The sequence below is a fragment of the Aeromonas rivipollensis genome, from assembly GCF_010974825.1.
In the GTDB taxonomy this organism is placed as follows: Bacteria; Pseudomonadota; Gammaproteobacteria; order Enterobacterales; family Aeromonadaceae; genus Aeromonas; species Aeromonas rivipollensis.
This window is the reverse complement of the sequence record NZ_JAAILA010000006.1, coordinates 1-42,189: the sequence shown is the minus strand read 5'-3', so window position 1 is coordinate 42,189 and position 42,189 is coordinate 1. Positions and strand designations below refer to the sequence as shown.

Sequence of the window (42,189 nt, the reverse complement as noted above, 5' to 3'; positions counted from 1 at the left end):
GAAAATCAACAAAATTGTTTGATGTTCGATGCTGTGAGTGCCCACACAGATTGCTTGATTCAAATTGTTAAAGAGCGTCACGCTTATCACGTTGAGGAGGCGCATTTTACGCTCCTCACTTCGAAAGTCAAGCGGTTGTGTTCGCTTTTCTTTCGGCGCCTACTTCGCTGGGAAGCTGGCTCATCAGTTCGGCGTGTTCCGCCGTGCTGGTAGGGGCGCATTATAGGGAGCCGCGCCGGGATGACAAGGGCTTTTTCACCTTCAACGCTCGTTCGCTCAGTTCTGCAGCAAGACGTTCCTTTTTTACCCACTGTCCCGCCCGAAACGCCATTCCCTGGATTTAAATTGAACATTTGAAAAGCCCATTATACAGTTGCTTTTCAAATGTTCAATTAAGGTTGCTGTCATGCACCAGATCCTCGATAGCCACAAGGAAGAGCAGATAGTCCCGCTGTTCCGCTTGGGGTTCCGCCCCTTCTTCTTGCTCGGAGCCCTGTTTTCCTGCCTGGCCATGCTGGGTTGGCTGGGACAGCTTAATAACTGGTTCGCCCTGCCCGGTATTGGCAATCCCATCTGGTGGCACGCTCATGAGATGTTGTTCGGCTTTGGCGCCGCCATAGTTGCGGGGTTTCTGCTGACTGCCGTCCAGAACTGGACGGCTCATCCCGGCGTTCGCAGCTGGCCATTGGCACTGATCGTGGGATTGTGGGTGCTGCCAAGGTGCCTGCTCCCCTGGCTTGGAGAAGGCAATCTCATCCTGATGGCACTGGATCTGGCCTGGTTGCCGCTCTGTGCCTGGTTCCTCGCCAAGCCCGTCATCATGACGCGCCAATGGCGCAACCTCTTCTTTGTCCCCCTGCTCCTCATATTGACTCTGCTCAATGGCGCCAGCTGGTTATGGCGAGATGAGTGGAGCGCAGTGGAACATCTGCTCATCACGACGGTACTGCTGTTCACCACCCTGATCGCCGTGATGGGCGGACGTGTCATTCCCTTCTTTACCGCCAGAGGCACAGGCCAGGAGAAGGCGCCTCCCAGCCCTTGGCTGGAGCGCGGGGCCTTGGCCTCTCTCTGGTTGATCCTGCTGCTCTGGCTGCTGCCTGACTCATGGACCAACTCTCTATATATGGTGCCTCTATATATAGTGGCGGCCGGCTTGCACCTGGGCAGGCAACTGCGCTGGCGACCCGGCACCACCCTGGCACAGCCCCTGCTATGGTCGCTGCACCTGGCTTACCTGTTTATCCCCCTTGGCCTGCTCGCCCTTGCGGCCCAGGCTGCGGGGCTGCCTCTCAGCTTGTCCCTCGCCAGTCACCTGCTCAGTGCTGGCTGCATGGGGACCATGATCCTCGGGATGATTGCCAGGGTGTCACTCGGTCACAGCGGCAGGGCCCTGCATGTCGGGCGCAGGATCACCCTGGCATTCGCGCTGGTGATCCTCTCTGCCTTCATGCGGGTCTTGCTCCCTCTGTATTGGCCCAGCTTGACACTGACGGGATGGAACCTGAGCGGCTGGAGCTGGATAGCGGCCTATGGCCTGTTTGTCTGGGTTTACACCCCCATCCTGACCCGCCCCAGAGCGGACGGTCGTCCGGGTTAGCCATCAGGGGCGAGTGGCGGGATAGTGGATCAGATTGTGGAAAACGGCCGGGGCTATTCCCAGATTGCGGTAACCGTGGGGACGATCGGCGGCGAAGCGAACGGCTTCCCCCTGATCCAGTGAACGCCACTGCCCATCGACCAGCACCTCCATCACCCCGCTGATGACGATGACATGTTCGGTCACCCCGGGTTCGTGGGGTTCAGATTCCCGCTGATAGCCGGGTAGCAAGGTCAACTCGAACAGCTCGAAACCGAACCGGCTTTCATAGGGGAACAGCGGCGCCACCTGCATGCCTTCGCCCGCCGGTTGCTGGCGAATGTCATCGGCGATGCGATAGAGCGTCTCCCCCGCCACTGCCGGGGTCGGCTCGATAAAGCTGGAGAAGGAGACCCGAAACCCGGTGGCAATCTTCCAAAGGGTCGCCACCGTCGGGCTGGATTCCCCCCGCTCGATCTGCCCCAGCATGGCCTTGCTCACCCCGGTCTCGCGGGCAGCCACATCCAGACTCCACCCCAGTTCGGCGCGCAGCCCTTTCAATCGCTGAGCCAGATGCCGATTCATCTCCTGCATACGCCCTCTCCCGAATGCTGCATCTTCACCTTGTGCGCTATAGCGCACACCGCTATAGTCAAAGCCATATTGTACGCAATAACGCACAAGCTATCAGCATACACAAGGATGTCGCTATGCCCTTTGCTCTCCCTCACCTGGTCGCAGGCCTTATCGCCGTCCTGGTTGGCTACACCAGTTCGGTCGTACTGATCATTCAGGCGGCTACCGCCGCCGGCGCCGATGCAGCCCAGGTATCCTCCTGGCTATGGACGCTGGGTATCGGCATGGGCGTGAGCTGCATCGGCCTCTCCCTCTATTACCGCATCCCCGTGCTGACCGCCTGGTCAACACCGGGGGCCGCCCTGCTTATCACCAGCCTGGGCAATTTCAGCCTGGCGGAGGCCATAGGCGCCTTCATCATCTCCTCCTTGCTGATCACCCTGTGCGGCATCAGCGGCTGGTTCGACAGGCTGATGCGCCACATTCCGGCTCCGCTGGCCGCCGCCATGCTGGCCGGGGTGTTGCTCAGATTCGGGCTGGACCTGTTCAAGGTGGCCCCCCAGGATCCCCTGCTGCTTGGCGCCTTGCTGCTGGCTTTCTTGCTCGGCCGCCACCTCTGGCCCCGCTATACCATGGTGCTGGTCCTGGCCACTGGCATGCTGCTCTGCGCCCTGAGGGGCGAGCTGCTGCTGACTGAGATCCACTGGCAGCTCTCCAGCCCGGTGTGGATCTCGCCAACCTTTTCCATCAACGCCATGCTGGGGATAGCGCTGCCGCTGTTCCTCGTCACCATGACGTCGCAAAACATGCCCGGCATCGCGATCCTCCGTGCCCATGGTTATCAACCGGCCACCTCCTCCCTGATCGGCTGGACCGGCCTTACCGGTCTGCTGCTGGCCCCGTTCGGTGGTTACGCCTTCAACCTGGCCGCCATCACGGCCGCCATCTGCATGGGCAAGGAGGTGGATCCCGACGCCGCTCGCCGCTGGCCCGCCGCCGTGTGGGCGGGTTGCTTCTACCTGCTGACCGGTTGCTTCGGGGCGACTGTGGTCGCCTTGTTCAACGCCTTCCCCACCGCCCTGGTGACTTGCGTGGCCGGGCTGGCACTGCTCGGCACCATAGGCAGCAGCCTGCACGGGGCGCTGCAGCAGGATGAAGAGCGGGAAGCCGCGCTGCTCACCTTCCTCATCACGGCCTCGGGGATCAGCCTGCTCGGTGTCGGTTCCGCCTGCTGGGGATTGCTGGTCGGCGTGGCGCTGCATCAAGTCAACCGACTCCGCGCCTGACCTGACCATCTGGGGAGACCCCAGTGAGACACAGCACATAATTCGGCAAGGATGGTTCACAGGCGAACCCCATTCCCGTCTAGTGAGAAAGAGGCGCAGATTCTTCCCGATGCGCGCCTCTGTCAGACTCAATACTGGAGAAGAAGAATGAGGAATCAGGCTGTCATTTTATTGCTGACCCTGCTGGGCACCGCCAGTGCCCATGCCGCCGACACGGACAGGGAGCTGGCACGCCAGCTCGCACTGCAGCAGAAGAATCTGCTGCCCCTGCTCGCCAATCAGGAATACCAGAGTCCGCTGCCCAACCTGCTGCAAAAGGCGAGCCCACGCCTCAAACGGCAGGCCACAGATGCCAATCAGGCCGCCATCAACCGGCAAGGGCTGGAGGGTGAAGTCAAACAGCTGATGCAGTTGCGACTGGCCAACCCCGAGCAGGCCGATGCGCTCAAGCAGGGAACAGAGCCGCTGATTGCCTACGTGCCGAGCGGCGATGAGAAGAGCTGGAGCGCCATCGAAGCCTTCGATGGCGCCGGCAATCCGGTCTACCTCGATGTCAACCAGCCACCGGCGCGGCCCGTGCTGGTAGTGGAGGCCGATCCCGTCAAGGCCAAGAATGCCGGTCTGAAGGTGATGCGCAAGGCGCTGGCTGCCGCCGACATGCAAGTAGCCCCCCGTGCTGCCGACAGCACTGCGCCCCTCAAGACCAGCATTCTCAAGAAGATCAGGCTCAGCGATGATCAGGAGCCCTGGTTGCTCGGCGCCGCCGAGGTCTACGCCGTCGTGGCCGGGGTCAATCCCGGCCGGGACGAACCCGTGGTGGACATAGTCGACATGCCCTACCTCGACCATGACAACACGGATTACAACCCGAACCAGATCCTGGTGTACTGGGATCGCTATCGCTGGGGCGCAGTCGACCTCGTCATGATGGAGCAGGATGACAACGTCAACTACAAGGAGCTGAGCGCCCTGCTAATCGAGGCGCTGAAGCTCGGCTTCACCGCCGGCGGCGTGCCGGAAGCCCTCCCCTTCCTCGATCTCGGCGGCCGCATCGTCAAGGCGCTGCCAGACTCCTGGATGACCAACAACGACGACTACCTGGATACCTTCTACACCCTGGAGCAGGACCAGAGCTATCACCAGTATCCCGGCGCCGCCGGCAATGCGGTCATCACGCTGGAGCCCAAGGAGATCCAGCCGACCAGACCCTGATCATCACCCATAGCAAAAAGCCAATGAGGCAACTCATTGGCTTTTCTCGTTACTGACTGATGGGGATCAGGCCTGGCCTTTCGGCCTGACTCCCAGGGTATGGCAGATGGCGTAGGTCAGTTCGGAGCGGTTCAGGGTGTAGAAGTGGAAGTCCTTCACCCCTTCCTGACTCAGCACCCGCACCTGATCGATGGCGATGCTGGCGCCCACCATGTTGCGGGTCATCTGATCGTTATCCAGCCCTTCGAACCGCTGGTGCATCCAGCGCGGGATCTTCACGTTGGTAAAGCCGGCAAACTTGTTGAGGGTCTGGAAATTGGAGACCGGCAGTATCCCCGGCACTATCTCGGCATCGATGCCGATGGCGGCGCAGCGATCACGAAAGCGCAGATAGGTCTCCACATCGAAGAAGAACTGGGTAATGGCGCGGTTCGCACCGGCATCTATCTTGCGCTTGAGGTTGAGCAGGTCGGACTGCGCGCTCCTGGCTTCGGGGTGGCCCTCCGGATAGGCAGCCACCGAGATGTCGAAGTCGGCCTCGGACTTGAGCAGGGCGACCAGATCGGTGGCATACATGTCCGGCTTGTCGAGTCCGGGGGGCAGGTCACCGCGCAGTGCCACTATGTGGCGAATGCCGCTGTTCCAGTAGTCACGGGCAATGGTTCTCAGCTCGTCGCGGCTGGCATCGATACAGGTCAGGTGCGGTGCGGCGATAAGACCGGTGCGCTCCTTGATGTCCTTGATCACCTTGTGCGTACGATCCCGGGTGCCCGAGTTGGCGCCATAGGTCACGGAGACAAACTTGGGTTCCAGCACCTGCAGTCGTTCGATGGATTGCCAGAGGGTATTCTCCATCCCTTCGCTGTTGGGGGGAAAAAACTCGAAGCTGACCGAAATGTTGTTACCCAAGTCAGCCAGACTCTGGTTGAGTGCCTCAACCTGACGCGCGCTGTGAAATCCCATCTGCTCTCTCCCTGTCCTACAACCGATTCCTGTACGTCAAAACGGATGTTTGGACGTCTAAACGTCTTTCTATCTTTATGAGAAAACGGATCAAAGTCAACATCGATTTGCCCACGAAGGCGGGATAAACGATTTTTTTTATTTTGCAATTCGACCCAAGTAACGGCGGGCCCCATCCCAAAATGGCCTCAGGCACGCTATGATGCGGGCGGATCGTCCTGGACGTTCTGAATCTGCGTGTGATTGTTTGGCCGGGTTTCCCGGCCTTTTTTTAACTTCTCCCCCTCCCTGCCGATAATCAATTCAAGCATTTGCAGGAGCCTTGTCATGGAAGATCACCCCGGTTTTGCCACCGATTTGCTGTTCGATCGCTATCAGGGCGAGGTGACGGACCATGAAGGGTTCTGGGCCGTGCGCACCCCGACAGCCCCGGATTACTACTTCGGCAACTATCTGCTGCTCCCCACTCCGCCCAGCGACCGCGACAAGGGTTGGCTCGAAGCCAGCTTCGACAAGCTGATCGGCCAGGATCCCAAGATCCGCCATCGCACCTTCCAGTGGCCGCTGGCCGAGGGACAGAACAGCCGGGTCGCCGGCTTCGTGGCGGCGGGATACCAATACATGGAGTGCGTGGTGCTGGCGCTGGAGGCGGCCGACTGGCTGACCCCGAGCGACCAGGATCTCGCCCCAGCCCGCCCCTTCACCCCCGCCGACTGGGATGACTGGCTGACCCTGGAGCTCGATGACAGGGACTCGGGCCATGGGGAGGCGAGCTACCTTGCCTACCTTCAGTCGCGGCGCGACCTCTATCAGGCCATGATCGCCGATGGGTTGGGACAGTGGTGGGGGATCTGGCAGGGGGATCGTCTGGTGGCCAGCTGCGGCCTCTTCTTCACCGGCACCATGGGGCGCTTTCAGCTGGTACGCACCCATCAGGATTGGCGCAACCGGGGCCTCTGCCGTCAGCTGCTGAGCCAGGTCGCCCGCCAGGGGTTCGAGCGGGCCAGGCAGCTCATCATAGTGGCCGACGAGCACTACCACGCCCAGCGGGTCTACCGCGCCCTGGGCTTCGTTCCGGTGGCGCGCATCGGCAGCCTGTGCCGCTGGGCTCACCAGCCGTAGGTGTCTGACACAGTAGGCGTCTGGCGCAAATAAAAACGGGAGGCTGATGCCTCCCGTTTTTCATGGTGCTGTCCTTCAGGGCTGCGGCGCTTCCAGCTCGCTGGCCAGCGCCTGCTCGACGTCGGTCGAGGCCGCCGTTGAGGGGGCAACAGCCGCGGGCACGGGGGACGCGTTCAGCTCGGTCGAGATGGCAGCGGATGGCGCAGCGATGACAGACTCAACCGTGGCGGGAGCAGCAGAGACGGCGGCGGGAGCCGCGCATTGGCAGTCCAGGGCCTTGGCCTGCTGGCTCTGATGAGGGGCGTACCAGCCCTTCAATCCCTGCTCCAGCCGATCGGCGGCGGCTTGCGGCGCCATGGTGCCGAGCAACACCCCCTGGCTCACCTCGGCCAGCTCATCCCCCAGCTTGGGGGTGCCGCGAGAGAGGATCTGGGTGGCGACCCGGATGGTGGAGTCACACTGATCCCGCCACTCCATCATCTCTTTGGCCGCCGGGTTGGTGGCCTCGAAGAAGTGGTTGGAGAGGGAGAAGAACCCCGGCAGCGAGTTGGTATAGAGCTCGGCAAACTGGGAGGTGGTCAGCCACTGCAGGAAGGTCATGGCGGCCTCCTTGTTCTTGCTGGCCGGGTTCATCCCCATGCCGATGTCGGTGTGATCGGTAAAGAAGCAACCGTCACCCTGTTTGGCCACAGGGGGGCGCATGACACCGAAGTCCACCTTGCCGGTGAAGGGGGCTATCTCCCAGGAGCCGGCCGCATAGAAGGCGGCCTTGCCGGAGGTGAACAGCTCGTTGGTGGTGGCGTAGTCACGACCCTCGCCCCCCTCGCCGAGATAGGTGCGCCAGCGAGCCAGCTCCTCGAACACCTTGACGTATTGCGGGTTGTCGAGCCGCTCCTGGCCCGCGATCAGCGCCAGCCGGCCATCCTCCCCTTTCCAGTAGTTGGGGCCTATGTTCTGGAAGCCCAGCTCGGAGGCGACCCAGCTCTCAGAGCCACTCATGGCCAGCGGCACATAGCGGCCATCCGCCTTCACCTTGTCGAGCACGGCGAAGAACTCGTCCCGGGTCTGCGGCACCGCCAGCCCCAGCTCACTGAAGATCTGCTTGTTGTAGAAGAAGCCGTGAATGACGGAGGCCATGGGCACGCAGAAGGTCTGGGCGCCGCTATCGGTCTGCCAGGGGGACTGGGCGAAGCTCGGGAAGTTCTCCATCCCGGCCATCTCGCTCAGCTCCGCCAGATGGCCCGCCTTGAACAGGGCCAGGGAGTCGTCGAACGGGCGGCAGGTGATGAGGTCCCCGGCCTTGCCCGCCTTCAGGCTGGCCCAGAGGGTCGGCATGTATTCGACGTTCTGCACCCCGTTGAAGCTCACCTGGATGCCCGGGTGAGCGGCCTCGAAGGCGGGAATGATCTTCTCCTCCCACAGGGCCTTGTCATCTATCCGCCAGCTTTCGATCACCAGCTCGCTGGCCATCAGCTGGCCACACAACAGGAGACTCAGGGCCCCGATCCACTTGTTAGCCATAAGTCCTCCTACACCTTGAAATGAGCGATCAATTGCTGCTGCTTGGCGACCAGTTCCGCCAGCACTTCACTGCTGCCTGCCGATTCACGGGCCTCCCGTTCGGTCTCGTAGGCCACGTCCGCAATGCCGGCGATATGACGGGCCACCCCCTGACTGACCGAGATCTGCTCCTGGGCCGCATGGGCGACCTGATCCGCCATCGACTTGATGGCACTCATCCGCTCGGCAATGGATTGCAGCGCCTGATCCATGGCCCGGGTCTGCGACACGCAACCCTGGGTCTGCTCCTGGCTGCGGGCCATCACCTCCACCACATGCTTGCTGGAGCTCTGCAGGTTCTCGATCATGGCCTGGATCTCCTCGGTCGAGGTCTGGGTCCGGTTCGCCAGTGCCCTCACCTCGTCCGCCACCACGGCAAAGCCTCGGCCGGCATCACCGGCCCGTGCCGCTTCGATGGCCGCATTCAGTGCCAGCAAGTTGGTCTGCTCGGCAATGCTGCGGATCACATCCAGAATGCTGCCGATGTTGTTGCTGAATTCCCCCAGCTTGTGGGTGATACCGACCGCCTCCTCCATGGCGCCCGCCAGCTGTTCGGTGATCTGACGCGTGGTCGCCACCTGCTTGCGACCGGCGCGTGCCTCCTCGTCGGCCAGATCCACTTCGCGCTTGGTACCATCGGTGGAGCGGGCCACCTCGGTGGCGCTCACTTCCAGCTCAGTGATGGCGGCGGCGACCTGGTCGGTCTGGCTCTTCTGATCCTGTACCCTCGACATGGCGCGCTCGCTGATCTCGGCGGCGCGGCTCGCCTCCTCCACCAGATGGCGGGAGCCGGCGTTGATCTGGGAGAGCAGCTCCCCCGTCTTGTCCGCCAGGGTGTTGATGGAGCGGGTCAGGCTGCCGAATTCACAGCGGCTCTGGTAGTCGATGCGCCGGGTCATGTCCCCGGTGGCCATGCGATCCAGTGCCCGATCGATCAGCTGCAACGGGCGCTGTATGCTGCGCGCCGTGGTGTAACCGATGATGAGCGCGGCGGCGGCGGAGATGGCGGAGACGATCAGGATCCAGAAGCTGGCACTGCTGACGGCGTCATCGGCACCGATCCGGCTCTGGCTGGCGATGCTGCCCGCCGACTTGCCCATCTCGTCCAGCAGCGCCAGGCTGTTGACCAGGCTGATATCGAGCTGCTGATTCAAGGTTTGCAGCGATGCCGCAAGCTGCTGGGCATGGCGCATGGTGGCCAGCAGCCCCTGCGGGCCGAGCGCCAGCTCCTGCATCCTGTCCAGATTGACGACGAAACGCTGCCTCACATCATCGGGCACCAGCACCCGCTCGAGCCGCTTGCGCGCCATCTCTATATCCTTGGCGAGCACCTTCTCCAGTTCATTGAGATCTGTCTTGGCGTCGGCCCGACGGATGTTCTTCAGATCCCGGGCTATGCCGGAGGTGATGAGTTCGGCCTTGTTGCGCATGGATCGCTTGCTGGCGGTCTGCTGCAACAGCAGATCGGCGGCCCACTGATAGGTATCTTCCAGCCGGATAAAGGCCAGCTCCAGCTCATGACGCCGATCGAGGGCGGCTATCCACTGGCCATGCTGGCTCAGCACCTGATCCGCCAGACCGTAGAACTCCCGGGTGGCCCCATCTACCTGACGAAAGCGCTCGCCCGCCTCGGCCACGTCGTTGAAACGGGCCATCTCCTGGCTCTGGGCCAGGAAGCGCGCCTGCTGCGCCTTGAACTGGCTGGCAAGCTGTGGCAACTGGGTGGCATCTTCGCTGGTCCTGTAGGTCAGCACCCAGCGGTTGCTGTCCTGAAGGGCGCCCTTAAGCCCGGCGACGGCGATCACCAGGGGAGTGGCACGATCCGATACCTGGGAGAGCCCCTCATTGATTCCCCGGATCTTCAGAATACTGATGAAGCCCAGCAGAACCAGCAGCAGCAACATCAGCACAAATCCGGCGATGATCCGCTGCACGATAGATAAACCCATGGAGACATCCTCACTCGTTGGGAAATAAAGGGGTGAACGCAGAGGCTATCGGCAAGTTGAGGCAATGGAAGAGCAATAAGTGATGCCATGGGGGGCCGGATCACGGTTATTTCCCCGAGCCGGACAGAAAAGGGCCCGAACAGAGCCGGGCCAAAGAGACATGCTTGGTTGTCATGGCCTTGTGGCGGCCAACCTTGTCATCAGAAGCGGTAGCCGACGCCGAACATGAAAGCAACCGGATCGATGGAGGTATTGATGGTGCCCACTGCGGTGTGCACGTCGGTGTCGATGTCGATGAGCCAGGCGGAGGCGTTAACGAACCAGCGGTCGTTGATCGCCATGTCCAGGCCTACCTGACCCGCCAGCCCCCAGGAGGAGTCAACGCTCACATCCGTGCCCGCCAGGGCACCACGGCCCTCTTCATCGAAGAAGGTGGTGTAGTTGATGCCGGCACCGACATAGGGACGCACCTTGCTGTTGGCGTCCCCGAAGTAGTACTGCGCCATCAGGGTCGGCGGCAGGTGCTTGACCTTGGCGACCTCACCCAGCCCCGGGGTCGACACCGAGTGGGAGAAAGGCGTCGCCGCCAGCAACTCGACGCCCCAGTTGTCCGTCAGCATGTAGGAGAGGGTCAACCCCAGCTGCATATTGCTGTCGATATCCAGTTCGCCGGTGCCCAGAACGTCGTCACTGCTGGTCTGGGGGGAGACGAAGGCCAGGCCGCCACGCACCAGGATGTCACCGGCCTGATGGGCCATGGCGGCGGGGGAAGCAAAAGCGGCTGCGATCAGGAGAGGAAGCACTTTTTTCATCACATAATTCCTTTTTGTTTTCTTTCTATGTTGTAAGCCCGAAAACTATAAAAGGATGTGAATGGACGGTTATTGATTTAGCTCAATAGTTATCAAGAAATAGATGGATGTACACAGCAGCTTCAGATAGCCAAAAAACTGACAAATAACACCTGAAAATCATTTAAATACAGCCAGTTGAAATATAAATACGCAATGACATCCGATTTAAAATAGCAACCAAATACACCTTAAGAGTGCCCATATTCCCATTTCTCTGTTGTTTAATGATGCCGGCCAGCGTATTTTATTAAAGCAATGTAGCCATGCTGTAATTTAATCTTTATGAAACCACAAACACGCAAAGACAAAATCATCGGCATCCTGGCAGCCATCTGGGGCATAGGCTCCTTCCTGTTTATCCTGCTCGGTTTTCTGTTCGCCCTCGCCTTCCTGATGCTGGCCCACTGACACCTCATAGTCACCGCCCGGTGACGGGCTTGCCCTGCCCGACCCAATGCCGTATTCAGTCAGTCTCAGTGTCTGCGCCCGCCGCCGAGGCGGATCCCAATGCCCCTCCATCTCCGGCGATCGCCCACAAAAAAGGGGCCAAGGCCCCTTGTCTGTCTGACTTGCCCTTACTTGTTCAGCAAGGGGGCCAGGAAGCGCGCCGTGTGCGACTCCTTGCAACGGCTCATCTCCTCCGGCGTGCCGGTCACCAGGATGCGGCCACCACCGGCGCCCCCTTCCGGTCCCAGATCAACGATCCAGTCGGCGGTTTTGATGACGTCCAGGTTGTGCTCGATGATGACTATAGTGTTGCCCCGATCCCGCAGCTGGTGCAGCACCTTGAGCAGTTGCTGGATGTCGTGGAAGTGCAGACCCGTGGTCGGCTCGTCCAGGATGTAGAGGGTCTGGCCGGTGTCGCGCTTGGAGAGCTCCCGCGCCAGCTTGACCCGCTGCGCCTCGCCCCCCGACAGGGTAGTGGCCGACTGGCCGAGCCGGATATAGGAGAGGCCCACGTCCATCAGGGTTTGCAGCTTGCGCGCCACCGCAGGAACGGGGTCGAAGAATTCGCGGGCATCTTCCACCGTCATCTCGAGGATCTCGTGGATGTTCTTGCCCTTGTACTTCACCTCCAGGGTCTCGCGGTTGTAGCGCTTGCCCTTGCAGACGTCGCACGGCACGTAGACATCCGGCAGGAAGTGCATCTCCACCTTGATGACGCCATCCCCCTGGCACGCCTCGCAGCGCCCCCCCTTGACGTTGAAGGAGAAGCGACCCGGCAGGTAGCCGCGGGAACGCGCCTCCTGGGTGCCGGAGAGCAGCTCGCGGATCGGGGTGAACAGACCTGTATAGGTGGCCGGGTTGGAGCGCGGGGTACGGCCTATGGGGCTCTGATCGATATCCACCACCTTGTCCAGGTGCTCCAGCCCTTCCACCTCGCGATAGGGCGCCGGGGTGGACTCGGTCGCCTTGTTCAGCTCCCGGTGGGCGATGCGGAACAGGGTGTCGTTGATCAGGGTCGACTTGCCTGAGCCTGAGACCCCGGTGACGCAGGTCATCACCCCTATGGGCAGATCCAGGTTGACGTTACGCAGGTTGTTGCCGCTCGCCCCCTTGAGTTTCAACCACTTGCCGGTGAGCGGCGTGCGTTCATCAGGAATGGCGATCTGCTTGCGGCCGGAGAGGTAGTCACCGGTCAGCGAGGCGGGGTTGGCGATGATCTCTTCCGGCGTGCCCTGCGCGACGATTGAGCCGCCATGGACGCCGGCCCCGGGGCCTATGTCGAGCACATGGTCGGCGAGGCGGATGGCGTCCTCGTCGTGCTCCACCACTATGACGGTATTGCCCAGATCGCGCAGGTGGGTCAGGGTCTTGAGCAGCCGCTCGTTGTCCCGCTGGTGCAGGCCGATGGAAGGCTCATCCAGCACATACATCACCCCCACCAGACCGGCGCCAATCTGGCTCGCCAGCCGGATCCGCTGCGCCTCGCCGCCGGAGAGGGTCTCGGCGCTGCGCGACAGGCTCAAGTAATTGAGGCCCACGTTCACCAAGAAGCCGAGCCGCTCGACTATCTCTTTGAGGATCTTCTCGGCAATCTGGGCGCGCTGGCCGCTCAGGTTCAGCCCCTCGAAGAAGGCGAGCGCATCACCGATGGATTGCTCGGCGATGGCCGGCAGATTGCGGTTGTCCACGAAGACGTGGCGCGCCTCTTCCCGCAGCCGGCTGCCACCGCAGCTGGTGCAGGACTTGTTGGCGATGTACTTGGAGAGCTCTTCCCGCACCGAGTTGGACTCGGTTTCCCGGTAGCGGCGCTCCATGTTGTGCAGTATTCCCTCGAACGGGTGCTTGCGCACCACCACATCGCCGCGGTCGTTCATGTAGCGGAACTCGATCTCGGTGCGGCCGGAGCCGCGCAGGATCACCTCCTGGGTCTTGACCGGCAGATCTTCCCAGGGCGCCTCCAGATCGAACTTGTAGTGCTCGGAGAGGGATTTCAGCATCTGGAAGTAATAGAAGCTGCGCTTGTCCCAACCCCGGATGGCGCCACCGGCCAGGCTCTGGCTCGGATCGTGGATCAGCTTGGCGGGATCGAAGTACTGCTGCACCCCCAGGCCGTCGCAGGTGGGGCAGGCCCCGGCCGGGTTATTGAAGGAGAAGATGCGCGGCTCCAGCTCCGACATGGAGTAGCCACACTCCGGGCAGGCGAAGTTGGCGGAGAAGATCAGGGGGGCAACGCCCTCCTCCTCGTCCATGGGAGCCACCAGAACTATGCCGCCGGAGAGGGTCAGAGCCGTCTCGAAGGATTCGGCGAGGCGCAGTGCCAGGTCATCCCGCACCTTGAATCTGTCCACCACCACTTCGATGGTGTGCTTCTTGTGCAGCTCCAGCGAGGGAGGATCGGAGAGATCGCACACCTCCCCATCGATGCGGGCGCGGATATAGCCCTGGGCCGCCAGGTTCTCCAGCAGCTTGCTGTGCTCCCCCTTGCGATTGCGCACAACGGGCGCCAACAGCATCAGCTTGGTGCCTTCGGGCTGGGCCAGCACCTGATCCACCATCTGGCTGATGGTCTGGGCGGCGAGCGGGATGGCGTGGGTCGGGCAGCGGGGTTCACCGACCCGGGCAAACAGCAGGCGCAGGTAGTCGTAAATTTCGGTGATGGTGCCGACGGTCGAGCGCGGGTTATGGGAGGTGGACTTCTGCTCGATGGAGATGGCAGGCGACAGCCCCTCGATATGGTCCACGTCCGGCTTCTCCATCAGGGAGAGGAACTGGCGGGCATAGGCGGAGAGAGACTCCACATAGCGGCGCTGGCCTTCGGCATAGAGGGTATCGAACGCCAGGGAGGACTTGCCGGAGCCTGACAGGCCGGTGACCACGATCAGCTTGTCGCGGGGCAGAGTCAGGTTGATGTTTTTGAGGTTGTGGGTGCGGGCACCCCGGATCACGATTTTTTCCATCTTGTTGCGCGCTCGATACGGGAACCAGAGCGGGCCAGTATGGCATAGAGACTACTGGATGAATAGACAGGCTTTTATCATCCCATCCCCGGCTCTCAGAGATACTCCTTGGCCCAGCTCACCGCCTGCAGGCGGTTCTTGACGTTCAACTTCTTGAACACGTTATAGAGGTGGGACTTGATGGTGTGTTCGCTCACGAACAGGCTGTCGGCGATCTCGGTATTGGAGGCCCCCGTCATCAGGTGGCGGACGATCTCCTGCTCACGGGCCGTCAGCAACGTCTGGTTGCGCAGGGGCTGGCCGCTCCCCTTGCGGTAGTAATCCACCAGATCGCACAGCAGATGGCGCGGGATCCAGTACTCCCCCTGCAACACCTTGCGGATGCCGATCACCAGCCGATCCAGGTTGTCCTGGCGGAAGAAGAGCCCGCTGGTATGGGGCCACATCAGCAGCAGCTCCCTGTCCGTGCTGGTCGGGGCGTTGAGCAACACAGCACTGGCCTCGCCGAAGCGGCTGCAGATGGCCTTGCTCCAATCCGCCTGCTGAGCCGACTTCAGATAGTCCAGATCGATCAGCAGCAGCGTCTGGGCAGAGGTTTCGGCGGGTTCGGGCAGGGCCTCTATCTCCCCCACCAGCAAGATGGACAAGCCAAGCTGTTCGCTGAGGTGACGCTGGAAACTGCTGGCTTGTGCATTATTTTCGGTGATCAGCACTAAGGGGTATTCGGGCGTCATCAAGAGAACTTCCTTGCACATTCGAGTCGGGGCTTTTCGGCAAGGAAGAGTACCAATCCCCCTCCTGGCTGCAGCATTAAAAAAGTATTAGACGCCGCTGTGATTCTTTTGAAGCTCAGCAATTTTCCAACCAATACAAATGACTAGCACACCCCCCCCATTTGGGGGGTTAAGTAGTGCCGACCAGCACCATAGCAGGCCTTGGCCGTCGATGCAGCACTCTGCCCCGCCGCCCCCTTGCTGGTGGGGCCATACCTCGGGTAAGTTACTCGAACTCCAGCGGCGGGGTTTGGTGCTCGCCGGGACAGGAAGGTGTGCGCTCATCTCCGCCAACTGGTATTATTGCGGGCAAACGCTGCGGCGGATGGCCGATAAACGCGTCGGTTGAATCTGGCACAGCCGTGACATGCGTGAAGATGAGGTCCATCCGTGGCGCGCATCTCATTGCAAACAAACGACATATTGAATGGGACCAGGCATTTGGCCTGGCCGGTATACATAAGGGTGGAAGAGAGATTATGGCCAGTCGAGGCATCAACAAAGTCATTCTGATCGGTAACCTGGGGCAAGACCCGGAAGTGCGCTACATGCCGAGCGGCGGTGCCGTGACTAACATCACCCTGGCCACCTCCGACACCTGGCGCGACAAGCAGACCGGTGAGCAGAAAGAGCGTACCGAGTGGCACCGTGTGGTCTTCATGGGCAAGCTGGCCGAAGTGGCGGGCGAGTACCTGAAGAAGGGTTCCCAGGTCTATGTCGAAGGCAAGCTGCAGACCCGCAAGTGGCAGGATCAGGGTGGCCAGGAGCGTTACACCACAGAGGTGCTGGTCGACAGCTTCACCGGCGTGATGCAGATGCTGGGTGGCCGTCCGCAAGGCGGCGCCGGCCAGGGCATGGGCGGTCAACAGTCCCAGGGCAACTGGGGCCAGCCGCAACAGGCCGCCCCCCAGCAAGCGATGCAGCGCCCGGCCGCAGCCCCGCAGCAGAATATGCAGCCACAGGGTGGTTACAGTCGTCCGGCCCAGCAGCCGCAGTCTGCACCGCCGGTTTACAACGAACCGCCGATGGATTTCGACGACGATATCCCGTTCTAAATCGACACCCAGGCCCTGATGACTCAGGGCCTTTTTGTCTGTTTCTGACGCATTCATCCCCTCCCTCATCATGTTGTTGCGACGATCCGCACCTTACCCTCTCCCTCGCCCTGACTTGTGGCTATTCTCGGGACGAGTCACTTCCCCGAGAACCTGCATGAATCACCTTGGTCGCCTGCTGTGCCTCATCTTGCTGGTGTTTGCCGCCCCTCTGATCGCCGAGCCGCTGCGAGTGGGGGTGAGCTTCGCCATCCCTCCTTATGTAATCACGCACGAGGATCGCGGCATCGAGCTCGATCTCATGCGCGAGGCGTTCGCCGGCAGCGGTCATGAGCCCGAGTTCATCTATTTGCCTCTGGAGCGGACCTTCCGCATGCTGGAGGAAGGCAAGCTGGATGCCATCATCAACGTCAGACCCGGCATGCTGAGCCGCGCCCACCTCTCCCAGGCGGTGATCACCTTTCACAACCGGGTCTTTACCCTCGACAAGACGGCGTTTAACACCATGGGGGATCTGCAGACGCTACGAGTCAGCGCCTTCCAGCGGGCCAGGCAGATCCTGGGAAAAGAGTTCGCAGGAATAGTCGATCAGAACCCCCACTACGAGGAGGTGGCGAGGCAGGAGGGGCAGGTTCAGAAGTTGTTGCTGGGACGCACGGATGCCGTGATCCTGGAGCAGAGGATATTCTACTACTACATGGCACAACTGCTCGGGCAAGCAGAGGGCGGCGAGCGCTATCAAGCCGATCGGATCCGACAGCATGATCTCTTCCCCCCCACCCGGTACCACTTCGCCTTTCGCCAGGCGGCGCGGCAGCAGTGGTTCGATCGCCAGTTGAGCAAGATGAAGGAAGATGGCCGCTATGAGCAGATCTTTGCCGACTATGGCACGGCCTCATCCGACAGAAACATAAAAGCCAGCCCATGACGGACTGGCTTGATACTGGCTCCAGAGGAACAACAGTGTAGTGGAGCGTTACTTCATCGCGCCGCCATTTTTCAGATCAGCTTTCTGACGTTTGGCCTCGCGCTTCTCTTTCAGTGACATCTGCGGTTTTTTCTTGGCATCTTTGCCGTGATGCTGTTCTTTGTTGCTCATCATCAGACTCCAAAAATGTTACCAGGACAGTTGGAATCAAGATTCCAGCATGCCATCCGAATCATAGATTACAGTACGCTAGCAGTGACGATCGAGGATCGCACTGGCACCAGCATACCCCCAGCCTCCACCGGGATCCAGCCTCGCCGGACAACGGCGCCACACAGGGTACGGACCTCGTCATCCACGCCCCGACAATCTGGGACAAACCGCCGCAACCGGCTTGTATCTGGGCGAAAACCGGCAGGAAAACGCACTCAACTTGCCCTTTTGGGGTCAAGAGGACGATTACATAAGAGTCGGCCCCCGGAGTGTGTTAGGGTGAACCATCACCTGCCGCAGGAGTGCGCCATGAAAAAGCTGGAAATGAAAGATCTTACCGAGGCCGAAAAAGCCGAGATCACCCTGTTGTTGCAGAAGGCCCAGGCCCATGCCGATCACACCCTGACCAATGGGGAACGTAACAAGATCCGTGAGGAAGGGCGCCTGAAAATCGCCGAGGATCGCGCCAAGGCAGCCAAGGCGGCCTCCGCACTGGCGCGGGAGAAGGCCAAGGAGCGAGCCAAGAATCAGGTGCTGCCCGAGACCTTCAACTGGGCGGACTCCGTCAGCAACAAGTACCGCAGCAAGCGATAATTTCTGTCTCCCATGTCCGGATGCTTGTGCTGCCACCCGGACATGGACCTGCATACTTCCCTTTTTCATACCGGAAATTGTTAGATAACCTTCTGGTATAAAACGATTTTATCAAGATAACACGCTACCACCTCCTCGCCTGGCAGGAATTAATACCAAGATAAAGATTGCCATGGCGGAGTGAGCGTGTTCTAATCGATTTCGATGGTTCGGTAGTTCAGACCTGATTATGTTAGGCAGTCATTTTAAAGCAGTGATTTGTGCATAGAGTTGTCCCAGATGATTCTCGCCAAATAATTCTCCTTCTTTAGTGCTCCCCATACGTATTGCTGACGAAAAATCATGGATTGCTACACACGTAGCGTTTCAACATCACTATTCAAGGAAATTATTATGTCTAACAAAATGACTGGTACCGTAAAGTTCTTCAACGCTGAGAAAGGTTTTGGCTTCATCTCCCCGGCTGACGGTGGCAAAGACGTGTTCGTACACTTCTCCGCTATCCAGTCCACCAGCTTCAAAACCCTGGACGAAGGTCAGCGCGTTGAGTTCACCATCGAGCAAGGCCAGAAAGGCCCGGCTGCTGCCAACGTAGTTGGTCTGTAATTCAAGCCAGGAAGCCTTTTCGTCAATCGGAAAGTCCTTCTGCAAGAATTGAAAAAACCCGCCTCGGCGGGTTTTTTGTTATCTGTATTCCCGTAATTACCTCTCTCCCCTGCCAAAACTGCCCCCTCTTACCGAACAAAATACAAATGATAACCAATATCAATTGCATTTGATTCTTATTTGCCTAGAATGCCTGCCGACAAATGTCATCCATTTGAGGCTCAGCTCCGCCGTCCCAGTGCGACACCAAGATCCCGGGACACTAAAGCGGGTTGAGAAACTTTCCTTCCAAGGAGTTCAGGTTTTCATGACTAACATCCCCATTACCCCTCTCGCCACCCTGATCGTCGCCGCACTGGCCAGCCAGGCCCACGCCAGCCAGAACGAAGTCATGGTGATCACCGCCTCGGGTTTCCAGCAGAAGCTCGAAGACTCTGCCGCCTCCATCTCGGTCGTGACCCGGGAACAGCTGGAGAAGCGCGCCTACCGTGACGTGACCGACGCCCTGAAAGACGTGCCCGGGGTGGTGATCACCGGGGGTGGCAGCAGCAGCGACATCAGCATCCGCGGCATGGGAGCCAAGTACACGCTGATGCTGGTGGACGGCAAGCGGGTCGACAGCCGTGGCACCCGCCCCAACAGCGACGGCCCCGGCATAGAGCAGGGCTGGTTGCCACCGTTGCAAGCCATAGAGCGGATCGAGGTGGTGCGTGGCCCCATGTCCTCCCGCTACGGCTCGGACGCCATGGGAGGCGTCATCAACGTCATCACCCGCAAGAGCACCAGCATGACGGCATGGCAGGGGTCAGTGCATGCCGACAGCACCTTCCAGGAGAACAAAGCCTCAGGTGATCTCTTCCAGAGCGATGCCTACACCGCCGGCGCCCTGGTGGACGGGCTGCTGGGGATGCGCCTGAACGGCCAACTCTCCTATCGCGGCGAGGATCAGTTCGAGAACGGCTTCGCCGAGCAGGAGATGCGCAGCGGCACCGCCGTGTTCAGCCTGACCCCGGACGAGCACAACAGCTTCGACTTCGAGGTGAGCCGCGGCCTGCAGGACAGGGATCGCACGCCGGGTGAGTCCATTTCGGCCAAGGCCAAACCTAACCTGAGCACCTACGAGCGCACCAACTACGCCATCACCCACGACGGCCGCTACGACTTCGGCTCCTCCACCAGCTATCTGCAACGGGAAGAGAGTACCAACCCGGGTCGGAAGATGAAGATGATCAACACCATAGCCGACACCCATACCCAGATCGTCCTGGGGGATCACTACCTCAGTGTCGGCGGCCAGTACCGCTACGAGGATCTGCAGGATCAGGGCAACCAGCTGAATGTGGCCAACCGCGCCGACCAGCTGACCCGCTGGAGCTGGGCCCTGTTCGTGGAGGACGAGTGGGCCCTGACCGACAGCTTCGCCCTCACCGGCGGCGTGCGCATGGACAGGGATCAGAACTACGGCAGCCACTGGAGCCCGCGTCTCTACGGGGTCTGGCACCCCGCCGAGTTCTGGACCCTGAAGGGCGGCGTCTCCACCGGCTACCGCTCCCCCGATCTGCGCATGTCAGCGGCCAACTGGGGTCAGGCCACCGGCGGCGGCACCCAGGATGGCATGCTGGTCGGCAGCCCGGCCCTACAGCCGGAGAAGAGCGTCAGTGAGGAAATCGCCCTGCTGTGGGATGGCAGGCAGGGGCTCAACGCCGGGCTGACCCTGTTCAATACCGACTTCAAGGACAAGATTGCCGAGACCCGTCGTTGCACCAGCAAGCAGGATCCCGCCTGCACCCTGAACGGTCACACCTATGACTTCATCAGCGATCGCATCAACGTCGACGAGGCCAACATGCGCGGAGTGGAAGGCACGGCCAACTGGGCCATCAACCAGCAGTGGTCCCTGGCTTCCAGCTACACCTTCACCCAGTCCGAGCAGAAGAGCGGTCCCATGGCTGGCCTGGCACTGAACCAGATGCCGCGCCACATGTTCAACACCACTGTCGACTGGCAGACCAGCGAGGCGGTCGGCCTCTGGTCCAGGGTCAACTTCCGCAGCAAGACCTCGGACTACCTGAGCCGGGTCAAGATGGCCGAGGGCACCCCCTCCTACACCTTCTTCGACACCGGCCTGGTCTACAAGGCCAATCAGGCGCTGAGCGTCACCGCCGGCATCTACAACCTGCTGGACAAGAGGGTGGAGTACGCCAGCTATGGCACAGTGCTGGATGGACGCCGCTACAACCTGGGGCTGACCTACCAGTTCTGATCCTCTCGGGTGCGAGAGATGAAAAGGCCCGCCGAGTGCGGGCCTTTTCATGGGCGACGGAATAGGAACTGTCAGCGCGGCAGGCTGATCCTGGCCTCCAGGCCGCCCTCGGCACGGTTGTGCAGGGTCAACTCGCCGCCGTGCTGATGCACCAGGGTACGGGCGATGGCTAGCCCCAGCCCCACGCTGCCCGACTCCGTATTGCGGGCCTCGTCGAGACGCACGAAGGGTTTGAACACCTCCTCCAGCTGGCCCTCGGCTATGCCAGGCCCCCGATCGCAGACCAGGATCAGCAGCTCGGATTCGGTTCGCTCCAGCGACACCTCGGCCCCGCCCGCGTACTTGATGGCATTGCCGATGAGGTTTTGCAGCACCCGGCGCAGGGTATTGGCGCGGCAGGCATAGACCTGCTTGCCCTGTGCCAGGCAGATGACGGGCTGACCGGTATCCGCATAGTCATCGCACAGGCTCTCCAGCAGGCTGACCAGATCCAGCTCCCGGGTCGCCTCCTGCTGCCCCTCCTCCCGGGCGAAGCTCAGGGTCGCCGCCAGCATCTGCTCCATCTGTTGCAGGGTCTGCTGGAATCGCTCCTTGTCCTCGCCGTCTGCCAGAAACTCGCTGCGCAGCCGCAGGCTGGTAATGGGGGTGCGCAGGTCATGGGAGATGGCGGCCAGCATCCGGGTCCTGTCCTGCACGAAGCGATCGAGCCGGGTGTGCATGCGGTTGAAGGCCTGGATGGATTCGCGGATCTCGGTGGGCCCCTCCTCGCGCAGGGGCTCTATGTCCTCCCCGCGCCCCAGCCTGTCGGCATTGGCGGCCAGCTGCTTGAGGGGCAGGGTCGCCCGGCGGAACAGCCAGATCATCAGGCCTATCACCAGGCTCGCCACCAGCAGCAGGTTGAGGGTGGTCTGCCAGGACCAGCTCACCGCCTCCTTGTCCACCAGGGAGCTGAACTGCAGCCAGCCCCCGTTGGGCAGCTGGATGGAGCCATAGAGCCGCATGTCCTGGGGCGGCGGCATGCCGTTGCGATCCTTCATCATGCGGTTGTGGTGCTGCCAGGCCCGGCTGCGCTGTATGTCCTGCTTCAGCTCGGCGCTGATCTCCACCGACAGGGACGACGGATACCCGAGCTTGGCTCGTACCAGCTTCTCGAAGCGGGGGCTGCGGTTGTCCGGTTGCAGCGGCTCGTCGGCCAGGCGCAGCAGCAGGGTCTCGCTGCGGCTCGCCTTGAGGATCTCGTGATAGAGGGAGGGGGGCGAGAGAGAGAGCAGCCGCACCACAGAGATGATCCGCTGCATGGCGTTGCGGCTGTTGACGTAGCCGAGCGCCTCCTCCCGATCCGAGCGGTAGATCTGGATGCTGAGCAGCTGGATCAACACCAGTCCCGCCAGGGCCACCAGCACTATCTGGCCGGTCAGCCCCTTGGGCAGCAGCCTGGCGAAGAAGCCCTTGATCATGCCGGCCTCACTCCTGGGTCACGTCGGCGGCGAACAGGTAACCGCCGCCCCAGATGGTCTTGATGAGCTCGGGATTCTTGGGATCCCGCTCCAGCTTGCGGCGCAGCCGGCTCACTAGCGTATCTATGGCGCGATCGAAGGCGACCGCCTCCCGGCCACGGGCCAGATCCAGCAACTGATCCCGGCTCAGCACCCGCTGGGGCCGCTCCAGAAACACCTTGAGCAGATCGAACTCGGCGGTGGAGAGGCTCATCCCCACCCCCTCCTCGTCCACCAGCTCGCGGCGATTGATGTCGAGCAGCCAGCGATCGAAGCGCAGATCCCGGGTCAGGGCCTCGGGGACGGGCTGGCTCTCCACCTGGGTGCGGCGCATCACCGCCTTGATGCGGGCCAGCAGCTCGCGCGGGTTGAACGGCTTGGCGAGGTAGTCATCGGCCCCCATCTCCAGGCCGATGATGCGGTCCGTCTCCTCCCCCATGGCGGTGAGCATGATGATGGGCAGACGGGACTTCACCCTGAGCTCGCGACACAGAGTCAGGCCATCCTCCCCCGGCATCATCAGATCCAGCACCAGCAGATCGAACTCTCGCTCGTCCAGCAGCCGCTTCATCTCCTTGCCATCCCGGGCACAGCTGACGCGCATGCCGTGTTGTTCCAGAAAGCGCTTGAGCAGATCGCGGATCTCGCTGTGATCGTCGACCACCAGAATATGAGGGCTGCCTTGGTTCATCATTGTCTCTCCCGTTATCGAGCTGGGGCGATTATACGAGAATCAATCGGGCGGGTTGTGTCAAAGTGTGCCAGAGCGCCAAGATGCCACACTCTGCTACAAAATAGGCTTCAACTGGCAAAATTCAGACACTTCCACGGTGTTTACTGGATACCAAGGCGAAAGAGCCTCTACCCGTATTCATCCGACAGGAGTTACCCATGAAAAAGCTGACCAAGACCCTGCTGACCGCCACCCTGATCCTCGGCCTGCCGCTGGGCGCCTATGCCGCCAGCGAGGCTGTCTCCACCGCCCAGCCGACCCAAGCCACGGCGGCCGGTTGCCCCATGGACGGTTCCGGCATGATGGGCGGCAAGCACCACGGCGGTCGCCACGACAAGATGGCCCGCATGAAGAACATGACCCCGGAGCAGATCCAGGCTCACCTGCAACAGCGCTACGACAAGATTGAAGATCCGGCCAAGAAGGCCGAGTTCGTGAAAAACCTCGGCCTGCGTGCCGACGGCATGATCAAGCACGCAGAAGTGATGAAGCAGTTCGCAGAAGCAAATCAGTAAGTCGAGGCGATGAAGCCGTTCGCAGAAGCGAACCAGTAAGTCGAAGTAAACCAGCAAGCAAGATAACGACAGGGTGGCCATGGCCACCCTGTTTTTTTCGTGTCCGCTCAACAGCACTGTCCTTAGGCTGACGCCGCCATGGCGCCACTTTTCTGCCTCCCTGCACCGGGATATGTGAGCGATAACAAACGTTTTATTTTCGAAATGGCTAATAATGGCGGCTCAAATAACAGGATCGGGCAAGGCCCCGGCCACAGTGGACAGGAGTCGTTATGGGATGGAATCTGGGCACAATCAAGGGGCGTTATACCGCCGTCTTCCTGGGGTTCATGGCGCTGGTGTGCGCCCTGACGGTGATCGGCATCCAGCTCTGGATCAAGCCGGCGCTGCAGAAGGCCGGTGAGCAGAATGTGGCGCTGCGGGTCAGCGAGATAGCCACCGACATCCGCGACCAGCTCAACGGGGTGCAGAGCCAGTCCCGCAGCATCACCCAGCTGGTGGCCCAGCTGCCGAGCGAGCAGATCGACGCCCTGCTGCCCGCCCTCATCGATCAATACGGCAACGCCATGGTCTTCGGCGGCGGCATCTGGCCCCTGCCGGAGAAACGCGAGGCGGGCCGCGCCAAGTTCAGCACCTTCTATCACAGGGACGCGGCCAACGCCCTCATCCCCAACACCTACTGGAACTCGGCCGAGGCGCCGAACTACTTCGAGCAACCCTGGCACAAGGCGGGTCAGCAGGCTCCCCGCGGCATGTGCGTCTGGGCCGCCGCCTACAAGGATGGCGCCAGCCAGCAGCCGAGAACCAACTGCGCCATGGGGATCTACCGGGACGGCGCCCTGTACGGGGTGTCGACCATAGACGTGACCCTGGGGTTCTTCAACGAGCTGGTGGCCAGGAAGGAGCAGGAGATCGGCGGCCAGGTGATGATAGTCGAGGCTGACGGCAAGATCCTGAGCAAGAATGCCCGCCTCGGCGGCGATGTGGTGCTCGGCAATCTCTCCGCCCATGCCGACTACCCCTTCGCCGGTGCCATCGCCGGCCTGCTCGGCCAGGACGCGAGCAAGGGCTTGCTGCGCACAACCTTCCAGGATCAGGGGGAGGAGCAGACCCTGCTGATGGAGGCCATCGAAGGCACTCCCTGGCTGCTCGCCACCGCCCTGCCGACCCGCACCCTGACCCAGGACAGCCGGGACGTGCTCGCCACTTTGGCCGCGATCCAGCTGCCCCTGGTGGGACTGCTGTTCGTGCTCATGGTGCTGGCCATCAGCCAGCTCGGCAGCCGGCTGCAAACCCTCAAGCTCAACATAGATGCCCTCAGCGCCGGCGATGCGGACCTGACGGCCCGCATCCAGGTGAAGGGTCATGACGAGCTGGACAACATAGCCCTGTCGGTGAACCGCTTCATCGCCTACCTGCAGCAGATGATGGTGCAGGTGACGGACGCCACCGACCTCATCACCCGGGAGCTGGCACAGCTCGATCAGCAGACGGGTCAGGCCCGACGGATCCTGGGGGAACACGCCAGCGAGACGGATCAGGTGGTCACCGCCCTCACCGAGCTCAGCTCCACCGCCGACAGCGTGGCCCAGCACGCCAGCGACTCGGCAAGCTTCACCGAGGCCGCCAATGGCCAGGCCGCCAACTCGCGCAAGGTGGTGGGCTCGGCCTCCACCAGCGTGGTGGCCCTGATCGACGAGGTGGATCTCGCCGCCGCCAAGGTGTTGGAGATGCAGGAGGATGCCAAGCAGATCGGCAGCGTGCTCGGGGTGATAGGCGGCATCGCCGCCCAGACCAACCTGCTGGCACTCAACGCCGCCATAGAGGCGGCCCGGGCCGGGGAGCAGGGACGTGGCTTCGCCGTGGTGGCCGACGAGGTGCGCGCCCTGGCGGCCCGCACCCAGAACAGCACAGCCGAGGTGGGCAGCATGCTGTCGCGCCTCACCCAGGGGGTGGCCGAGGCAGTGGTCGCCATGGAGCAGACCAAGCGCAGCTGCCAGGCCGCAGCCGACACCACGGGTCAGGTCACCGGTGGGCTCGACAGCATGGCCGACTCTGTGGTGCAGATCCACGATCTCAGCAGCCAGATCGCCACCGCCGCCGAGGAGCAGAGCCGGGTGACCGAGGAGATCAACCGCAACATGGTGAGCATTCGCGACATGCTGAACCTGCTGGTGCAAAACGGCAGCCAGACCGAGCAGAGTGCAGCGTCACTGCTCGGCTCCAACCGCCAGCTGCTGGCCCTGGTGCGCCGCTTCAAGGTGTGATGGCGAACGCCAGCCAGCAAAAAGGGGCCCGCGGGCCCCTTTTTCATGCACGTCGTTCAGACTCAGGCCTTGGCTTTGTCGGCCAGGTTCAGGGTTTTGACGGTTTCGCCTTCAAACTTGATGACGACGCTCTTCTGAGCGGCTTCGGTATCCTTGAACAGGGTCTTGGAGGTCTCTGCCAGCATGGGAGATACCTTGTTCAGGGCGCTCAGGTCATAGGTCCACACTTCCAGACCGGCTTCGGTCTTGGTGCTGGCCGGGGCGCCCAGCTTGTCCTTGATGGCCTGCTTGTTGGAGCCGCCTTCCTTGATATCCAGGGCCGTTTTGATCGCTTCGTTGGAGGCGCTGTCCACGGCAGTACCGGCCATCTCTTTGGCGGTGCTGGTGACGCTGCTGGTCACGGAATCGGTCAGGGAATCCATCAGGCCGGCGTGGGCAACCAGGGGCAGGGCGGTCAGGGCAATCAGAAGGCACTTTTTCATTAAGATACATCTCACAGGAATGAAAGAGCGCGCATCAGACCAGTGAGCTCGATTGGAGTCAAGATGATCCCAAGGTCAAGCCGCATTCGGGGGGGAAGAGGGACTAGAGGCTGGACAGGGCGGCCGGGGACGGATAGCGCCCCCCCCCTAGCCAGAGAGCTGATCCTTGCCCGCCAGCTTGGCCCGGTAGAGTGCCCTGTCCACCCTCGCCATCAACTGGTTCAGGGGCTCGTCCGGCATGGACTCCACCAGACCGAAACTCAGGGTGATGGGCTCCACCCCCTTGACCCTGGCATAGCCCAGTCGCTGTCGCAGCTTTTCGGCCACCACATGGGCCTCCGCCAGACGGGTGTTGGGCAGCACCAGCATGAATTCGTCGCCCCCCCAGCGGGCCAGCAGATCGATCTCGCGGATGGAGCCGCGGGTCAGGCGCACTATGTCGATCAGGGTCTGATCCCCCACCCCGTGGCCGTGGCGATCGTTGATCTGCTTGAAGTCGTCCACGTCCATGGCGATCACGGCGAAGGGCTCCTTGAAGCGCCGGGCGCGCTCATACTCCAGCCGGACGGCCTGCTCCAGCCGATAGCGGCTGGCGGCCCCGGTCAGGGAGTCCGTCTCCGCCAGGCGGCGGTTCTCCTCCACCTGATGCTGGAGCGCCAGGTTGAGCCGCTCCAGCTCGGCGGTGCGCTCCGCCACCTGCTGCTCCAGGGAGCGATTGTGCAGCTCCAGCCGGGCGTAGAGCTCCCGCTGGGCATGAATGTCCCGGTGCGCCCCTATCATTCTGGCCACGGAGCCATCCGGGTTGCGCGCTATGATGCGGCCACAATCCTCTATCCAGATGAAGTCCCCGTTGCGGCAGCGACAGCGGTACTCGGCCCTGTAGTCTGTAGACTGGCCGCTCAGATAGGCATCGAAGCGGGCCATCACCCGCGCCAGATCGTCCGGGTGGATCAGGTTTTCCCAGGTGAATACCGTGTTGTCGAGGGTGTGCGGCTCATAGCCCAGCATCTGATACCAGCCCGGATTGCGATAGACGAAGCCGGTGTTGGCATTCCAGTCCCAGATCCCGTCGCTGATGACCTCCAGAATGCCGTGTACCGCGGCCTCATTGAGATCCTGGATCCTGATAGTGTCATTGTCCTGCAGCATGGAAACCATCCTTGTTCTGCTCCCCCGCGCCACTGCGGGTGACTCGAGTCCGGCGGTTGAACATCATTGAAAAATGCGGCCGCCTGCCGGGCTACCCGATGACGACTGCCTGCCTGCAATCCCTGTCATGACAAGGTTATCGGCCGCCCCCAGGCTCCCCTGAATAACAGTAGCAGCAGGGCCTGCCGCCAGTCTTGAGCGCCGTCACGGCTTCCCTCTTTTGTCTTCATCTCCCTTGCACCAGGGTGGTGCACCCCCTTGGCGCAGCCCTGCCCAAATGGGGCACCTCTCGTCACCCCCTCTGACTACCATGAAATAAATCATTGAATAAATAGGGAAAAATTCTTGGCGCAATATTTGCCTTTGTCTTGGTGAACCACCAAGGATTGGGGACATTGCATGAAGTTAATCACTGCCATCATCAAGCCGTTCAAACTCGATGACGTTCGCGAAGCCCTCGCCACCCTCGGCGTAGAGGGGCTGACGGTCTCCGAGGTCAAGGGGTTTGGCCGCCAGAAGGGGCACACCGAGCTCTATCGGGGCGCCGAATACCAGGTGGATTTCCTGCCCAAGGTGAAGCTGGAGATCGCCACCCAGGCCGACAACGTCGAGCCCATCATCGAAGCCATCAGCCAGGCCGCCCACACCGGCAAGATAGGTGACGGCAAGATCTTCGTCTGCGACCTGCTGGCCGCCGTGCGCATCCGCACCGGCGAGACAGACGCAGACGCCCTTTGATACGACTGGAACCGAGGAACACGACATGGAAGAGTTGATCACATCCGTCAGCGAGCTGCGCTATGCGCTCGATACCTTCTACCTGCTGATCTCCGGCGTGCTGGTCATGTGGATGGCCGCCGGGTTCGCCATGCTGGAGGCTGGCCTGGTCCGCGCCAAGAACACCACAGAGATCCTGACCAAGAATATCCTGCTCTACGCCATCGCCTGCGTCATGTACCTGCTGGTCGGCTACAACATCATGTACGTGGACAACGGCGCCGGCGGCTGGTTGCCGAGCTTTGGCAGCCTGATGGGCAGCCAGGCCGAGGATGCCGGCCACTCACTGCACGCCGACTTCTTCTTCCAGGTGGTCTTCGTGGCGACCGCCACCTCCATCATCTCGGGGGCGGTGGCCGAGCGGATGAAGCTCTGGTCCTTCCTGCTGTTCTGCGTGGTGATGACCGGCTTCATCTACCCCATAGAGGGCTACTGGAGCTGGGGTGGCGGCTTCCTGAAAGAGGCGGGCTTCTCCGACTTCGCGGGCTCCGGCATAGTCCACATGGCGGGCGCAGCCGCAGCCCTGGCCGCCGTGCTGCTGCTCGGCCCCCGTCGTGGCAAATATGGCAAGCAGGGGGAGATCCATCCCATCCCCGGCTCCAACCTGCCGCTCGCGACCCTGGGCACCCTGATCCTCTGGATGGGCTGGTTCGGCTTCAACGGCGGCTCCCAGCTGGCGCTCTCCAGCGCCGCTGACGCCACCGCCATCGGCACCGTCTTCGTCAACACCAATGCTGCCGCGGCCGCCGGTGTGGTCGGCGCCCTGCTGGTCAGCAAACTCACCTGGGGCAAGGCGGATCTCACCATGATCCTCAACGGTGCCCTCGGTGGTCTGGTCGCCATCACAGCCGATCCGGCCTCCCCCAGCCCGCTGTTCGCCAGCCTGATCGGCGCCCTGGCCGGAGCCCTGGTGGTCTACGCCATAGTCGCCTTCGATCGCCTGAAAATAGATGACCCGGTCGGCGCCATCTCGGTACACGGGGTCTGCGGCCTGTTCGGCCTGATGGTGGTGCCCTTCTCCAACGCAAGCGCCACCTTCGGCGCCCAGTTGCTGGGGGCCGCCACTATCTTCGGCTGGGTCTTTGCCGTCTCCCTCATCGTCTGGAGCCTGCTCAAGGCCACCATGGGCCTGAGGGTCAGCGAAGAGGAAGAGCTGCTGGGCGTGGATGTCCACGAGTGCGGCGTCGATGCCTATCCCGAGTTCGTCAGCATCAAATCCAGCAGCTGACACAGACTGCTGCTTGCGGGGCCCGGGGGACACCTCGGGCCCCGCTCTTTTTTGGGGTGCCCTCAACGCCCCTTGAAGGCGGGGTGATGCAGTTGGCGATAGTGGCTCGGGGCCAGCCCGTGCTGGCGCTTGAAGGCGGTGGAGAAGTGGTATTCGTTCTTGAAGCCGCACTGGGCGGCCAGCAGCTTCACCGAGTCGGCCCGGCTCGCCAGCAGGAGCGCCGCCCGCTGCAGGCGCAGCCGTTGCAGCAGCGCCATGGGGGCCAGCGCGAAGTGCTGCTGACAGAGCCGATGGAGCTGGCGCTCCGATAGGTGCAGGGCGCCGGCCATGCGGGCGATGTCCCAGCACTCGGTCAGGGAATCTTTGAGCATCAATTCGAGGCGCAGAGCCAGCCGCTCGCCGCGACTCTGCCCTTCCCCCTTTTGCAGCAGGCGGCGCAGGTAAAAGCCGAGCTGCTCCACCAGGAGCGCGCTGAGCAGCGGGTCCTGATGGCGCTCCTGCTCCGCATAGAGGTTCTCCAGGGTGCGCAGCAGTGTCCCCTGCTGGGAGGTGCACCCCAGACGAGGGCGGCTGGCGAAGGCATCCCAGGGGGAGTCCTTGTGCAGCAGCAGCCACACCAGATCCCAGTCGCCCTTTGCCGTCGGCTGTTGCTGCTCCGCCGCTGGCCACTGCGTCTCTGCTAGCCCCGTCGCCGCTAACTGCGTCTCTGGCAACCGATAGCAGAGCGGCTCCCCCGCCGGGATCAGGGCCCACTCCCCGACCGGCAGCCGCTCGAAGCTATCGCCGATCAGCACCTCTCCCTCGCCCCCCAGGGTAAGCAGGAAGCAGTGCACGTCCCCCAGGCGGCGCTCGATGCGATAGCGGGTACGCAGGCGGGAATAGCCCGCCAGCCAGACCCGCTCCTGGCCGAGGGCGGGCAGCAGGCTGTCGCAGCAGATCTGCTCGCGGCAGTCGGGGGAGACATCGATGAGATCGGGGTTGGCAGTGTCAGACATCATCAGGACGGGCTCAGCCATGTCGAAGGATTAGGCCAGATCATAACATCAAGGGCATGGAGTCACAGGAGACAAGCCATGCACATACATCACGTCGCCATCTGGGCGCAGGATCTGGAGGCACTCAAGGCATTCTACTGCACCCTGTTTGGCGGGCAGGCCAATGAGCGCTACCACAACCCGACCAAGCAGTTCTCGTCCTACTTCGTGCGCTTCGAGGGGGGCGCCAGCCTGGAGCTGATGCACAGCCCCACCCTGCTCCCGGCAGATCGCGGCCTGTCGCATCCGCTGCAAGGGCTGGCCCATCTTGCCTTCTCCCTCGGCAGCGTGGAGGTGGTGGACAAGATGACGGCCCGCCTCAAACTGCTCAAGGGCGCCCAGGTCAAACACCTGGATGGCCCCCGCTGGACCGGCGATGGCTATTACGAGAGCACCTTTCTGGATCCCGAAGGAAACCGGCTGGAATTGACCCTCTAATGCCTGAATGATCCCCTCACCCTCCCCTCTCCCGACGGGAGAGGGGATAAAACGGCACCGGGGATATGCTCGCCACCCACGCCGATTCGATTGACGGAAAAACAGTCAGCCACGTAGGTTCGATTAGCGAAGCGTAATCGGACGGCGTATTTACTCCCTTCTCCCCTTGCGGGAGAAGGGCTGGGGATGAGGGGAAGGAAAAAAGAGATGATGCAGTAAACGTTGGGCTTCGCTACGCTCAGCCACAACCTACGCGGCCTGTAGGTTGGGCTGAGCCTGCGAAGCCCAACATACGAGATGGATCCCGAAGACAACCGGCCGGAGCTGACCATCTAATGCCTGAATGATCCCCTCACCCTGACCCTCTCCCAAAGGGAGAGGGGATAACTCAGCACCGGAGATATGATCGCTCACCACACAGGTTCGGTTAACGGCAATATAATCAGCCACGTAGGTTCGATTAGCGAAGTGTAATCGGACGACGTGTTTGCTCCCTTCTCCCCTTGCGGGAGAAGGGTCGGGGATGAGGGGAGGAAAATAATATCTTTCTCGGTAAAAATATTACTAAACCTAGAAGCTCAGAAAAAATACTTTTTTAACTATTTCTCTTGAGATAGAGGATAATGAACATTTAAAAATGTCTGAGTTATAAAATCATCCCAGGTTTTATAACACCTTATACTCATATCCTTTACCTTTGGGGCACCATCTGTCACTTTCAATCTCTCTGATAATAACCACATTGTTTGTGAAATATTCTTAGTCTGCGGGTATGGTTCTAAGTTTGGTATAATATTGGCATCAATAAATCCTCTTCCGATACTGCGCTCTCCCCTAATCGTATTCTCATTCCAAAAACCAGCCTCGCGTTCATTTTTAGGCTTCACAAGCTCTCTATGATAGTCAGCATACCATTGATTGAATTCATCTCTAATTCTTGAAAAAAGATTCTCACTAACGATAAAAAAGTCCAAATCAGAATGAGAGCCAAACTTCTTGCCTAGTTGCTTTGGTGATAGCGACTGCCCTAACCTACCACTGCCAGTAATATTAATGCTCTTTGGTTCAACATTGAGCCGGATACTCAACCATGATCTCACAGACTCATATATCAAGGGGGCATCTTTAAACGCATAAGGAACCCCCTCAGAAAGCCACTGAGTCGCGATGGCTTGTTTAGCAAACTGGCCTCCAGACATAACAGCATCAGCTATATGTGCTGCATCAGGATATGTACCAACGATATTTTTTAATGTTGATGGATTTTTGAATGGTTCCATTTAAACACCGTACCTGCTAATTGATTTGTCCACAATATAAACAGATCTTCGCTTTATCTTTGAGTCTTGTATTGGGTTATGGAATCTAGACTGAGGATATTTTAATCTGGCAATCAACTCAGCCGCATCAACAAGGCTCATGTTTCTAATGTTTATTTTTAACTTAGTAGAAGCATCAATAACTCCATGCATGTTCCAGCCAAAATAAGCCATCTGAAGATACTTATTTAATATTTTCTCTCTACCGTAGATGCGTGTTATTTTCTTTGCTAGAAAAATCTCAATCACTTTTCTCTTTAAAGTTACTTGATAGTTAGATGTTATGACTCTAACTAATTGCATCGCAATTGTAGAACCACCCTCTCTATTTTTAAAAAAACCGGTTTTAATGACGGCTCTTAATAAAGAAAAATAATCAACTCCAGAATGGTTCCAAAAACGATGGTCCTCTCCCACCACCAGAGTATTTTTTAACAAGCGAGGGAGTTCGAGACAGAATTCATCCGCCATTGCTTTCTCTATCAACTTCCACTCTCGCGAAAATATATATTTCATGTTCAATTTAACAACCTCTCCGCCAAGCCGGAATAACGCTCGGTCTTTTTCCGCACGGCCTGTGCCAACAGGGCGCGGTCGCCGTAGAGATCGAGCCGGGCCTTGGCGCGGGTGATGCCGGTATAGACCAGCTCGCGGGTCAGCAGGGGGCTGGGGCTGTCGGGCAGCACCAGCACCGTATGGGCAAACTCCGAGCCCTGGGATTTGTGGATGGTCATGGCGTAGACAGTCTCGTGGGGCGGCAATCGGCTTGGCAAGAGCGCGCGCAGGCTGCCGTCCGGCTGCTCGAACCACACCTTGAGGCGGCCGGTTTCATCGGGCAGGCAGAGCCCCATGTCACCGTTGTAGAGGCCGATGCCGTGGTCGTTGCGCACCACCATCACGGGGCGGCCCGCATACCAGTCGCCGTCGCGCTGGATCAGCCCGGCCCGAGACAGGGCCAGTTCGAGCCGCTCGTTAAGCCCCAGCACCCCGAAGGGGCCGTCCCGCAGGGCGCAGAGGATCTGGAAGCCGTTGAACGCCTTGAACACGGCAGACGCCTCTTCTCCGGCGCGGGCCGCCTTCAGATAACTGCCGTAGCCGGCCACTCCCTGGGCAATCAGGGCCTCATAGGCCTCCCCCGCCCAGGGGTGCAGGCTGATGTCCTTGAATCCCGCACTCCAGACCGATTCCACCGCGGCGGCATCGCCGTCGTTGCAGGCCCGCGCCAGCTGGCCTATGCCGGAGTGCTGATCGAAGCGCCAGCTCTTGGAAAGCAAACAGAGGCTGTCACGCACCGGTGCCCCTGCGGGTGTGCCCTGCAGGCGGTAGCCGGTCTGGCGGGAGAGCCAATCCGCTTGCGCGGGGCTGATGCCCTGTTCGATAAAGCTGCAGATATCCCCAAGCACGGCCCCCGCCTCCACAGAGGCGAGCTGATCCTTGTCGCCGAGCAGGATGAGACGGGCGTGGCTCGGCAGTGCATCGAGCAGGCGCGCCATCATGGGCAGGTCGACCATGGAGGCCTCATCCACCACCAGCAAGTCGAGGTGCAGCGGGTTGCCCGCGTGGTGGCGGAACTGGCTGCGCCCCGGAATGACCCCGAGCAGCCGGTGCAAGGTGCCCGCCTCTGTGGGGATGGCCTGGGCCCACTCGGGGGGCAAGTCCAGCGCCTGCAAGGCGGAGCCGATACTCTCGGTCAGGCGCGCCGCCGCCTTGCCGGTGGGGGCCACCAGCCGGATCGCCGGGGCCTTGCCTGCTTGCAGTCCTGTCTCCACCAGAATGGCGAGCAGCTTGGCCACAGTGGTGGTCTTGCCGGTACCGGGGCCGCCTGAGATCACCGAGAAGGGGCGCGCCGCCGCCGTGGCCGCCGCCAGCTTCTGGCCGTTGCAGCAGAGCGCCTCGGGCACCAGGGTATCCAGCTTGCCAAGATCGCTCGCCGCCTGGGCGCTCCCCAGCAGCGCCTCTATGGCGGGCCACTCCACCTCGTCGGGGAAGACCAGATCCAGATACTTCTCGACGAAGTGACGGGCCGAGAAGTCGGGGGCGAGGCGGGCCTTGAGCAGCGCCCCGAACACCAGCCCGTGGTCGCGGGCAAAGAGGCGCGACAGGGCCGGGGCTATCTCGGGCCATTCGGCACGTTCACTTAAGGCGCGCAGGTGGCGGGCCACCCCCAGCTCGAAATCGTGGTAGCGGGTGAGGTAGAGGCGCCCGTGCCAGAGCCGCAGCGGCCAGCGCGGGGCAAGCCCCTCATCCTGCTCGGTGCCGACCAAGGGACTCTCTGCAAACAGGGCGGGCCAGCGGGCAGGATCCGCCAGATCCAGCAACAGATCCCGGCTCTGCTGGGGATCCAGCCCGAACGGCCGCAGTGATCCGGCAGCCAGCATCTCCAGCGGCAGACAGACATGGCCGCGCCCCAGCTCGAAGCAGGCGAGCGCGGCCCCCAGCACCAGCTCGGGGCCGCCGCCCAGATCGGCCACCAGTTTGGCAAATTGCAGATCCAGCTGGCGGATACGCCCCGCCAGCGCCAGGGCTTTCAGCCGTTCGATCATACCGTCGCTCTTCATCTCGCCCCTCATGCCTCTGCCTTGTTTGGTTTTTCTAAACGATGATCGTCAGGCATCACACCTTTACTAAACAACTTGTCGAGCCCCAGCACCAGTTCACGACTCGGACGGGTATGGAATACCCCCCCTTGCGGCATGCCGCGCAGGAACAGATAGAAGACCCCGCCAAAGTGCTGGTCAAAGTCGTAGCCTGGCAGGCGCAGGCTGAGCAGCCGGTGCAGCGCCAGCGAGTAGAGCTGGTATTGCAGGTCGTAGCGATGCTCCGCCATGGCCCGCTCCAGCGCCGGACGGCTGTAATCGGCCGGGCTCATGCCGAGGTGGTTGGATTTGTAGTCGAGCAGATACCAGCGCCCCTGCCACTCGAACACCAGATCGATAAAGCCCTTGAGCATCCCCTGCACTGTGGCGAAGCCGAGCGGCTTGTTGCCCCGCGACAGCGGGTCGTGCTGCTGGCAGAGGGCGGTGAGCGCCGGGGCCGTCACCCGCCCCATGGGCAGGAAGAACTCCAGCTCCACCTGCTTGCGCCCGGGCGCCAGATCCCGCAGCCGCACAGGCTCCCCAAAGCCGGTATCCAGCGAGGTATCGAGCACCGCCTCCACCTGCTGTTGCAACACTTGGGCCCAGCTCTCGTCGAAGCCATCTTGCGCCAGCAGGCCAGCGATATGCTGCGCCAGCGGCTCGCCCGCCGCGCTCTCGAAGTCTATGGTCTCGAACAGGCTGTGCAGCAATGTGCCGGGGCGCGCCCCCTTGGGGAAGGTGAAGATGGAGGGGGCTGGCGCCTCCTCTTCCTGCGCAGCGGCGGCCTCGGTCACGACCTCGTCATCGAAGCCGGGGTTCGCCAGGACCCCCTTGCCGTGGCCGTTCCCCTGGGCCGCCAGCCCGGAGTAGGAGCTGATCCACCAGTCCCGCTCCAGCCGACCGCTAAAGTGGCGCACCTGGGGCTCGCCCAACTGCTCCTCCTCTGGCGGCAGTGGGGCCGGACGGGTGAGCGAGGGCTCACAGACCACCACCCCGGGCAGCGCCTGGGCAAGCTCGGTGAGGGCGGTCGCCAGGGTAGTGGCATCCCCCTCTTCCCCCTTTTGCAGCAGGTAGCCGATGGCGGTGTGGTGCAGCTCGGTCTTCTCCGACTTGCCGTTGCCCGAGCGCACCGGGGCCAGCCCCAGCCAGGTGGCGTAGACGCCCCGGGTCAGCGCCACATAGAGCAGCCGCAAGTCTTCGGCGAGGCGCTCCTTGTCCGCTTCGGCGAGCGACGAGTCGGCGCCGGTCAGATCGAGAATGGTGCGATTGCCCCCCTCATCCGCCTCGTGATAGAGCGGGGTCTCGGCGGTTCTGTGGCTGCAGATGAAGGGCAGGAACACCAGGGGGTACTCCAGCCCCTTGGATTTGTGGATGGTGACTATCTGCACCAGCTTGCGCTCGGATTCGAGGCGAAGTACCTGCTCCGCATCCTGGCCGCCCGGGCGGCTCACCGCCTCCCCCAGCCAGCGCAGCAGGGCATATTCCCCATCCAGCTCGCTGCTCACCTGTTGCAGCAACTCGCCGAGATGGAGGAAGTTGGTCAGCCGCCGCTCGCCGTAGGGGCTCGCCAGCAGGGAGGAGGCGAGATTGCGCCTGTGCAGCAGGGCCCGCAGCATGGCCAGCACGCCGCGGCGATGCCAGATCTGCCGGTACTCCATAAACTCCTGCACCGCACTCTCCCAGTCCCGCTCGTCCGAGGCCAGCGCGTCCAGCGCCTTGGCATCCAGATCAAAGAGCCCGGTCGCCAGCGCCGCCCGCAGGCTCCTCTCCTCACTCGGGTTCTGGCAGGCGTGCAGGATCAGCAGTATCTCTCGCGCCTCCACCTGCTCCAGCACGCTCTCGCGGTTCGACAGATAGACGGAGGCGATGGCGAGGCGCGCCAGCTCCTGCTGCACCAGCTTGCCCTCGCTGCCGGTACGCACCAGCACGGCGATATCCCCCGCCTTCACCGCCTTGTCACCTATCTGTGCCTTGCCCTCCCGGGCCAGCGTCAGCAGGCGGTGGATCTCGGCGGCGGTGGCGCGGGCCATCTTGCTCTGGTAATCCCCCCGGTTGAAGGTAGGCTGGCCGCTCAGCTGCCAGCAGTGGAGCACGGGTGCGGTGGCGCCACCCAGCAGCAGCGCCTTGCTCTTGCCCTGGGCCTCCACCGGCAGGAAGGGGATATCCGCCTCGTAGATAAAGGGATCCCTGGCCCGCTCGAACAGGCCATTGACCGCCCCCACCAGCGCACTGCTGGAGCGCCAATTGCGCCCCAGGGTGTAGTGGGCACTCACATTTCGCCGCGCCTGGATGTAGGTAAAGATGTCGGCGCCGCGAAAGCCGTAGATGGCCTGCTTGGGGTCACCGATCATCAGGAGCGCCGTGTCCTGGTGGCCGCCGTAAAGCCGGTGGAAGATGCGGTACTGCTGGGGGTCGGTATCCTGAAATTCGTCGATCATCGCCACCCGATAGGTGGCGCGAATGCGATCGCAGAGCCGCTCGCCAAGGCTGGAGCCCAGCGCCCCGTCGAGATCCTTGAGCAGGTCATCGAAGGAGAGCTGATGGGCCTGGCGCTTGCTCGCCTGCATCCGGCTGCGCACCACCTTGGCCGCCCGTTGCAGGATGAGGTCGCGAATACCGGGGCGGCTCGCCAACAGCTCGTCGATCTGGCTGAACAGCGGCAGGGTCGGCACTGCGCCCCCCTTCTTGAGGTTCTCCTCCAGCACCGTCTGGCCGAAGCGCTCCAGCTCCTTGGGAATGGCGTAGCCACTGCCCTCGTCCTGTGCCCAGTCGCCAATCTTGGCGAGCCAGCCTTCGTAGTTCTTGCCGGTATAGCGGCTTACTTGCCCATCCGTCTGGCGGCGGATCTCGTCCCCTTGCGCCAGCCATTCGCGCTTCACAGCCCCGATGCGGGCCATGGCAGCCTGATGGCGGGCGGCGAGGGTCTCATCCCCCAAGGCCGGGTGTATCTCCAGCTCGCTGTTGTCGAGCCAGCCGTTCATCTCCCGCAGCAGGGCAGCGGGGCTCGACCAGAGCGCGCGCACCGAGCTGGCGAGGGTTTTATCCACCGGATAGAACTCGGCGCGCCAGTAGTCGCTCACCGCCTGCAGCCTGAGCTGGCTGTCGTCGGTCAAAAATTCTGTCTCGAACAGGGCGCCCGACTCGAAGGCGTTTTGCTTCAGCATCCGCTGGCAGAAGCCGTGGATGGTAAAGACAGCCGCCTCGTCCATCTGCCGCTCGGCGGCCAGCAGGCGACGGGCCGCAAGCTCGTGATCCTCCACCTCGATCAGCAACTGGGCCAGCAAGTCATCCTTGCTCTCACCGCGCATAAAGGCGAGGCGCGCCTCGTGGATGCGGGCGCGGATCCGCCCCCGCAGCTCGGCGGTGGCGGCCTCGGTAAAGGTCACCACCAGGATCTCGGTCACCGACAGCGGCCGCTCGTGGGCGCTGGATTGACCCACATCGGCGCCCTCTTCGATCAGTGGGCCGTGGCCCAGCAGCAGGCGCAGGTAGAGGCCGGCTATGGTGTAGGTCTTGCCGGTACCGGCAGAGGCCTCGATCAGTCGTTCACCATGGAGGGGAAAACGCAGGGTATTGAGCGGGTTGGCCATGATCACATCATCTCCAGGGTGGTCAGCAACGGGGTCAGATGTTCGCGGGCCAGGGCCTGCAATTGGCCCAGCACGGCGTCATCCAGCTCGGGGAAGCAGCGGGCGACATAAGGATCTTGCCCCTCCCCCGTCACCATGTAGCCGCCGTTGAAGCGGGTAAGGGCCGCCTTGTCGGCCGCCTCCGGCTTGTCCGGATCCTTCTCGATCGCCCTGAACCACTCCCAGGCGGTGTTGGGGAAAAACGGCAGCGGCCGCTTCATCCCCTGAGCCCAGAGGGAGACCAGGGCCGCCAGCCTGGGGCGCGCCTCCTCGGCCGGAAGAGCTGGCAGCCGCAGACTCTGCTTGGCATCGAACAGCAGGGTGTCGCCGGGGGCAGCGCTCAGGGAAAGGCAGAGGTGCTGGATCCAGCCCAGCAGCAGATCCTTGCCGTTGAAGCTGCCGGGTTTCACCACCAGCAAGCGTCCCTTCTGGGTGTCTATCCACCCCTGCAGCTGGCCCTGGGTCAGGGAGATATCGATCTCCACCGCCCGTTTTTCTGCCTCATTGGCCGCAACCCAGGGGCGCAGCCGATCCGCCAGCTTGCCCATCTCGGCGTCCAGATCCTCCAGCAGCAGGCTGCCGAACCAGCCTTGGGGCAGCAGGCCGGTGAGCTGCAAGCGCTCGCGACGCACTGAGCTATCCCCCTGTGCCAGATGAGCATCGAGCAGCAGGGCCTTGAGCTGATAGTGCTGCAGGCCGTCCAGCTCGAACGGCTCGCTGTCTTCGATGTTGGCTTCGTTCAGCTCGAACCACACCTTGAGGCGTCGGTTGAGGAAATACTTGGTGGGCTGGCGATAGAAACGCAGCAACTCCGCCAGCTCCAGCCCCTGCTCCTTGCCCCATTCGGGAGGCAGCGGCAGCTCGCCGCTCTGGAAGTTGGCCGCACCGCGCACCGGATTGAGGGCGGGCAGCCAGTCGGCGGCATAGGTAAAGAGGCCGGACCCCGCCTGTGGGTAGAAGTAGTTGCGGCTGTAGGGGGTGAGCGGGTGCGGCACTATCAGGTGCTGAAGCAGCCGCCGGCCTGAGGCTTCGTCATCCAGGTTCTCATCCCCCGCCAGCACGAAGCCCTGCCGCACATAGTCGATCAGCTCCGCCAGCAGCACAGAGGGCACCTTGTCGCTGTTGTCTTGCGCGCTGAAGCCCTGATAGCTGATATAGAGCCCCTGCTGGGCGCTCAGCAGCGCCTCCAGGAAGAGGTAGCGGTCGTCATCGCGGCGGGAGCGATCACCGCGTCGCCCCGCCACCGCCATCAGATCGAAGCCCATGGGGGCCAAAGTGCGCGGGTAGACGCCGTCGTTCATCCCGAGCAGGCAGACCTGCCTGAAGGGGATGGAGCGCATCGGCATCAGGGTGCAGAAGTTGACCTGACCGGCGAGGAAGCGCTGGCTGGAGCGGGACTCCCCCAGCACGCTGCCGAGGTAGTCCTGCAACAGGTCGGCGGTGATGGGCTGATCGAAGCGAGCCTCCCCGAGCTGGGTTTGCCAGTCGGCCAGCTGGCTGCGAATGAGCTGGAGCTGACGCTCTTCATCCTCGTCGGCCAGATAGAAGCGCTCCAGCAGTGCCAGCAGGCAGGCGTTCCACTCTGCCAGCGGCTGCGCCTGTTGCAGCCGGGGCAGGAATTCGGCCAGGGAGTCGACAAACCAGGCGAGCTTGCCCAGCGCCAACCCCTGCTGACCCTCGATCTCTGCGTAGGGCAATATGCTGGCCAAGGGGCCCTGCTGACCCCCCATGTTGTCGGCACAGGGCAATATGCTGGCCAAGGGGCCCTGCTGACCCCCTGTGTTGTCGGCACAGGGCAAGATGCCAGCCACCGGCTCCCCATCCCCCATGGCAAAGCCGAGCAGCATGCGGCGCAGGCCGAACAGCCAGCTGTTGCCGGACATGGGCGGCAGATCGAAGCGGACGGGGTAACCGTCATCCAGCCCCCAGCGGATGCCGGTCTCCTGCACCCAGACCCGCAACTGGTTGAACTCGTCGTCATCCAGCTCGAAGCGGCGCAGCACGGCGGGCACCTCGAGGATGGCGAGCAGCTCGCCGGCACCGAGGCGGGCGTTGGGCAGCTTGAGCAGGGCGAGGAAGCTTTGCAGCAGCGGGCTCTCCTGGCTGGCGGCTCTGTCCGATACAGCAAAGGGGATCTGGCCGCGCGCGCCGAACACCGCCTGAATGTAGGGGCCGTAGCTGTTCACGTCCGGCATCATCACCACCACATCTTTCGGAGTGAGGGTCGGGTCCTGCTCGAACAGCGCCAGCAGCCGGTCGTGCAGCACCTCGAGTTCGCGCATAGGGCCGTGACAGGCGTGGATCTGCAGGGATCCATCCGCCGGACTGATGGGGCTCTTGTGGTGGCTGCTGTCGAGATCGAATTGACCGGCGCCCCGTTCGGCCAGCTCCAGCACATCCTTCTGGATGGCGCGCAGCAGGCTGACATTGCCCTGCTCATCCACCTCGTCGATATCGACGAAGGCTTCGATTTGCGGCACCTCCAGCTCCATCAGCTGATGCAGGTAGTCGCGCCCCAGCTTGCCCATGGAGGCGAGCAGCGGGTTGGCGGGCCCTTGCAGGGTCTCGATGTCGGTGCCGGGTTTGAGCCTGGTTTCGAGCCGCGCCAGGGTTTTTCTGTCCAGCAGATCCCCCCAGTAGTAGCGGCAGGGGTTGGTGACGAACAGGTGCACCTCCACCTCGGGTCGGCTGCCGAGGGCCAGCAGGGCCTCCACATAGCGGGGTGGCAGCGCCGAGATGCCGAACACGAAGACCCGCTGGGGCAGCTTGCCCGGCAGATCCCGGGTGCGCGCCAGCTCGTGGATAAACTCCTCGTAGAGGTTGGCTCTGTGGTAGCCGCTGGGTGCGAGGGCCAGGGTGCGGGCCACCAGCTCGCGCCACAGCTCAGGCTGCCAATCCTGACCGCTCACCCCGGCCAGCTCCTGACTCAATCCTTCCCCCTCTTCCCAGCGGGCTATCCAGTCCGGCCGATACACCAGATATTGGTCAAAGAGATCCGCCACCTTCTGGCAGAGCTGCCACAGCCTTACTTGCTCGGGATCCTGGGCAGGATCTTGCTCATCCCCCCCCAGATAGGCGGCCAGCGGGGCGAAGGCGGGCCTGTCCAGCAGGGCGGGCAGAATGGTCATCAGCTGCCAGCTCATGGATCCCTTGTTGTAGGGGCTCTGGCGGGGCACGTCTGCCAGCACCTGGGTGAACATCTCCCAGATGAAGCTGGCTGGCAGCGGGAAGTCGATATTGGCGGCGATGCCGAAGGCCTTGGCCAGCTCCAGCTTGAGCCACTGGGCCATGCCGGGACTCTGCACCAGGATCTGCTCGTGCTCGAAGGGGTGAGAGAGGGGCGCCTGCCGGATGCGGCTCACCAGCAGCTCCTTGAGCAGATCCAGCTGATTGGAGTGGTAGAGGGTAAACATGGACGACTCCCGCCAATTTCATGAAGAGGGGTGCGCGCCGGAAAAGGCGAGCCATTTCCGTCACTTCACACAAAATGGGATTGTCGGGGATCGGGGGGTAAGATGCAAAAGGCGCTTGCCGTCACCAGGCGGGGCTCGTCACAGTACCGGCATTCGCCACTTGGCGGGCATAAAAAAGGCGCTGTCCCAGTTATGT

General features: G+C 61.9%; 33 protein-coding genes. 15 read left to right on the top strand and 18 right to left on the bottom strand.

What is annotated here, in order from left to right:
- Nucleotides 1–406: 406 nt before the first annotated feature.
- A complete protein-coding gene (locus tag G4923_RS03600; RefSeq protein WP_163135533.1) occupies nucleotides 407–1,600 on the top strand; it encodes an NnrS family protein in 1,194 nt (397 codons plus the stop codon).
- Between the two features lie 3 nt (nucleotides 1,601–1,603).
- Here the strand turns inward: G4923_RS03600 and G4923_RS03595 are convergent, their stop codons facing one another.
- The gene (locus G4923_RS03595) at nucleotides 1,604–2,173 is read right to left on the bottom strand and encodes a helix-turn-helix domain-containing protein (RefSeq protein ID WP_163135531.1); all 570 of its coding nucleotides are present in this window, start codon (nucleotides 2,171–2,173) and stop codon (nucleotides 1,604–1,606) included.
- Between the two features lie 116 nt (nucleotides 2,174–2,289).
- On the opposite strand from G4923_RS03595, the gene G4923_RS03590 reads away from it, so the two are divergent.
- Complete coding sequence (locus tag G4923_RS03590) at nucleotides 2,290–3,441, top strand: benzoate/H(+) symporter BenE family transporter (protein WP_163135530.1); 1,152 nt, start codon at nucleotides 2,290–2,292, stop codon at nucleotides 3,439–3,441.
- 147 nt (nucleotides 3,442–3,588) lie between these two features.
- The gene (locus tag G4923_RS03585) at nucleotides 3,589–4,653 is read left to right on the top strand and encodes a DUF3103 family protein (protein ID WP_163135528.1); all 1,065 of its coding nucleotides are present in this window, start codon (nucleotides 3,589–3,591) and stop codon (nucleotides 4,651–4,653) included.
- Nucleotides 4,654–4,719: 66 nt separating this feature from the next.
- Here the strand turns inward: G4923_RS03585 and metF are convergent, their stop codons facing one another.
- Nucleotides 4,720–5,616: a methylenetetrahydrofolate reductase gene (gene metF / locus G4923_RS03580; protein WP_025328549.1), complete on the bottom strand. Its 897-nt coding sequence runs from the start codon at nucleotides 5,614–5,616 to the stop codon at nucleotides 4,720–4,722.
- Between the two features lie 327 nt (nucleotides 5,617–5,943).
- Here metF and G4923_RS03575 point away from each other — a divergent pair, with 327 nt between their 5' ends.
- Nucleotides 5,944–6,738 carry a GNAT family N-acetyltransferase gene (locus G4923_RS03575; protein WP_163135526.1) on the top strand — a complete coding sequence of 265 codons (795 nt, stop codon included), beginning with the start codon at nucleotides 5,944–5,946 and terminating at the stop codon, nucleotides 6,736–6,738.
- A gap of 75 nt (nucleotides 6,739–6,813) precedes the next feature.
- Here the strand turns inward: G4923_RS03575 and G4923_RS03570 are convergent, their stop codons facing one another.
- The 3 genes from G4923_RS03570 to G4923_RS03560 form a co-directional block, all read right to left on the bottom strand.
- Nucleotides 6,814–8,259 carry an ABC transporter substrate-binding protein gene (locus tag G4923_RS03570; RefSeq protein ID WP_163135525.1) on the bottom strand — a complete coding sequence of 482 codons (1,446 nt, stop codon included), beginning with the start codon at nucleotides 8,257–8,259 and terminating at the stop codon, nucleotides 6,814–6,816.
- A gap of 8 nt (nucleotides 8,260–8,267) precedes the next feature.
- The gene (locus G4923_RS03565) at nucleotides 8,268–10,247 is read right to left on the bottom strand and encodes a methyl-accepting chemotaxis protein (protein ID WP_163135524.1); all 1,980 of its coding nucleotides are present in this window, start codon (nucleotides 10,245–10,247) and stop codon (nucleotides 8,268–8,270) included.
- Nucleotides 10,248–10,447: 200 nt separating this feature from the next.
- Nucleotides 10,448–11,059 (bottom strand): OmpW family outer membrane protein, encoded by a 612-nt coding sequence (locus tag G4923_RS03560; RefSeq protein WP_025328553.1) that lies wholly within the window; start codon nucleotides 11,057–11,059, stop codon nucleotides 10,448–10,450.
- A gap of 324 nt (nucleotides 11,060–11,383) precedes the next feature.
- Between G4923_RS03560 and G4923_RS21345 the strand changes: the two genes are divergently transcribed.
- Entirely contained in the window at nucleotides 11,384–11,509 is a 126-nt protein-coding gene (locus G4923_RS21345; RefSeq protein WP_005328766.1) for a hypothetical protein, read from the top strand.
- A gap of 167 nt (nucleotides 11,510–11,676) precedes the next feature.
- Here G4923_RS21345 and uvrA read toward each other — a convergent pair whose 3' ends face one another.
- Both uvrA and G4923_RS03550 read right to left on the bottom strand, forming a co-directional pair.
- On the bottom strand, nucleotides 11,677–14,505 hold the full coding sequence (gene uvrA / locus G4923_RS03555; protein ID WP_163135523.1) for an excinuclease ABC subunit UvrA: 2,829 nt from the start codon (nucleotides 14,503–14,505) through the stop codon (nucleotides 11,677–11,679).
- A gap of 95 nt (nucleotides 14,506–14,600) precedes the next feature.
- Nucleotides 14,601–15,239: a LuxR C-terminal-related transcriptional regulator gene (locus tag G4923_RS03550; protein ID WP_162472085.1), complete on the bottom strand. Its 639-nt coding sequence runs from the start codon at nucleotides 15,237–15,239 to the stop codon at nucleotides 14,601–14,603.
- 518 nt (nucleotides 15,240–15,757) lie between these two features.
- Here G4923_RS03550 and G4923_RS03545 point away from each other — a divergent pair.
- Complete coding sequence (locus G4923_RS03545; protein ID WP_139744800.1) at nucleotides 15,758–16,333, top strand: single-stranded DNA-binding protein; 576 nt, start codon at nucleotides 15,758–15,760, stop codon at nucleotides 16,331–16,333.
- Between the two features lie 157 nt (nucleotides 16,334–16,490).
- Nucleotides 16,491–17,261 (top strand): substrate-binding periplasmic protein, encoded by a 771-nt coding sequence (locus tag G4923_RS03540; protein ID WP_163135522.1) that lies wholly within the window; start codon nucleotides 16,491–16,493, stop codon nucleotides 17,259–17,261.
- 48 nt (nucleotides 17,262–17,309) lie between these two features.
- Here G4923_RS03540 and G4923_RS21340 read toward each other — a convergent pair whose 3' ends face one another.
- Nucleotides 17,310–17,432: a hypothetical protein gene (locus G4923_RS21340; protein ID WP_080675244.1), complete on the bottom strand. Its 123-nt coding sequence runs from the start codon at nucleotides 17,430–17,432 to the stop codon at nucleotides 17,310–17,312.
- Nucleotides 17,433–17,783: 351 nt separating this feature from the next.
- Between G4923_RS21340 and yjbD the strand changes: the two genes are divergently transcribed.
- The 3 genes from yjbD to G4923_RS03525 all read left to right on the top strand — a co-directional run bounded on the left by yjbD (nucleotide 17,784) and on the right by G4923_RS03525 (nucleotide 20,937).
- Nucleotides 17,784–18,068 carry a DUF3811 domain-containing protein gene (yjbD, locus tag G4923_RS03535; RefSeq protein ID WP_162519186.1) on the top strand — a complete coding sequence of 95 codons (285 nt, stop codon included), beginning with the start codon at nucleotides 17,784–17,786 and terminating at the stop codon, nucleotides 18,066–18,068.
- A gap of 393 nt (nucleotides 18,069–18,461) precedes the next feature.
- On the top strand, nucleotides 18,462–18,674 hold the full coding sequence (cspE, locus tag G4923_RS03530; RefSeq protein WP_025328559.1) for a transcription antiterminator/RNA stability regulator CspE: 213 nt from the start codon (nucleotides 18,462–18,464) through the stop codon (nucleotides 18,672–18,674).
- Between the two features lie 307 nt (nucleotides 18,675–18,981).
- Complete coding sequence (locus G4923_RS03525; RefSeq protein ID WP_163135521.1) at nucleotides 18,982–20,937, top strand: ligand-gated channel protein; 1,956 nt, start codon at nucleotides 18,982–18,984, stop codon at nucleotides 20,935–20,937.
- Between the two features lie 71 nt (nucleotides 20,938–21,008).
- Here the strand turns inward: G4923_RS03525 and G4923_RS03520 are convergent, their stop codons facing one another.
- Nucleotides 21,009–22,394 carry an ATP-binding protein gene (locus tag G4923_RS03520; RefSeq protein WP_041204391.1) on the bottom strand — a complete coding sequence of 462 codons (1,386 nt, stop codon included), beginning with the start codon at nucleotides 22,392–22,394 and terminating at the stop codon, nucleotides 21,009–21,011.
- A 7-nt stretch (nucleotides 22,395–22,401) separates the two neighbouring features.
- Nucleotides 22,402–23,124: a response regulator gene (locus G4923_RS03515; protein WP_163135539.1), complete on the bottom strand. Its 723-nt coding sequence runs from the start codon at nucleotides 23,122–23,124 to the stop codon at nucleotides 22,402–22,404.
- Nucleotides 23,125–23,324: 200 nt separating this feature from the next.
- Between G4923_RS03515 and G4923_RS03510 the strand changes: the two genes are divergently transcribed.
- Nucleotides 23,325–23,681, top strand: coding sequence for a hypothetical protein (locus tag G4923_RS03510; RefSeq protein WP_106885609.1), 357 nt, complete (start codon nucleotides 23,325–23,327; stop codon nucleotides 23,679–23,681).
- A 272-nt stretch (nucleotides 23,682–23,953) separates the two neighbouring features.
- A complete protein-coding gene (locus G4923_RS03505) occupies nucleotides 23,954–25,948 on the top strand; it encodes a methyl-accepting chemotaxis protein (RefSeq protein WP_163135520.1) in 1,995 nt (664 codons plus the stop codon).
- 62 nt (nucleotides 25,949–26,010) lie between these two features.
- Here the strand turns inward: G4923_RS03505 and G4923_RS03500 are convergent, their stop codons facing one another.
- Together G4923_RS03500 and G4923_RS03495 are read right to left on the bottom strand one after the other, a co-directional pair.
- A complete protein-coding gene (locus G4923_RS03500; RefSeq protein ID WP_106885607.1) occupies nucleotides 26,011–26,430 on the bottom strand; it encodes a hypothetical protein in 420 nt (139 codons plus the stop codon).
- A gap of 147 nt (nucleotides 26,431–26,577) precedes the next feature.
- Nucleotides 26,578–27,579 carry a sensor domain-containing diguanylate cyclase gene (locus G4923_RS03495; protein WP_163135519.1) on the bottom strand — a complete coding sequence of 334 codons (1,002 nt, stop codon included), beginning with the start codon at nucleotides 27,577–27,579 and terminating at the stop codon, nucleotides 26,578–26,580.
- Between the two features lie 399 nt (nucleotides 27,580–27,978).
- Between G4923_RS03495 and glnK the strand changes: the two genes are divergently transcribed.
- Nucleotides 27,979–28,317 carry a P-II family nitrogen regulator gene (gene glnK, locus G4923_RS03490; RefSeq protein WP_025328566.1) on the top strand — a complete coding sequence of 113 codons (339 nt, stop codon included), beginning with the start codon at nucleotides 27,979–27,981 and terminating at the stop codon, nucleotides 28,315–28,317.
- 25 nt (nucleotides 28,318–28,342) lie between these two features.
- Nucleotides 28,343–29,584, top strand: a complete 1,242-nt coding sequence (locus G4923_RS03485) for an ammonium transporter (protein ID WP_163135518.1) — start codon at nucleotides 28,343–28,345, stop codon at nucleotides 29,582–29,584.
- A 62-nt stretch (nucleotides 29,585–29,646) separates the two neighbouring features.
- On the opposite strand, the gene G4923_RS03480 is transcribed toward G4923_RS03485, so the two are convergent.
- A complete protein-coding gene (locus tag G4923_RS03480) occupies nucleotides 29,647–30,582 on the bottom strand; it encodes a helix-turn-helix transcriptional regulator (RefSeq protein WP_163135517.1) in 936 nt (311 codons plus the stop codon).
- 75 nt (nucleotides 30,583–30,657) lie between these two features.
- Between G4923_RS03480 and G4923_RS03475 the strand changes: the two genes are divergently transcribed.
- The gene (locus G4923_RS03475) at nucleotides 30,658–31,056 is read left to right on the top strand and encodes a VOC family protein (protein ID WP_163135516.1); all 399 of its coding nucleotides are present in this window, start codon (nucleotides 30,658–30,660) and stop codon (nucleotides 31,054–31,056) included.
- 599 nt (nucleotides 31,057–31,655) lie between these two features.
- Here G4923_RS03475 and G4923_RS03470 read toward each other — a convergent pair.
- The 5 genes from G4923_RS03470 to recC are packed head-to-tail and all read right to left on the bottom strand — an operon-like array spanning nucleotide 31,656 to nucleotide 41,993.
- A complete protein-coding gene (locus tag G4923_RS03470; protein WP_163135515.1) occupies nucleotides 31,656–32,336 on the bottom strand; it encodes a hypothetical protein in 681 nt (226 codons plus the stop codon).
- Nucleotides 32,337–32,846: a biosynthetic peptidoglycan transglycosylase gene (locus tag G4923_RS03465; RefSeq protein ID WP_163135514.1), complete on the bottom strand. Its 510-nt coding sequence runs from the start codon at nucleotides 32,844–32,846 to the stop codon at nucleotides 32,337–32,339. It abuts the gene before it with no gap.
- A gap of 47 nt (nucleotides 32,847–32,893) precedes the next feature.
- Complete coding sequence (recD, locus tag G4923_RS03460) at nucleotides 32,894–34,933, bottom strand: exodeoxyribonuclease V subunit alpha (protein WP_205597038.1); 2,040 nt, start codon at nucleotides 34,931–34,933, stop codon at nucleotides 32,894–32,896.
- Between the two features lie 8 nt (nucleotides 34,934–34,941).
- A complete protein-coding gene (recB, locus tag G4923_RS03455; RefSeq protein ID WP_163135535.1) occupies nucleotides 34,942–38,541 on the bottom strand; it encodes an exodeoxyribonuclease V subunit beta in 3,600 nt (1,199 codons plus the stop codon).
- Nucleotides 38,542–38,543: 2 nt separating this feature from the next.
- Nucleotides 38,544–41,993, bottom strand: coding sequence for an exodeoxyribonuclease V subunit gamma (recC, locus tag G4923_RS03450; protein WP_163135513.1), 3,450 nt, complete (start codon nucleotides 41,991–41,993; stop codon nucleotides 38,544–38,546).
- Nucleotides 41,994–42,189 lie beyond the last annotated feature (196 nt).

Coding starts and splice junctions, on each gene's coding strand:
- G4923_RS03575 (WP_163135526.1), top strand. CDS start 5,944: ATGGAAGATCACCCCGGTTTTGCCACCGATTTGCTGTTCGATCGCTAT.
- glnK (WP_025328566.1), top strand. CDS start 27,979: ATGAAGTTAATCACTGCCATCATCAAGCCGTTCAAACTCGATGACGTT.
- G4923_RS21345 (WP_005328766.1), top strand. CDS start 11,384: ATGAAACCACAAACACGCAAAGACAAAATCATCGGCATCCTGGCAGCC.
- G4923_RS03510 (WP_106885609.1), top strand. CDS start 23,325: ATGAAAAAGCTGACCAAGACCCTGCTGACCGCCACCCTGATCCTCGGC.
- G4923_RS03500 (WP_106885607.1), bottom strand. CDS start 26,430: ATGAAAAAGTGCCTTCTGATTGCCCTGACCGCCCTGCCCCTGGTTGCC.
- G4923_RS03480 (WP_163135517.1), bottom strand. CDS start 30,582: ATGATGTCTGACACTGCCAACCCCGATCTCATCGATGTCTCCCCCGAC.
- yjbD (WP_162519186.1), top strand. CDS start 17,784: ATGAAAAAGCTGGAAATGAAAGATCTTACCGAGGCCGAAAAAGCCGAG.
- G4923_RS03600 (WP_163135533.1), top strand. CDS start 407: ATGCACCAGATCCTCGATAGCCACAAGGAAGAGCAGATAGTCCCGCTG.
- uvrA (WP_163135523.1), bottom strand. CDS start 14,505: ATGGAAAAAATCGTGATCCGGGGTGCCCGCACCCACAACCTCAAAAAC.
- recC (WP_163135513.1), bottom strand. CDS start 41,993: ATGTTTACCCTCTACCACTCCAATCAGCTGGATCTGCTCAAGGAGCTG.
- G4923_RS03565 (WP_163135524.1), bottom strand. CDS start 10,247: ATGGGTTTATCTATCGTGCAGCGGATCATCGCCGGATTTGTGCTGATG.
- G4923_RS03545 (WP_139744800.1), top strand. CDS start 15,758: ATGGCCAGTCGAGGCATCAACAAAGTCATTCTGATCGGTAACCTGGGG.
- G4923_RS03485 (WP_163135518.1), top strand. CDS start 28,343: ATGGAAGAGTTGATCACATCCGTCAGCGAGCTGCGCTATGCGCTCGAT.
- G4923_RS03475 (WP_163135516.1), top strand. CDS start 30,658: ATGCACATACATCACGTCGCCATCTGGGCGCAGGATCTGGAGGCACTC.
- G4923_RS03515 (WP_163135539.1), bottom strand. CDS start 23,124: ATGAACCAAGGCAGCCCTCATATTCTGGTGGTCGACGATCACAGCGAG.
- G4923_RS03525 (WP_163135521.1), top strand. CDS start 18,982: ATGACTAACATCCCCATTACCCCTCTCGCCACCCTGATCGTCGCCGCA.
- G4923_RS03595 (WP_163135531.1), bottom strand. CDS start 2,173: ATGCAGGAGATGAATCGGCATCTGGCTCAGCGATTGAAAGGGCTGCGC.
- cspE (WP_025328559.1), top strand. CDS start 18,462: ATGTCTAACAAAATGACTGGTACCGTAAAGTTCTTCAACGCTGAGAAA.
- recD (WP_205597038.1), bottom strand. CDS start 34,933: ATGAAGAGCGACGGTATGATCGAACGGCTGAAAGCCCTGGCGCTGGCG.
- G4923_RS21340 (WP_080675244.1), bottom strand. CDS start 17,432: ATGAGCAACAAAGAACAGCATCACGGCAAAGATGCCAAGAAAAAACCG.
- G4923_RS03570 (WP_163135525.1), bottom strand. CDS start 8,259: ATGGCTAACAAGTGGATCGGGGCCCTGAGTCTCCTGTTGTGTGGCCAG.
- G4923_RS03560 (WP_025328553.1), bottom strand. CDS start 11,059: ATGAAAAAAGTGCTTCCTCTCCTGATCGCAGCCGCTTTTGCTTCCCCC.
- G4923_RS03465 (WP_163135514.1), bottom strand. CDS start 32,846: ATGGCGGATGAATTCTGTCTCGAACTCCCTCGCTTGTTAAAAAATACT.
- G4923_RS03540 (WP_163135522.1), top strand. CDS start 16,491: ATGAATCACCTTGGTCGCCTGCTGTGCCTCATCTTGCTGGTGTTTGCC.
- G4923_RS03585 (WP_163135528.1), top strand. CDS start 3,589: ATGAGGAATCAGGCTGTCATTTTATTGCTGACCCTGCTGGGCACCGCC.
- G4923_RS03550 (WP_162472085.1), bottom strand. CDS start 15,239: ATGACGCCCGAATACCCCTTAGTGCTGATCACCGAAAATAATGCACAA.
- G4923_RS03505 (WP_163135520.1), top strand. CDS start 23,954: ATGGGATGGAATCTGGGCACAATCAAGGGGCGTTATACCGCCGTCTTC.
- G4923_RS03470 (WP_163135515.1), bottom strand. CDS start 32,336: ATGGAACCATTCAAAAATCCATCAACATTAAAAAATATCGTTGGTACA.
- recB (WP_163135535.1), bottom strand. CDS start 38,541: ATGGCCAACCCGCTCAATACCCTGCGTTTTCCCCTCCATGGTGAACGA.
- G4923_RS03590 (WP_163135530.1), top strand. CDS start 2,290: ATGCCCTTTGCTCTCCCTCACCTGGTCGCAGGCCTTATCGCCGTCCTG.
- metF (WP_025328549.1), bottom strand. CDS start 5,616: ATGGGATTTCACAGCGCGCGTCAGGTTGAGGCACTCAACCAGAGTCTG.
- G4923_RS03520 (WP_041204391.1), bottom strand. CDS start 22,394: ATGATCAAGGGCTTCTTCGCCAGGCTGCTGCCCAAGGGGCTGACCGGC.
- G4923_RS03495 (WP_163135519.1), bottom strand. CDS start 27,579: ATGCTGCAGGACAATGACACTATCAGGATCCAGGATCTCAATGAGGCC.